This window comes from Nicoliella lavandulae (assembly GCF_037546185.1).
GTDB classification, from domain to species: Bacteria; Bacillota; Bacilli; order Lactobacillales; family Lactobacillaceae; genus Nicoliella; species Nicoliella lavandulae.
Map to the genome: position 1 here is coordinate 634,386 of NZ_JAWMWH010000001.1, position 57,671 is coordinate 692,056.

The 57,671-nt window shown below is 39.2% G+C and carries 51 protein-coding genes, 1 tRNA gene, 3 rRNA genes and 1 other annotated feature (2 of these 56 cut by a window edge); of the genes, 46 read left to right on the top strand and 9 right to left on the bottom strand.

Annotated features, from left to right (window positions below):
• From R4146_RS02875 to R4146_RS02915, 9 genes are all read left to right on the top strand, one after another.
• On the top strand, positions 1-325 hold the 3' portion of the coding sequence (locus R4146_RS02875; protein WP_339959944.1) for a ParA family protein. 455 nt of this gene lie to the left of the window's left edge; 325 of the gene's 780 nt are visible here — the last part of the coding sequence; its start codon lies off the left edge, out of view; the stop codon is at positions 323-325.
• A complete protein-coding gene (locus R4146_RS02880; RefSeq protein WP_339959945.1) occupies positions 315-1,196 on the top strand; it encodes a ParB/RepB/Spo0J family partition protein in 882 nt (293 codons plus the stop codon). Before R4146_RS02875 ends, R4146_RS02880 begins: the two co-directional genes overlap by 11 nt.
• Before the next feature lie 15 nt (positions 1,197-1,211).
• A complete protein-coding gene (locus R4146_RS02885; protein ID WP_339959946.1) occupies positions 1,212-1,400 on the top strand; it encodes a DUF951 domain-containing protein in 189 nt (62 codons plus the stop codon).
• A gap of 22 nt (positions 1,401-1,422) precedes the next feature.
• Positions 1,423-2,523: a redox-regulated ATPase YchF gene (ychF, locus tag R4146_RS02890; RefSeq protein ID WP_339959947.1), complete on the top strand. Its 1,101-nt coding sequence runs from the start codon at positions 1,423-1,425 to the stop codon at positions 2,521-2,523.
• A 15-nt stretch (positions 2,524-2,538) separates the two neighbouring features.
• The gene (locus R4146_RS02895; RefSeq protein ID WP_339959948.1) at positions 2,539-3,285 is read left to right on the top strand and encodes a DUF1129 family protein; all 747 of its coding nucleotides are present in this window, start codon (positions 2,539-2,541) and stop codon (positions 3,283-3,285) included.
• Between the two features lie 188 nt (positions 3,286-3,473).
• Positions 3,474-4,613 (top strand): IMP dehydrogenase, encoded by a 1,140-nt coding sequence (gene guaB, locus R4146_RS02900; protein ID WP_339959949.1) that lies wholly within the window; start codon positions 3,474-3,476, stop codon positions 4,611-4,613.
• A gap of 212 nt (positions 4,614-4,825) precedes the next feature.
• The gene (croR, locus tag R4146_RS02905; RefSeq protein WP_339959950.1) at positions 4,826-5,512 is read left to right on the top strand and encodes a response regulator transcription factor CroR; all 687 of its coding nucleotides are present in this window, start codon (positions 4,826-4,828) and stop codon (positions 5,510-5,512) included.
• Positions 5,513-5,532: 20 nt separating this feature from the next.
• The gene (locus R4146_RS02910; RefSeq protein WP_339959951.1) at positions 5,533-6,756 is read left to right on the top strand and encodes a sensor histidine kinase; all 1,224 of its coding nucleotides are present in this window, start codon (positions 5,533-5,535) and stop codon (positions 6,754-6,756) included.
• A gap of 2 nt (positions 6,757-6,758) precedes the next feature.
• Positions 6,759-8,033 carry a D-alanyl-D-alanine carboxypeptidase family protein gene (locus R4146_RS02915; RefSeq protein WP_339959952.1) on the top strand — a complete coding sequence of 425 codons (1,275 nt, stop codon included), beginning with the start codon at positions 6,759-6,761 and terminating at the stop codon, positions 8,031-8,033.
• A 47-nt stretch (positions 8,034-8,080) separates the two neighbouring features.
• Here the strand turns inward: R4146_RS02915 and R4146_RS02920 are convergent, their stop codons facing one another.
• A complete protein-coding gene (locus R4146_RS02920; protein WP_339959953.1) occupies positions 8,081-9,271 on the bottom strand; it encodes a class I SAM-dependent methyltransferase in 1,191 nt (396 codons plus the stop codon).
• Between the two features lie 139 nt (positions 9,272-9,410).
• Here R4146_RS02920 and R4146_RS02925 point away from each other — a divergent pair, with 139 nt between their 5' ends.
• The 4 genes from R4146_RS02925 (at position 9,411) to R4146_RS02940 (ending at position 13,712) form a co-directional block, all read left to right on the top strand.
• A complete protein-coding gene (locus R4146_RS02925; RefSeq protein WP_339959954.1) occupies positions 9,411-10,028 on the top strand; it encodes a hypothetical protein in 618 nt (205 codons plus the stop codon).
• Positions 10,029-10,060: 32 nt separating this feature from the next.
• Positions 10,061-11,143, top strand: a complete 1,083-nt coding sequence (locus R4146_RS02930) for an AI-2E family transporter (protein WP_339959955.1) — start codon at positions 10,061-10,063, stop codon at positions 11,141-11,143.
• Positions 11,144-11,208: 65 nt separating this feature from the next.
• Positions 11,209-11,901 carry a 2,3-diphosphoglycerate-dependent phosphoglycerate mutase gene (locus tag R4146_RS02935; RefSeq protein WP_339959956.1) on the top strand — a complete coding sequence of 231 codons (693 nt, stop codon included), beginning with the start codon at positions 11,209-11,211 and terminating at the stop codon, positions 11,899-11,901.
• Positions 11,902-11,984: 83 nt separating this feature from the next.
• Positions 11,985-13,712: a putative glycosyltransferase family protein gene (locus R4146_RS02940; RefSeq protein WP_339959957.1), complete on the top strand. Its 1,728-nt coding sequence runs from the start codon at positions 11,985-11,987 to the stop codon at positions 13,710-13,712.
• A 37-nt stretch (positions 13,713-13,749) separates the two neighbouring features.
• Here R4146_RS02940 and R4146_RS02945 read toward each other — a convergent pair whose 3' ends face one another.
• The 4 genes from R4146_RS02945 to R4146_RS02960 all read right to left on the bottom strand — a co-directional run bounded on the left by R4146_RS02945 (position 13,750) and on the right by R4146_RS02960 (position 16,839).
• Positions 13,750-14,640 (bottom strand): polysaccharide deacetylase family protein, encoded by an 891-nt coding sequence (locus R4146_RS02945; protein WP_339959958.1) that lies wholly within the window; start codon positions 14,638-14,640, stop codon positions 13,750-13,752.
• Entirely contained in the window at positions 14,637-14,933 is a 297-nt protein-coding gene (locus R4146_RS02950; RefSeq protein WP_339959959.1) for a hypothetical protein, read from the bottom strand. Before R4146_RS02950 ends, R4146_RS02945 begins: the two co-directional genes overlap by 4 nt.
• Positions 14,934-14,936: 3 nt before the next feature.
• On the bottom strand, positions 14,937-16,151 hold the full coding sequence (locus R4146_RS02955; RefSeq protein WP_339959960.1) for a glycosyltransferase: 1,215 nt from the start codon (positions 16,149-16,151) through the stop codon (positions 14,937-14,939).
• A 229-nt stretch (positions 16,152-16,380) separates the two neighbouring features.
• Positions 16,381-16,839, bottom strand: a complete 459-nt coding sequence (locus tag R4146_RS02960) for a MerR family transcriptional regulator (RefSeq protein WP_339959961.1) — start codon at positions 16,837-16,839, stop codon at positions 16,381-16,383.
• 170 nt (positions 16,840-17,009) lie between these two features.
• Between R4146_RS02960 and R4146_RS02965 the strand changes: the two genes are divergently transcribed.
• The 7 genes from R4146_RS02965 to R4146_RS02995 all read left to right on the top strand — a co-directional run bounded on the left by R4146_RS02965 (position 17,010) and on the right by R4146_RS02995 (position 26,255).
• The gene (locus R4146_RS02965; protein ID WP_339959962.1) at positions 17,010-18,482 is read left to right on the top strand and encodes an MDR family MFS transporter; all 1,473 of its coding nucleotides are present in this window, start codon (positions 17,010-17,012) and stop codon (positions 18,480-18,482) included.
• Entirely contained in the window at positions 18,482-19,276 is a 795-nt protein-coding gene (locus R4146_RS02970) for a DUF4811 domain-containing protein (RefSeq protein WP_339959963.1), read from the top strand. The genes R4146_RS02965 and R4146_RS02970 overlap by 1 nt, the downstream gene beginning before the upstream one ends.
• Before the next feature lie 52 nt (positions 19,277-19,328).
• Positions 19,329-19,526, top strand: a binding site (T-box leader).
• 50 nt (positions 19,527-19,576) lie between these two features.
• Entirely contained in the window at positions 19,577-20,836 is a 1,260-nt protein-coding gene (gene tyrS / locus R4146_RS02975) for a tyrosine--tRNA ligase (protein ID WP_339959964.1), read from the top strand.
• Between the two features lie 396 nt (positions 20,837-21,232).
• Positions 21,233-22,808 (top strand): 16S ribosomal RNA (locus R4146_RS02980).
• 215 nt (positions 22,809-23,023) lie between these two features.
• A 23S ribosomal RNA gene (locus R4146_RS02985) occupies positions 23,024-25,938 on the top strand.
• A 71-nt stretch (positions 25,939-26,009) separates the two neighbouring features.
• Positions 26,010-26,126: ribosomal RNA gene (gene rrf / locus R4146_RS02990) — 5S ribosomal RNA — on the top strand.
• The 16S, 23S and 5S rRNA genes sit together here with 1 tRNA gene alongside, the layout of an rRNA operon.
• 56 nt (positions 26,127-26,182) lie before the next feature.
• A tRNA-Thr gene (locus R4146_RS02995) sits at positions 26,183-26,255 on the top strand.
• A gap of 54 nt (positions 26,256-26,309) precedes the next feature.
• On the opposite strand, the gene helD is transcribed toward R4146_RS02995, so the two are convergent.
• On the bottom strand, positions 26,310-28,631 hold the full coding sequence (helD, locus tag R4146_RS03000) for an RNA polymerase recycling motor HelD (protein ID WP_339959965.1): 2,322 nt from the start codon (positions 28,629-28,631) through the stop codon (positions 26,310-26,312).
• 334 nt (positions 28,632-28,965) lie between these two features.
• Here helD and trpS point away from each other — a divergent pair, with 334 nt between their 5' ends.
• The 15 genes from trpS (at position 28,966) to R4146_RS03075 (ending at position 43,931) form a co-directional block, all read left to right on the top strand.
• Positions 28,966-29,985 carry a tryptophan--tRNA ligase gene (gene trpS / locus R4146_RS03005; RefSeq protein ID WP_339959966.1) on the top strand — a complete coding sequence of 340 codons (1,020 nt, stop codon included), beginning with the start codon at positions 28,966-28,968 and terminating at the stop codon, positions 29,983-29,985.
• A gap of 37 nt (positions 29,986-30,022) precedes the next feature.
• Positions 30,023-30,961, top strand: coding sequence for a Ppx/GppA phosphatase family protein (locus R4146_RS03010; RefSeq protein ID WP_339959967.1), 939 nt, complete (start codon positions 30,023-30,025; stop codon positions 30,959-30,961).
• 39 nt (positions 30,962-31,000) lie between these two features.
• Positions 31,001-32,251: a hydroxymethylglutaryl-CoA reductase, degradative gene (locus R4146_RS03015; RefSeq protein ID WP_339959968.1), complete on the top strand. Its 1,251-nt coding sequence runs from the start codon at positions 31,001-31,003 to the stop codon at positions 32,249-32,251.
• A gap of 20 nt (positions 32,252-32,271) precedes the next feature.
• A complete protein-coding gene (locus R4146_RS03020; protein ID WP_339959969.1) occupies positions 32,272-33,237 on the top strand; it encodes an IpaB/EvcA family protein in 966 nt (321 codons plus the stop codon).
• A gap of 16 nt (positions 33,238-33,253) precedes the next feature.
• The gene (locus R4146_RS03025; protein WP_339959970.1) at positions 33,254-33,961 is read left to right on the top strand and encodes an NAD-dependent protein deacylase; all 708 of its coding nucleotides are present in this window, start codon (positions 33,254-33,256) and stop codon (positions 33,959-33,961) included.
• Positions 33,962-34,807, top strand: coding sequence for a DUF72 domain-containing protein (locus R4146_RS03030; protein ID WP_339959971.1), 846 nt, complete (start codon positions 33,962-33,964; stop codon positions 34,805-34,807). It begins immediately after the preceding gene.
• A 71-nt stretch (positions 34,808-34,878) separates the two neighbouring features.
• The gene (gene metG, locus R4146_RS03035) at positions 34,879-36,909 is read left to right on the top strand and encodes a methionine--tRNA ligase (protein WP_339959972.1); all 2,031 of its coding nucleotides are present in this window, start codon (positions 34,879-34,881) and stop codon (positions 36,907-36,909) included.
• A gap of 66 nt (positions 36,910-36,975) precedes the next feature.
• Entirely contained in the window at positions 36,976-37,752 is a 777-nt protein-coding gene (locus R4146_RS03040) for a TatD family hydrolase (protein ID WP_339959973.1), read from the top strand.
• Positions 37,749-38,309 carry a ribonuclease M5 gene (gene rnmV, locus R4146_RS03045; RefSeq protein WP_339959974.1) on the top strand — a complete coding sequence of 187 codons (561 nt, stop codon included), beginning with the start codon at positions 37,749-37,751 and terminating at the stop codon, positions 38,307-38,309. Before R4146_RS03040 ends, rnmV begins: the two co-directional genes overlap by 4 nt.
• Positions 38,306-39,196, top strand: coding sequence for a 16S rRNA (adenine(1518)-N(6)/adenine(1519)-N(6))-dimethyltransferase RsmA (rsmA, locus tag R4146_RS03050; protein WP_339959975.1), 891 nt, complete (start codon positions 38,306-38,308; stop codon positions 39,194-39,196). The genes rnmV and rsmA overlap by 4 nt, the downstream gene beginning before the upstream one ends.
• A 109-nt stretch (positions 39,197-39,305) precedes the next feature.
• Positions 39,306-40,154: a 4-(cytidine 5'-diphospho)-2-C-methyl-D-erythritol kinase gene (ispE, locus tag R4146_RS03055; RefSeq protein WP_339959976.1), complete on the top strand. Its 849-nt coding sequence runs from the start codon at positions 39,306-39,308 to the stop codon at positions 40,152-40,154.
• A gap of 114 nt (positions 40,155-40,268) precedes the next feature.
• On the top strand, positions 40,269-41,093 hold the full coding sequence (purR, locus tag R4146_RS03060; protein ID WP_339959977.1) for a pur operon repressor: 825 nt from the start codon (positions 40,269-40,271) through the stop codon (positions 41,091-41,093).
• 13 nt (positions 41,094-41,106) lie between these two features.
• Positions 41,107-42,480 carry a bifunctional UDP-N-acetylglucosamine diphosphorylase/glucosamine-1-phosphate N-acetyltransferase GlmU gene (glmU, locus tag R4146_RS03065; RefSeq protein WP_339959978.1) on the top strand — a complete coding sequence of 458 codons (1,374 nt, stop codon included), beginning with the start codon at positions 41,107-41,109 and terminating at the stop codon, positions 42,478-42,480.
• 127 nt (positions 42,481-42,607) lie between these two features.
• Positions 42,608-43,567, top strand: coding sequence for a ribose-phosphate diphosphokinase (locus R4146_RS03070; RefSeq protein WP_339959979.1), 960 nt, complete (start codon positions 42,608-42,610; stop codon positions 43,565-43,567).
• 7 nt (positions 43,568-43,574) lie between these two features.
• Positions 43,575-43,931: a DUF3899 domain-containing protein gene (locus R4146_RS03075; RefSeq protein WP_339959980.1), complete on the top strand. Its 357-nt coding sequence runs from the start codon at positions 43,575-43,577 to the stop codon at positions 43,929-43,931.
• 61 nt (positions 43,932-43,992) lie between these two features.
• Here the strand turns inward: R4146_RS03075 and yidA are convergent, their stop codons facing one another.
• Together yidA and R4146_RS03085 are read right to left on the bottom strand one after the other, a co-directional pair.
• Positions 43,993-44,808 carry a sugar-phosphatase gene (gene yidA, locus R4146_RS03080; RefSeq protein ID WP_339959981.1) on the bottom strand — a complete coding sequence of 272 codons (816 nt, stop codon included), beginning with the start codon at positions 44,806-44,808 and terminating at the stop codon, positions 43,993-43,995.
• Between the two features lie 15 nt (positions 44,809-44,823).
• The gene (locus R4146_RS03085; protein ID WP_339959982.1) at positions 44,824-46,173 is read right to left on the bottom strand and encodes an HD domain-containing protein; all 1,350 of its coding nucleotides are present in this window, start codon (positions 46,171-46,173) and stop codon (positions 44,824-44,826) included.
• 177 nt (positions 46,174-46,350) lie between these two features.
• Between R4146_RS03085 and R4146_RS03090 the strand changes: the two genes are divergently transcribed.
• The 5 genes from R4146_RS03090 to R4146_RS03110 all read left to right on the top strand — a co-directional run bounded on the left by R4146_RS03090 (position 46,351) and on the right by R4146_RS03110 (position 51,023).
• Positions 46,351-46,758, top strand: coding sequence for a YwiB family protein (locus tag R4146_RS03090; RefSeq protein WP_339960645.1), 408 nt, complete (start codon positions 46,351-46,353; stop codon positions 46,756-46,758).
• Positions 46,759-46,833: 75 nt separating this feature from the next.
• On the top strand, positions 46,834-47,385 hold the full coding sequence (gene rpoE / locus R4146_RS03095) for a DNA-directed RNA polymerase subunit delta (RefSeq protein ID WP_339959983.1): 552 nt from the start codon (positions 46,834-46,836) through the stop codon (positions 47,383-47,385).
• Between the two features lie 187 nt (positions 47,386-47,572).
• Positions 47,573-49,183 (top strand): CTP synthase, encoded by a 1,611-nt coding sequence (gene pyrG / locus R4146_RS03100; RefSeq protein WP_339959984.1) that lies wholly within the window; start codon positions 47,573-47,575, stop codon positions 49,181-49,183.
• Positions 49,184-49,385: 202 nt separating this feature from the next.
• Entirely contained in the window at positions 49,386-50,666 is a 1,281-nt protein-coding gene (gene murA / locus R4146_RS03105; protein ID WP_339959985.1) for a UDP-N-acetylglucosamine 1-carboxyvinyltransferase, read from the top strand.
• Positions 50,667-50,777: 111 nt separating this feature from the next.
• Positions 50,778-51,023: a type B 50S ribosomal protein L31 gene (locus R4146_RS03110; protein WP_339959986.1), complete on the top strand. Its 246-nt coding sequence runs from the start codon at positions 50,778-50,780 to the stop codon at positions 51,021-51,023.
• Between the two features lie 49 nt (positions 51,024-51,072).
• Here the strand turns inward: R4146_RS03110 and R4146_RS03115 are convergent, their stop codons facing one another.
• Positions 51,073-51,546 carry a low molecular weight protein-tyrosine-phosphatase gene (locus R4146_RS03115; protein ID WP_339959987.1) on the bottom strand — a complete coding sequence of 158 codons (474 nt, stop codon included), beginning with the start codon at positions 51,544-51,546 and terminating at the stop codon, positions 51,073-51,075.
• Between the two features lie 101 nt (positions 51,547-51,647).
• Between R4146_RS03115 and R4146_RS03120 the strand changes: the two genes are divergently transcribed.
• The 6 genes from R4146_RS03120 to alr all read left to right on the top strand — a co-directional run.
• Positions 51,648-52,229 carry a LemA family protein gene (locus tag R4146_RS03120; RefSeq protein WP_339959988.1) on the top strand — a complete coding sequence of 194 codons (582 nt, stop codon included), beginning with the start codon at positions 51,648-51,650 and terminating at the stop codon, positions 52,227-52,229.
• Between the two features lie 8 nt (positions 52,230-52,237).
• A complete protein-coding gene (gene htpX / locus R4146_RS03125; RefSeq protein ID WP_339959989.1) occupies positions 52,238-53,128 on the top strand; it encodes a zinc metalloprotease HtpX in 891 nt (296 codons plus the stop codon).
• Between the two features lie 69 nt (positions 53,129-53,197).
• Positions 53,198-53,983, top strand: a complete 786-nt coding sequence (locus R4146_RS03130; protein ID WP_339959990.1) for a hypothetical protein — start codon at positions 53,198-53,200, stop codon at positions 53,981-53,983.
• A gap of 58 nt (positions 53,984-54,041) precedes the next feature.
• The gene (locus R4146_RS03135; RefSeq protein WP_339959991.1) at positions 54,042-55,421 is read left to right on the top strand and encodes a UDP-N-acetylmuramoyl-tripeptide--D-alanyl-D-alanine ligase; all 1,380 of its coding nucleotides are present in this window, start codon (positions 54,042-54,044) and stop codon (positions 55,419-55,421) included.
• A 155-nt stretch (positions 55,422-55,576) separates the two neighbouring features.
• On the top strand, positions 55,577-57,097 hold the full coding sequence (gene cshA, locus R4146_RS03140; protein WP_339959992.1) for a degradosome RNA helicase CshA: 1,521 nt from the start codon (positions 55,577-55,579) through the stop codon (positions 57,095-57,097).
• Positions 57,098-57,209: 112 nt separating this feature from the next.
• On the top strand, positions 57,210-57,671 hold the start of the coding sequence (gene alr / locus R4146_RS03145) for an alanine racemase (RefSeq protein ID WP_339959993.1). The gene runs 660 nt beyond the window's last position; 462 of the gene's 1,122 nt are visible here — the first part of the coding sequence; the start codon lies at positions 57,210-57,212; its stop codon lies beyond the right edge, outside the window.

Below are 57,671 nucleotides of genomic sequence, written 5' to 3' on the forward strand. Positions count from 1 at the left end.
CCAAAGTGAATACTATGCCTTAGAAGGGCTGAGTCAATTGTTGAATACCTTTAACTTAGTCAAAAAGCATTTCAACCCGAATCTTGCAATCGAGGGTATCTTACTTACGATGTATGATTCTAGAACCAACTTAGGGCGGCAAGTAAATGAACAGGTTCGCGATTACTTTAAGGATAAGGTATACGATACCGTAATTCCTAGAAATGTTCGCCTATCTGAAGCGCCAAGTTACGGTAAACCAATTAGCGACTATGACCCTAAGTCAAAGGGCGCACTCGTTTATATGAAACTTACGAAGGAAGTGTTGGCTGCTCATGGCAAGTAATAAAGGATTAGGCCGTGGGATTGAAGCATTATTTTCTGATAGTGATATTCAATCTGAAGAAACGGTCAGCGAGATTAAATTAACCCAATTAGTACCCAATCCCTATCAACCACGGAAACAATTTGATTCCAATGCGCTAGCGGATTTAGCTAATTCCATTGGTAAGTCAGGTGTATTTCAACCCATTATTGTCCGTAAGGCAGCGATGAATGGGCAATACGAAATTCTTGCGGGCGAACGTCGATTCAGAGCTTCCGAAAAGGCGCATAAGACAACCATTCCAGCAATCGTGCGCAATGTTTCAGATGAACAGATGATGGAAATCGCGGTGCTAGAAAACCTGCAACGGGAGGACTTAACCGCTATTGAAGAGGCAGAAGCCTATAATACATTAATGACCAACCTTAAATTAACGCAAGCCCAAGTGGCCAGTCGCCTAGGTAAGAGTCGGTCATATGTTGCCAATTACTTACGTTTATTAGGGTTGCCCAACGAAGTAAAAACAATGGTACAAAAAAAGCAATTATCAATGGGGCAGGCACGGGCATTATTGTCAGTTAGTGATAAGGATGCTCTGCGTAAATTAGCACGGAAAGTATATGACCAAACCCTAACGGTGCGCCAGATTAACAAGGCCATTGAAGAAATGGGAACATCAACGAAGCCGAAACGGGCTAAGAAAACGTCGCGTGCTACGCGTAAATCACCATTCTTGCGGGAAACTGAAGATCAATTACAGGATCGATTTGGCACGTCGGTTTCAATCAATAACACCCCGAATAAGCACGGGAATGGTAAAATTGAAATTGATTATATGTCCAACGAGGACTTGAACCGGATTTTAAAGCTTCTAGATATCCATATCGACTAGAATGGAGGACTCATTATGTACGAATTACATGACATTGTGGAAATGAAAAAAGCCCATCCATGTGGTGCTAACCGTTGGGAGATCATTCGGATGGGTGCTGATATCAAAATTAAATGCACTAATTGCGGGCACATTGTAATGTTGCCACGCCGTCAATTTGACCATAAACTCAAAAAGGTCTTAGAAAAACATAACCAAGAATAATAGAAAGTGAGCGAATTTTTTTATGTCATTAACAGCAGGAATTATCGGATTACCAAACGTTGGAAAGTCGACGTTATTCAATGCCATTACAAATGCGGGAGCAGAAATGGCTAACTACCCATTTGCTACGATCGATCCGAATGTAGGGATGGTTGAAGTACCAGACAAGCGCTTAGATCGGATTCAAGAATTAATTCCAGCCAAGAAGGTAGTGCCAACGACCTTTGAATTTACTGATATTGCCGGAATCGTTAAGGGTGCCAGTAAAGGGGAAGGACTTGGAAATAAGTTCTTAGAAAATATTCGCCAAGTTGATGCGATTGTCCACGTTGTTCGGGCATTTGATGATGATAACATTACCCACGTTACTGGAAAAGTTGATCCAATTGCTGATATTCAAACCATCAATTTGGAATTAGGGATTGCAGATTTAGATGCCGTTAACAAGCGGTTGGGTAAAGTTGAACGTGCTGCCAAGGGTAAGGATGAAGATGCATTAGCTGAAAAGGCAGTACTTGAAAAGATTAAGCCAGTGCTTGAAAATGGTGGTTCCGTTCGTTCAATTGACTTTAACGAAGATGAACAAAAAATTGTTAAGGGTGAATTTTTACTTACTTCTAAGCCAGTGCTATATGTTGCTAACGTCAGTGAAGATGACATGGCTGATCCTGAAAATTCCAAGTACTTTAAGTTAGTTCAAGACTACGCAACTAAGGATGGTGCGCAAGCAATTGGCATTGCTGCTGAAACTGAAGAAGAAATTGCTGAATTAGATGATGATGATAAACAAACTTTCTTAGAAGCAGAAGGCGTTGAAGAACCAGGCCTAAACAAGTTAATTCGGGCTTCATACAAGCTATTAGGCTTGGAAACGTTCTTCACAGCCGGTGGTAAAGAAACGAAGGCGTGGACTTACTTACGGGGTACTAAAGCACCTCAAGCAGCCGGAATTATTCACTCTGATTTCGAACGTGGATTTATTCGAGCAGAAGTAATGTCATTCGATGACTTGGACCAATTAGGTAGTGAAAGCGCAGTTAAAGAAGCTGGAAAACTACGGGTTGAAGGAAAAGAATACGTAATGCAAGATGGTGACATTGTTAACTTTAGATTCAACGTTTAATAACGGAGGCAATTCATGAGCAACGAAAATCGAAAACGAAATGCCGCTGCTGCTGCGCAACAAAAGCGGTCAGCTGCTAAAATTGAAGAACGCAATGCGTTCGATGATATGGGACTAACCAAGCGCAATGCTGAATACATGTTCCGTTTCAAACAACAATTAGATCAACTTAACCTAACGGCCGAAAAGAAGCGTGAAACCGTTGATTCAATGGTTAAGGAGTTAGTTGATAATCAAAAAAGTGGGGCAACGGCGCGGAATCTCTATGGAACCGTAGAAGAACGAATTGAATCGATCAAGAACCCACCCCGGCAAAAAGAACCCATTTTAGCTAATTACTGGCCAAATGCGGTTTATAACTTCTTTGTCTTTTTCGCATTATTTATGGTGCTATACGGGATTACGTTCATGATTTCCAAACCTGCTACCGGCCAAGAAAATTCAGCCGGACTAGTGGCCGTTTTAATTGCGTCTGCGCTAACTGGAGCTGGGATGCCAATTATTACGCGTCTATTTGATGTTAACGTGATTCATACGCACAAATGGTATACGAGGGCATTATTGATGATTGGGATGTTTATCGTGTGGATTGCTGTCTTTTATTCCACTGCATTAATTCCAACGGCTATTAATCCAATCTTGCCAGCAGTTGTTGATATTATCCTTGCAGTACTATCATTTGCAGCATCATTTTGGATTAAAAGTAAATACACAATTACTACTGGATTATTCATGGCTAGAAACCGTGTGACTAAAAAATAATCTTACCAAAACACTAACATTTAGAATTGTTAGTGTTTTTTTGTTCGGAATTTAATGCAAAAATGTGAGAAAAATTAGTTTTTTAGCGATTTTGAAAGTTTTATTTACAACTTAGCTTTTTTTTGGTAAAGTTAGAAACAATATAATTTTAAAACGTTGGAATATATCACAAAGGAGTGCTTTAAATTATGTCTAATTGGGATACAAAATTTGCAAAAGAAGGAATCACATTTGATGATGTATTGTTGATACCTGCAGAAAGTCACGTTTTACCGAATGAAGTTGATACTAGTGTCCAATTAGCTGATAATTTGAAGTTAAATTTACCATTTTTAAGTGCCAGTATGGATACTGTTACTGAACATGAAATGGCAATCACTTTAGCTAATCTTGGTGGTTTAGGGGTTATTCACAAGAACATGTTAATCGATGCCCAAGCCAAGGAAGTAGAAAAGGTTAAAGCAGTTGAAAAAGATGCTAAACGGTTCCCTAATGCAGCTGTAGATGCAAATAATCATCTATTAGTTGCCGCTGCCGTTGGTGTGACTAGCGATACTTTCAAGCGGGCTGAAGCATTGTTAAATGCTGGTGTTGATGCTATCGTAATCGATACTGCGCATGGTCATTCAGCTGGAGTATTACGGAAAATCAAAGAAATTCGGGATACTTATCCAAAGGCTACTTTAATTGCCGGAAACGTTGCTACTGGTGAAGGGACGAATGCATTGTTCAGAGCTGGAGTTGACGTAGTTAAAGTTGGAATTGGTCCTGGTTCAATTTGTACCACTCGTGTTATTGCCGGAGTTGGGGTGCCTCAACTAACTGCCATTTACGATGCTGCTTCAGTAGCTCGCAAGTGGGGCAAGCCAATCATCGCTGATGGTGGAATTAAGTACAGTGGTGATGCTGTTAAGGCAATCGCTGCTGGTGGTAACGCAGTGATGCTTGGTAGTATGCTATCCGGAACTGATGAAGCACCTGGTAAGGTCTTCGAAGAAGATGGTAAGAAGTACAAGGCTTACCGTGGAATGGGTAGTATTGCTGCAATGGAACATGGTTCTAAGGATCGTTACTTCCAAGGTGAAGTTAATGAAGCTCAAAAGTTAGTTCCAGAAGGAATTGAAGCGCGGGTTGAATACAAAGGTAGTGCCAAGGATGTTATTTTCCAAATGACTGGTGGATTACATTCTGGAATGGGCTACACTGGTTCTAAGGATATCCAAACGATGATTGACCGTGCTCAATTTGTTCGAATTTCAAATGCTGGATTGATCGAATCACATCCACATGATGTTCAAATTACGAAGGCAGCTCCTAATTACAAATAAAATAAATTAGTTAATAAAGGCTAAGGATTTGGGTTTTACTCACTCCTTAGCTTTTTTTGGATGGGTAGAATATGCTAAAATAAGTGTATAAGTTTAAATTTTTGTAAATCGGGTAAAGTAGTCTTAAAGAATAAACCTTAAGAAAATAATTTCAGTAATGATTTGTTACACTATTAGTAAATAAATCTATGAAAAATAAGGATGATGACACTATGAAAATTTTAGTTGTAGATGACGATAAAGAAATTGCACAATTATTAGAAATTTACATCCGTAACGAAGGATACGAACCAGTATCTGCTCACAATGGGAAAGATGCATTATCAATTTTAAGAACTGAAAATGACATTGGTTTAATGATCTTAGACATTATGATGCCCAATATGACTGGGATTGAAGTATTAAAGGAACTCCGTCGTGATTCCAAGCTACCAGTTATTATTTTATCTGCTAAAACGACTGATATGGATAAGATTCAAGGATTAATTAGTGGTGCTGATGACTACGTTACTAAGCCATTTAACCCACTTGAAATTATGGCCCGGGTTCGTTCTTTATTAAGAAGAAGTCAAGACAAGATGACTAATGATGAACCAGATATCCTAAATATTGGTTCCCTTACGATCAATAAAGACTCCCATGAAGTAAAGACTTCAGATGGAAAAGAAATTCAATTAACGGCCCTTGAATTTGGTATTTTATACCTTCTTGCTAGTCACCCCAACCGTGTCTTTTCCGCTGATGAAATCTTTGAACGGGTATGGCGTCAAGAAAGTGTTGTATCGGCTAAGACCGTTATGGTGCACGTAAGTCACTTGCGCGATAAGATTGAAGATGCTACTAATGGTGAAAAGGTAATCCAAACCGTTTGGGGTGTTGGATACAAGATTGAAAGTTAACAGACTGGGGAACTAGAATATTGAAATTAACAACGCGTGAAAAAACAGAGTTATTCGGTGAAGGGGTCATTACCCTAATCCTATTGTTACTACTGAATTTATCAGTGATTGTGTTATTCAGTCAGGCGTTATTCAATAATCCCGGTTTGAAATTTGGTTTTATTACAATTAAACATTCGATTTTTACTAATCCTGGTGCGCCGTTTCAAAATCACGGAGCAGGCCCTAGACCCTGGTGGATGGATTTATTAACCTGGCAAAATATTTTAGCTGGTGTAATGGGAATAGTTGACTTAATTGTGATTTACTGGCGGCTACTTCGGCGGTATAATTTAATTCAGCTCCGGCATGTAATTGATGAAATTCACTACATTGCTGATGGCCACTTTGACCATCGAATTCCATTTAAGATTAATAGTGAAAACCAAAAAGTGGTAGACAGTGTTAATTCACTCGTGGATAGTGTAATTGAATCAATGGAGGAAGAACGGTCCATTGAACGTTCTAAAGATGAATTGATTACGAATGTTTCACATGATATTAGAACCCCGCTAACCTCGATTATTGGCTATTTAGGCCTAATTGAATCGGGTGGCTATAAGAGTAAGGAAGAATTGCTTAAATACACCCATATCGCTTTCTTTAAGTCTAAACAAATGAAGTCATTAGCGGATGACCTATTTGAATATTCAAAAGCAAGGACGATTTCAAATAATCTTCAATACAATAAGGTCAATGTAAAACAATTGATTGAACAACTTGCAATTAGTTCAGAATTGGAAGCCGAGAAAAAGGGCTTACAAATCGTTACTGAATGTAATGACAATCAACTCTTTGTGGAAGCAGATGCTGAAAAATTAGGCCGTATTTTTAATAATTTAATTACTAACGCATTGAAATACGGTAAGGGTGCTAAGCATATTTTTCTAAGTGCTTCGCAAGCTAATGCAAATGAAGTGGTAATTACCGTTGCTAATGACGGTGAACCAATCCCGAAAAAATCCATTAATCAAATTTTTGAACGATTTTATCGGGTGGAAACATCTAGAAATAAATCAACCGGTGGGACTGGATTGGGCTTAGCAATTGTCCAAAACATTGTGGATAGTCACAATGGCTTTATTAAGGTTGAATCTGACAAAAAGTTAACTAGTTTTGCGATTCATTTACCAATCCATGCTAACCATCCGTTGAAAAAAACCGGCTTTAAAAAACTACAATCTAAAGATAAGAAGGAAAATTAGTTATGAATTTTACTCACCGATTCTCCAAAATCATCGTGATGATCGGAATGGTGTTGATGACACTGGGATTGCCAGTTACGGCTAGTGCAAGCTCTGTTTATCAAAACACAAATCAACCAGATATTGATGCCACAGTTGGGCTAGCAGTGGATGCTAGCAATGGTCAGGTCCTATATTCAAAGAATAGCAATCGGCCCATGCCATTAGCGTCGATGAGTAAATTAATGTCTTTATATATTGTTCGCAAAGCAATTGCAGAGGGTAAAATTTATTGGGATCAAAAGGTGCCAGTAAACTCTGCATTACATAACTTAAGTGTCGACACTGATTATGCGAACGTACCATTACCAACTGGTAAAACCTACACGGTAAGACAAATTTACCAAGCTTCATTTGAATCAGCGAATGCTGCAATGATGTCATTAGCTAACTTAGTTGGGGGCTCGACCCAAAACTTCGTCCTAATGATGCGTAAGACGGCTAAGCAACTGGGAATTAAAGATGCACAGTTGTACACTGCCTGCGGATTAACGAACGGTGAAGTGGGGAAGGCATTAGGAATGCCTGGCGTTGATGATAATGCTGAAAACAAGATGTCAGCTAAGGATATGGCTAAAATTGCGTCTAAGTTTATGCAGCAATTTCCAGATGTATTAAAACACACTTCCATTAGCGAATACACGTTAGGTGGCAAAACACTGCGAAATGGTGACTATATGTTACCTGGTGGAACTCAAGCAGATCCTAACTTACCAGTACAAGGTTTAAAAACAGGAACTTCAACCACTTGTGGTGGTAGCTTCATTGGAACCACTAATCGCGATGGCCATCGCATTATTACGGTGGTAATGCACGCATCTAATACTGAACCTACTGATCCGGGCCGGTTTATTCAAACTAAGAAAATTATGAACTATGTTTATGATAATTACCGGTATGTAAATGTGGCGGCGGGTGCTCAAACCGCGTATAAGAACGTGGCAGTCCCAAGTGGATCAGATACTAAGGTTGCTATTAAGACCAAAAAGGCCTTTCACTATTGGGCGCCAATGAGTGCTTCTGGTGCTAACGTTAATTTAGTAATCAATAAGCAGCTCAGAGATGGCAAGGGCATTGATGCACCAGTTAAGCGTGACCAAAAAATTGGTCGATTGGTCTTCAAGGACTTTACAAATCTAGATGGCAAAACCTTACATGTATCAATGGATACAGCTGCATCCGTGGATAAAGCGAATTTATTTGTTAGAATTTGGCGTAGTATCGTTAACTTATTCTAAAAAACCAAAAAAGTCATTTCCGTTCGGAAATGACTTTTTTATTATCTTTATTTAATCCCTTTTTGATCTTCGTACATGTATTCACGAGTCATTGGTAAACCATGACCAGAAGGACCCTTGGAAATTAAGTATTGAATAACATCAATATTTCCGGCCTTGAATGAAGCGGCACAGGCTTGTAGATAGAGATCCCACATCCGAATGAATCGTTCGTCAAATAATTTCTTAACATCATCAATGTGTTCTTTGAAATTAACATCCCAATGTTCAAGGGTTACTTGGTAGTGGCGACGAAGGGTTTCCATATCGTAAACTTGCATCCCATTTTCAATAATGTGATCAAGATTTTCATCTAATCCTGGAACGTAACCACCAGGGAAGATGTATTTGTTGATCCAACCATTGTAAGCGCCACCTTGTTGTCTGGTGATTCCGTGGATTAATGCAACCCCGTTTGGCTTCAAGTACTTGTTAACGTATTTAAAGTATTCACCCAAGTTTTCTTTTCCAACATGTTCGAACATTCCAACGGAAGTAACGTAGTCGAATTGTTCATCGTGATAGTCACGGTAGTCACGAAGGTAGACAGTTGCAACATCGTCTAAGCCTTCTTGTTGAATCCGGTTCTGAACGTAATCATATTGTTCTTGACTAAGGGTGATTCCAGCAACCGTTAAACCAAATTCCTTAGCAGCAGTGAGCATTAAAGTTCCCCAACCACAACCGATATCTAATAGTGTACGACCTGGATTTGGGTTTAACTTTTTAATAATGTGTCTGATTTTGTTCATTTGAGCTTGTTCAAGGGTGTCATCTGGGCTTTCCCAGTATGCACAAGAATAAGTCATTGTAGGATCAAGCCAAATCTTGTAGAAGTCGTTTCCGATATCATAGTGGCTTTGAACATCCTTTTTACTTTCCTTTTCACTGTGTGATTGTTTTGGTAAGAATCGAATGAATTTCTTATTACGCATGAAACTGTTGGCGCTTTCGTATGCAGACGTAACTAAGTCTTCAATATTGCCATCAATTTCGATTTTACCATCCATATAGGCTTCCCCTAATGCAATGGAAGCATTTTTGGTGATTTGACGAATTGGAATTGGTTCTTTAAAGGTAATGTGAACTTCTGGTTCGCCTTCACCGTAGTTTTCGCTTTTACCGTCCCAATAAGTCACTTTAACTGGTATGTTAAAGCTTCTTTTTAAAAATTGTCGATAAAAAGTTTTTTCTAACATAAGTAAACAAATCCTCTCCTAATAATTGACTATGGATAGTATTATACGCTTATTTATTAAATTTTTGTAAGGGATGCTTCCAAATTATTGAATGAATAATGTTATAATTAAATAAAATCATTTAGTAAGAGGGATCATTATGAAAAAAATTTTGGGAGCCATTATTACGATTATTATAATTGGGATATTTGGTGGGTGGTTGATTAATAACCACCGGACAACGGTAACGGATGTTAATTCCGCAATTGACCGCGGAAATCAAGATATCCAAAACCAGCAGTACCATAGCGCTGTAGTTGATTTTAAGCAGGCATTAGATGCCCAACCGAATAATCAAGTGGCTGTAAACACGCTTCAACAATTACAAGCCTTTCAAGCGGCTAATTCATTCTATCAAGTTCAACATTTGGTAACTGCATCTCAACAGTACCAAAAAGTAATTGATCTAAAGCAATCAAAGACATTGGTTTCAAGAGCAACGCAACAAAAGCAAACAACTGATACGTTGCTAAGCAATGCGATTACATTGACCAATATTTATAACCAAGCATTGCGTTTTAACCATTTGAAGAAATATAAGCAATCTTCACAGGTATTAGCAGCAGCACTGCAAAATCAAAATTTAAATAACCCATACTTTAAAAAAATAGCAACTAGGGTCAAGACATTACACACTGCTAATTCAGCTAAAAGAATCGATAAGGCTACCGTTACGAATCGATTAGCAATTCGACCAGACGTAACCAACAACAATTAAATTAACAAAATACGAAGAGGAGAAGTTTTTGTATGCATTTATGGGATAAATTCATAAATAACATCCGACTCCGCAGATTGTGTGTTTTATTAGCAATCATTGCGGTGTTGTATTTAGCACGGGGCATGATGACAATCATTTTGCTGACGTTTATTTTTACCTTCTTGGTGACGACATTAGTTAACTGGGTTCGCCAATACTTAAAAATTCCGAAACCCCTTTTAGTCTGTATTATCTATGTAACGGCAATTCTACTAGTGGCCTGGGCAGCTGCCATTTACGTACCCCAAATCATTGATCAAGCAATTGCTGGCATTCGTTCAATGGTTAATTTCTATCAAAATCCAAATAACATTACGGGCAATGATACGCAAATTCAAAAATACATTAGTGATGTTATCTCTAAGTTTAATGTTGTATCAGTCCTAAAGGGGAGTGCTAATACTGCATTTGACTATCTAGCTAGCATTGGGTCAGTTAGTGCATCGGTCTTTCTGTCATTAATTTTAAGCTTCTTCTTCACGCTTGAATCCGACCGGATGGCGAGTTTCTCAAAGAAGTTTTTAACTAGTAATGTGGGCTGGTTATTTCAAGATATCTACTATTTCGCTAAAATTTTCGTACGAACATTTGGGGTCGTATTAGAAGCCCAACTCTTTATTGCAATCTGTAATACGGTTTTAACAACCATCGTTATGGCATTTATGGGCTTACCACAACTACTCATTTTAGCAATCCTAGTATTCTTCTTGAGTTTAATTCCAGTGGCGGGAGTGATTATTTCATTCATTCCATTATCACTAGTTTGTTATTCAACTGGTGGCATCTATGATGTTATCTACATGATTATTACAATCATCGTAGTCCATGGAATTGAAGCCTACGTATTGAATCCCAAATTTATGTCATCACGAACTAAGTTACCCATCTTCTATACCTTCGTGGTATTAATTGTTGGTGAAAAAATATTTGGTGGTTGGGGATTGATTGTATCTGTTCCTATCTTTACCTTCATTTTGCATGTTTTGAACGTGCAACGGGTAGGGGATGAACCGGAAGCAAATGATAAAATTGTAAAAAAGTATAATCATTCATCTAAATCTGATGAAAATTAATGGTGAATGGTGTATCATTGTTATGAAATTATTTATTATATAATAAAGAAAGAGGTTTGGAACTTATGGCAAAACTTGTATTAATTCGTCATGGACAAAGTGAATGGAACCTTTCTAACCAATTCACTGGTTGGGTTGACGTTAACTTGAGTGACAAGGGTGTAGAAGAAGCTAAGAACGCTGGTAAATTACTAAAGGAACACGGATTAGAATTTGACTACGCTTTTACTTCCGTATTGACTCGTGCGATTAAGACTTTGCACTATGCGCTAGAAGAATCTGACCAATTATGGATTCCAGAAACAAAGACTTGGCGTTTGAACGAACGTCACTACGGTAAGTTACAAGGATTAAACAAGAAGGAAACTGCTGAACAATACGGTGACGAACAAGTTCACATTTGGCGTCGTTCATACGACACACTTCCTCCACTTCTTCCAGATGATTCACCATACTCTGCTAAGAAGGACCGTCGTTACGCTGACTTAGATCCAAACTTAATTCCTGCTGGTGAAAACCTTAAGGTTACGCTTGAAAGAGTTATGCCTTTATGGGAAGACCAAATTGCACCTAAGTTATTAGATAACAAGAACGTTATCATTGCTGCACATGGTAACTCCTTACGGGCTTTAAGTAAGTACATTGAAAGAATCAGTGATGATGACATCATGGACTTAGAAATGAAGACTGGTGAACCAGTGGTTTATGATTTTGATGATAAACTTAAGGTTACTAACAAGACTAAATTAGATAACTAATTTATAAAAAAGGTAATTGATTTGCTAGCCAAATTCAATTACCTTTTTTTATATTAATTTTTTTAAATAAGGGTAATTATTTTATGAAAACAATTGCAAAATACAAAATAAAATGGCAAACGGGTCTGCCATACTTATTCATTATCTTATTATCACTAATCGTCATGGTTCCTCAATGGCATGCTCAAGCGGCGTTTATCGGCTTAGACTCAGTTTTTCATATGAATCGTTTTTATGATACCATGATGCAGATTAAAACTGGCCATTACAGTTACTTTCAATCATTCTTTGGGTTTGGCCAATCTGGGCGAATTGTGAACGCGGTTTATGGACCGTTGTTTGCATATTTAAATGGAGCTATTCTATTAATTGTCCATAACTGGGTGAATTATCAATTGATCAGTACCTACTTGTTATTTATTATTGCTGGATTTTTAATGTATCGATTACTGATCAAAAACCATGTGCAAATGGTGTGGAGTATAGTCATGGCGGTTTGTTACATGTTTTCAACGCCTATTTTATACTGGATCAATGGCCAACAATTTACTGCATGGGGCGCTGCATTCGTTCCATTATTAATGTTATCGGGAACTGAAATGATGCGGAATGGACGGATTGCCTGGATTAAATTAGCGCTATCAATGACGCTAGTGTTGCAGATTCACAATGTAACGAGTGCCATTTGCGCGTTAGCTTTGGTACCATTTTTCGTTACTGGGTGGCTAAAGTCTGATCAACGAAAACAAATGGGACTTGCGTTATTAAAAGCCATTGGATTAACGTTGATCCTATCTGCGAATGTATGGGGCGGGATGTTAGAACTATTTAGTTCTAATCACTTACTGCCGGTGGTTCCTGATTTACACTTGGCAGCTGATTCGCTCTACTTTATCCATGGGGATACTAAGTTATCATACACGGCAGCGATTCTATTTGGGATTGCGTTTTTATACTTGGTCATTCGGTGGCGTCAAATAAGCATCGATACGAAAGTGATTATTTTGGATGGCGCTGTGTTCCTATGGATATCATCCCATTTCTTCCCATGGGCATTGCTTTCAAAGCTAGTGCCGGCGGTGGATTCGGTAATTCAAAATCCAATTCGCTTTTTAGTGATTCCGTATGCGCTATTGTACTTAGCACTAGGTATCATGCTATCGGATCAAACAATTAAGTGGGGCCGGTTAGTGAGTGGGATAGTGGTATGTTTAGTAGCGTTATTATTAGTTTATAAGGATGTGCGTCATGTCCAAGCCAAAGTCCGTCACTTTAGAGGCGAACAAGTAGTCATTAGTAATCGGTTTTCAACCATTCGGACGAAGAATCCCGACATATTAAGAAGTGCGTTGCGTTCTAATAATTTACGGGCTTTCTTAAGATTGGATAGTAAGGCAACCCCTGATTATATGCCAACAACTAAGAAGATTTCGGTTTATCAATATGCAAAATTCAAGCCATATACGAGATATCGCAAACAAATTATTGAACCAAACCTAAATGCACATCGTGAGGTTAAAAACGGTGTTATGAGCGTTAATTGGGTTAATAACTCAAGTAAGACTACGACTAAGCAATTACCAGTTGTTAAGTATGGGCATTCCATTGTAACTTTGAATGGTAAGCAAGTTAAAAACGTTAAAATTAGTTCCATTGGTGCGTTAATTGTTAAGTTGCAACCAGGCTATAATCATTTGACCATTCGTTACCAAAGTGCGGGATGGTTCAAAGCATTGATTTGGCTTTCAATTGCTAGTTGGATCATATTAATTGGCTATGGTGGCATCAGAATATTCCGCCGTAAAGCGTAAAAAAATAAGACTATGAATAATTTCATAGTCTTATTTTTTATTTAGTTGAGAACCATTTTTGAATACTTGGCCAACTGTTATTATTAATGATCATTCTTGGTGTGTACATTAAGTTGGTTTGGTCATTAACTAAACCAGTATTTAATGTGGCCACCCATTGTAGATTTTGTGAATTTAAGAAGTTGGTCGTTTGAGTTGTCCCACTACCGTAAGGGTAGGCAAACGAAGTTCCAAAGTGACCAGTCTTATTATGCAATACCCGTTGACTAGTAACAAAGTCTTTTTTGAAGTGATTATATTCATTTGGTAAATCAATGATTGGAATCAATCTTTTGGTAAGGTAATGCATGTCATTGGTATGCAATTCAATACTTTGTAAATTACCAGCTTTTTTCTTAGCTGCTAGGATGTTTTTCCAGGTAGCGAACTTAGAACCTTCCCGATAACGACCAGTGTTACCAGTAACGATAAAGGTGGTGAATGGGAACTTGTATTTTTCCATTACCGGCATGGCGTTCTCAATTGTAGAACGGTCGATATCATCAAACGTAAGCACGGCATATTTTCCCTTGATGGGTACATGATTGGTAACCATCTTATACATTTGTTGACCACTGATTATCTTTACGTGATGATCCTTTAAGAACTTCATTTGATTCTTAAATTGCGTTGTTGTTACGGCAAAATCATGTAACTGTGAGTTATCAGAAAGTGATTTGACAACGTTGATTCCTAAGTCATCACCGATAATACGGTGATAACAAAAGACCATGATTCCGTTCTTTTGCTTTTCAGAATAACTATCTAAAGCATAGTTAGTGTTACCACCCTTATCGTATTGAACGGTTCGATGGATAGTTAATGCCATTCCAAAGACGATTAGAATCGCAATAATCCACACGATCATTTTACGTACTTTTCGTGTCATTTTTCTTGATTCCTCCGCATCTGTTTGATTCTATAGAACCCAAAGATGGTGGTTCCAAGGGCAAAGACTAACACCGTGCCCAGTAGTCCATAGTAAAAACCATAATCTAAGTTGAGTAGTAAATAATAAGTAACTAAGTTATCAGTATATAAGTCGAAGATAAACCCATAGTTAACATAGAATACAAATAAAACGGTTGCCCATAATAAGGCGAACAGGCAAAAGTGCCAAATTCTACGACCAGGACTAAGTTTTCTTCTAATTACAAAATTGTGTTGTGGTTCGTTTTCCATCTCTTATTTCCCCCGATCTGGACTCCGCCAAGTTCCAACGTGTTCTGGATCCAAGAAAAATGAAATCATTGCTGAAATACAACTGATTAAATTAATGATCCAGTAGTAGGCAATGTAAGCGGGGAGCAATAAAAAGTCACTCCAGTTCAAGAATGTGGATTGTTTTGAGAAAGCAAATCCAAGTAAGAACTGAGTAAAACTAACAAGTAACATGAATAACAAGATGTTACCATCAAGCGTTAAGTTATGGTCTAAGAAGAAGGTCAAGAAGTAAGTAATTGTACTTAAGGTCGTAATTACGGCCCAGGCGTTACTGACAATTGTTTCTGATAGTAAGAATTTTTCACTGAACTTACCGTGAATTAACATATCTCGATTACCAGCGAGGACTTCTAAACCACCCCGTGCCCAACGTTGACGTTGTTTAATTAAATTACGAACACTTTCTGGAACTAAAATCCAGCATACGATATTAGGGTTATATTCAACATCCCAATTATTGCGGTATAACCGCCAAGTGATATCAATATCTTCGGTCATAACCTTGGTATTCCAACCATTAACTGATTCCACGGCGGCTTTTCTAAAGCCGACAATAACTCCAGAAACAGTGGTAATACGACCAGTTAGGAATGATTCGGCCCGTTTAATGATGTCGATCACACCAATGTATTCCAATAGTTGAAGACGTCCCAAGATGGTAGTTCGGTTCCGCACCACTGGTTTTCCAGCAACTGCTCCAGCTTTTGGATGTGTATTCAACGTTTTAACAACGTAGCTAAGTGAATCCGGATCAAGGACTGAGTCTGAATCGATACCAAGTAGATATTCACCATTGGCCACTTTAAGGCCTTGGTTCATTGCATTGGCCTTACCTTGGTTAACCGGAATTGCAACAATTTGAACGTTAAATTGTGATTGATATTGTTCTTTTAGTCGATGCATGATTTCTAACGTATCGTCAGAACTTTTATCATCGATCAGTACAATTTCATAATTATCGTAGGTCAAATTGGCAAGCGATTTAACAGCTTCCTCTAAAGTGTCATGCTCATTATGGGCAGGGACTAAGATGGAAACTAACGGTTTGCGATTAGTGTTATCCACTGGAGCGTGCTTTAAAGTCCACTCTTTGAAAATACAACCAACGATCCAAACAACGGATACCATTACTGGATAACCGAAGATAAAATCGCTAATGATTTTACTAAACCACATAAATAGTTTTCCTCCTTGAAAACTGGGAAGGATCAACTTCCCCGATGAAAGATTCCTATTCATAACTTAAACGACTATTAATTAGAAGTTACAGTTATGTATAGATATTATTACAATAATCCTTATTATCATACCATATTTCAGAGTGCTTATCGTGTTATATTACATAATTTAATGATTAGTGAAATAAAAGAACTTCCCACCATATTTAAATGATTAGGAAGTCCTTTTATTGATTTGATTTGATGAATGCATTGATACCGTTTTCATCTTCAACGAAGTAAATGGATTTAGTTGGATCTTTAGATAATGGCCCCATATTTACGGCGGCCTTACCATCAATGGTCCCGATGCCAGTGACCCGACTTTTTAACATGTGATGAACGATTGATTGATACTTACTAAACGTTTCAGCTTTTTTAGCAGCGGCGCTTAACGTAAATCCGGATTCTAAATATGATTTAATGACCAAAACTTTCATTAACGTTTTATATGAATACTTACGATTTTGGTTCTTATTACAGTCCATTGACTTAATATAACCACATTTTTCCCAATATCTTAATTTACTTTGGGGTAATTTAGAATAGTTTGAAATATCACCGATGCCAAAATAAAAATCATCTTTTTTGAAAATTTCGAAGAGGCGATGATTCATATCCCCAAATGAGTTAATTTGACTATCCATTTTGATTCCTCTTTTCTAAAAGATATATAACTAACTTTCAATAACATATAATGATTATATAACATTTGAAGTTAATGTCAATTTTATTGACAAGTAGTTTAGATAGTGCTAAATTATTTATTGAAATGAAATATTTATTATTTTTATAGATGGAAAGAAGGAATGCTCTAATGGACAAGCCGTTAGATCAAAAAGGAAATCCTTATAACAGAATATTACTAGTGATTTTCCTTTTAATCGGGACTTTTTGTACCGTTTTAAACCAAACGCTATTGGCCACTGCTTATCCTAAATTGATGAGTGTGTTTAACATTGATACTTCCACTGTTCAATGGTTGACCAGTGGTTTCTTAATGGTTAATGGGATTTTGATCCCAGTTACTGCATGGTTGAGTAGTCGCTTTAACACAAAGTGGCTCTACATCTCAGCAATGTCAATCTTTGAAATTGGAACGATCATGTGTTTTGCTGCGCCTAATTTTTCAACATTATTGGCCGGTCGGCTAATTCAAGCTGTTGGGGTTGGGATTTCAATGCCAATGCTTCAAACAATTATGTTGTCCATTTTCCCAGCTGAAAAGCGGGGGACTGCAATGGGATTATCCGGAGTGGTTATTGGACTAGCACCAGCGATTGGACCAACTGTTTCTGGTTGGATCATTGTTAATGCTCAATGGCGTGATTTATTTGGAATGATCATTCCAATCATGGCAGTGGTTATTATTGCTAGTCTTTGGACGATGAAGCCGATCTTACCAAATAGTAAGACTAAGCTAGACTTCTCATCATTATTACTATCTACGATTGGATTCGGAAGTGCATTATATGCATTCTCAGCCGTTGGTGATAAGGGTTGGGGCAGTGCCACTGTGCTTACTACTTTAATCATCGGAATTATCTTTGTAATCTTATTTGTAATTCGTGAATTCAAGACTGACAATCCATTAGTTAACTTAAATGTGTTCAAGTCCAAACAATTTACGATTGGAACCATCATCGGGGCATTAGCAATGATGTCCATGATCGGTTTCGAAATGATTCTTCCATTATATCTACAAATCGTGCGTGGCTATAACGCATTTCATTCTGGATTAACGTTATTAGCTGGAGCGATGATGATCGGGATTCTAAGTCCCTTTACTGGTCGAATCTTTGATAAATACGGAGCTAGATACCTTGGAATTAGTGGGTTCTTATTACTTACGATTGGAACACTACCATTCTTCTTCTTAACAACTGACATGCCAATTGCTTACGTAGTAGTAATTTACGCTATTCGTTCTTGTGGGATTGCAATGTCCATGATGACGATTACTACCTATAGTATGAACGCATTATCAGTTAACATGATGAACCATGGAACTGCTGCTAATAATACCTTAAGACAAGTTGCTAGTTCGATGGCAACGGCGGTGATGACATCTGTGCTTACTAACGTTACTAACAACGCAAAACCAGCTAAGCACTTGTTAACAGTTGATCCGCTTCAATACAAGAGCAAGTATATTGATGCCGTGCTTAGTGGATACCATGCTGCATTCTTAGTTGCCCTTATTTTTGGAATTGTAGGATTAGCATTTACCTTTATGCTTAAAAAGGGTAAAAGTGTTCCTGAAGCTTCAGCACAAGGAGGTCGTAAATAATGATTATCGTTTTATTAATTGTCGTTGCGATTTTGTTCTTCTTGGCTTGGAACCTAGTTAATAAGCAACCGCTTCATTTTATTTTAAATACGATTATGACTGTTTTATTATTGGTAGTAATGGGATTATCCGTTGGTAACTTTAAGTATCACTATGGGATGCATAAGGTTACTTCAACTACTACTAGTACTAAGGTTAGTTCCCTTTCTTCAGAAATGAACATGGTTATTTCACAACCAGTCGGGGAAAGCCAAAGTAAGGATAAGGCACTCGTTTACAAGAGCGACAGTGCTAAGAAAACGATCAAGCCCGATACTGATGTTACGAACTTAGTAGTAAGCAGTAATATTAAACACGCTAAGTTAGTTACGAAGACAGTTCGTTGGGAATATAAGAACAGCTTCCAACGGTTTATGTACGGACTGGCGCAAAAGGAATCTATCTATCACCGGACCAATACGCTCTATGTACCAAAGAGTTGGTTAGTATTGAACGGTAAACAAGTAAAGGCATTGCCAACGATTATGAAACAAGAACAAGCAAACATGCAAAAGCAAGCTGCTAGTTCACAATCACAACAACAAGCAATGCTACAACAAGAAGTGCAATCAATGGTACAACAAAAGGTTGCGCAAGCTAAAAAGCAAAATCCAAATATGACTGCTAGTCAACAACAAGCATTGGTCAAAAAGGCAACCGCTGAAGCTAAGCAATCAGTTCAAGCTAAGGCGCAACAAGCTGCATTAGCTAAGATGATGCCAAACGTTAAGGCAGCCTTAGCCAAAGTTAAGTAATTCATTTATTGACAAATTTGCATTTGATTATTATTATTATTATGTTAATTAAACAAATGCTGAGAAGTAGTTCTAGTATTAAATGTATTTGAGAATCCAGAAACTTAGCGGGGATGAGAGCTAAGCGATACATTTAAGAAATTACACCTATGGAGCTTGCAATTATGCCGGGTCATTTCGTTATTAATGGTTGAGTGATCATTATTGATGATAACTTGGGTGGTACCGCGGAACTCATTTCGTCCCCTATGGCTTATTTAAGCTGTAGGGGATTTTTTGTTAAACAAGGAGGAAACATACATGGATATTATCGAAGATTTAGACTGGCGGGGTGCGATTAACCAACAAACCGATGCTGAAGGGTTAAAGAAACTAGTAAATGAAAAGAAAATTGGCTTATATGCTGGAATTGACCCAACAGGTGACAGTATGCACATTGGGCATTTGATTCCATTTATGATTTTAAAGCGGTTCCAATTAGCTGGTTACCACCCAGTAATCTTAGTTGGTGGGGCCACTGGTTCAATTGGTGACCCAAGTGGTAAAAAGGCTGAAAGAAAACTACAAACCATGGAACAAGTTAAACATAATGAGGAAGCACTTACTAAACAAATGACGAAACTATTTGGTCAAGATGGTGGCTTTACAATTGTTGATAACTACGACTGGCTTTCTAAGTTCTCATTATTAGACTTTCTTCGTGACTACGGTAAGGTGTTTAACATTAATACGATGTTAAATAAAGAAGTGGTTTCTAGTCGTTTAGATGCCGGAATCTCATTTACTGAATTTACCTACCAAATTTTGCAATCAATGGACTTCTTACACCTCTTTAAGAATAATGATGTTCAATTACAAATTGGTGGTTCTGATCAATGGGGGAACATTACTTCTGGAATTGATTTAATTCACAAGATGGAAGGTTCTGAAGCTAAAGCATACGGGTTAACGATTCCATTAATGCTAAAGGCAGATGGAACTAAGTTTGGTAAAACTGCTGGTGGGGCCGTTTGGTTAGACCCTGAAAAGACGACTCCTTACGAATTTTACCAGTTCTGGATTAACCAAGATGATCGGGATGTTGTGAAGTACTTGAAGTACTTTACCTTCCTTAGTCATGATGAAATTAATGAGTTAGCTGAAAAGGTAAAGACGGAACCTCAAAAACGTGAAGCTCAACGTAGATTAGCCGAAGAAGTTACTAAGTTCGTGCACGGTGAAAAAGCGGTTGAAGAAGCTGAAAATATCACTAAGGCACTATTCTCTAATGGAATTAAGAACCTAACCGTTAGTGAAGTAGAACAAGGTTTTAAAAATATGCCAAGTGTAGAAATTAGTTCTGAACCAAATAACATTATTCAATGGTTAGTAGATGATACGAAGATTGAACCATCAAGAAGACAAGCAAGAGAAGATGTTAAAAATGGTGCAGTTCGGATTAATGGTGAAAAAGTAGACGACGTTGAAGCAACAATTAATCCTAAGGATAGTTTTGATGGTAAGTTCGTTGTGGTTCGGAAGGGTAAAAAGCGTTATTATTTAGCCCGCGTTACTAAGTAATTTTAATTAATGAGTTGTAGTTAACATTGTTAGCTGCAACTCATTTTTATTTTGTTCTTCAAAACTTTGTATTGTTTTGAAATTAATTTTAATTTTATGTTGACATTAACTTTTGAACGCGGTATATTATTACTTGCGTTATTCGTTCCGACCGAACAGCTTATCAAAGTTGTTCAAAATTAATTTTAAAAAGTTGTTGACATTGAGTTATCAATTTGTTATTATTAAATAGTTGTCATTACGAACGACACACTCAAGTAGATCTTTGAAAACTGAACAAAATTATGACAAAGATGTGTAAGGAACTTCATAATTAATTATGAAGAAAAAATCTTATGCGAAGTCAATTCGCTTAAAAGTAACAATATTAGAAGAGCTAAGTTAAGCTTTTCATCTTAAGATGAGAGTTTGATCCTGGCTCAGGACGAACGTTGGCGGCGTGCCTAATACATGCAAGTCGAACGAGTTTCCGTTAATGATAGTTGATGCTTGCATTAACTTGACTTAACATCGAAACGAGTGGCGAACTGGTGAGTAACACGTAGATAACTTGCCCTAAAGCGGGGGATAACATTTGGAAACAAGTGCTAATACCGCATAACAACAAAAACCGCATGGTTTTTGTTTGAAAGATGCGTTTGCATCACTTTAGGATGGATCTGCGGCGTATTAGCTTGTTGGTGGGGTAATGGCCTACCAAGGCAATGATACGTAGCCGACCTGAGAGGGTAATCGGCCACAATGGGACTGAGACACGGCCCATACTCCTACGGGAGGCAGCAGTAGGGAATCTTCCACAATGGACGCAAGTCTGATGGAGCAACGCCGCGTGAGTGAAGAAGGGTTTCGGCTCGTAAAACTCTGTTGTTAAAGAAGAACGGGTATGATAGGAAATGATCATATCGTGACGGTATTTAACCAGAAAGTCACGGCTAACTACGTGCCAGCAGCCGCGGTAATACGTAGGTGGCAAACGTTGTCCGGATTTATTGGGCGTAAAGCGAGCGCAGGCGGTTTCTTAAGTCTGATGTGAAAGCCTTCGGCTTAACCGAAGAAGTGCATCGGAAACTGGGAAACTTGAGTGCAGAAGAGGACAGTGGAACTCCATGTGTAGCGGTGAAATGCGTAGATATATGGAAGAACACCAGTGGCGAAGGCGGCTGTCTGGTCTGTAACTGACGCTGAGGCTCGAAAGCATGGGTAGCAAACAGGATTAGATACCCTGGTAGTCCATGCCGTAAACGATGAATGCTAGGTGTTAGAGGGTTTCCGCCCTTTAGTGCCGCAGCTAACGCATTAAGCATTCCGCCTGGGGAGTACGACCGCAAGGTTGAAACTCAAAGGAATTGACGGGGACCCGCACAAGTGGTGGAGCATGTGGTTTAATTCGATGCTACGCGAAGAACCTTACCAGGCCTTGACATCTCCTGCAAAGCTAAGAGATTAGCCGTTCCCTTCGGGGACAGGATGACAGGTGGTGCATGGTTGTCGTCAGCTCGTGTCGTGAGATGTTGGGTTAAGTCCCGCAACGAGCGCAACCCCTATTATTAGTTGCCAGCATTAAGTTGGGCACTCTAGTGAGACTGCCGGTGACAAACCGGAGGAAGGTGGGGACGACGTCAAATCATCATGCCCCTTATGGCCTGGGCTACACACGTGCTACAATGGACGGTACAACGAGTCGCAAAACCGCGAGGTTAAGCTAATCTCTTAAAGCCGTTCTCAGTTCGGATTGTAGGCTGCAACTCGCCTACATGAAGTTGGAATCACTAGTAATCGTGGATCAGCATGCCACGGTGAATACGTTCCCGGGTCTTGTACACACCGCCCGTCACACCATGAGAGTTAGTAATACCCAAAGTCGGTGTAGTAACCTCTTTTGAGGAGCAAGCCGCCTAAGGTAGGACTGATGATTAGGGTGAAGTCGTAACAAGGTAGCCGTAGGAGAACCTGCGGCTGGATCACCTCCTTTCTAAGGAATAATTCGGAACCTTATGCAGTCATAGTTTTGTTTAGTTTTGAGAGGTCTACTCTCAACTTGGTTCTTTGAAAACTAGATAATATTTTAATTTTTCCAAATTGAATTGTATTAAATACAATTTCAACCGAGAACACCGCGTTATTTTGAGTTTTTTAAATAGTTTATTCGTATTTACTCAATTAACCAAATACCACTTCGTGGTAATAGGTTAAGTTATTAAGGGCGCATGGTGGATGCCTTGGTACTAGGAGCCGATGAAGGACGGGACTAACGCCGATATGCTTCGGGGAGCTGTACGTAAGCTTTGATCCGGAGATTTCCGAATGGGGAAACCCAATAATCTTTATCGATTATTACTTAATGACGAATTCATACTCATTAAGAGGCAGACGTGGGGAACTGAAACATCTAAGTACCCACAGGAAGAGAAAGAAAATTCGATTCCCTCAGTAGCGGCGAGCGAACGGGGATCAGCCCAAACCATTGAGTTTACTCGATGGGGTTGTAGGACTGAACATTTGAGTTACCAAAGGATTAGATAGTCGAAAGATCTGGGAAGTTCTGCGACACAAGGTGATAGCCCTGTAGACGAAATCTAATCCCCTCAGTTCAGGATCCTGAGTACGGCAATACACGTGAAACGTTGCCGGAATCCGGGAGGACCATCTCCCAAGGCTAAATACTCCCTAGTGACCGATAGTGAACCAGTACCGTGAGGGAAAGGTGAAAAGCACCCCGGAAGGGGAGTGAAATAGTTCCTGAAACCATGTGCATACAAGCAGTTAGAGCCCGTTAATGGGTGATAGCGTGCCTCTTGCAGAATGAACCGGCGAGTTATGATAACATGCAAGGTTAAGACGAAAAATCGGAGCCGTAGCGAAAGCGAGTCTGAATAGGGCGCTTTAGTATGTTGTGATAGACCCGAAACCAGGTGATCTACCCATGTCCAGGCTGAAAGTGTGGTAAAACACACCGGAGGGCCGAACCCGTGTACGTTGAAAAGTGCTGGGATGAGGTGTGGGTAGCGGTGAAATTCCAAACGAACTTGGAGATAGCTGGTTCTCTCCGAAATAGCTTTAGGGTTAGCCTTGGAGTCGAGAATCATGGAGGTAGAGCACTGTTTGGATGAGGGGCCCGTCTTGGGTTACTGAATTCAGATAAACTCCGAATGCCATTGATTTATATCCAGGAGTCAGACGATGAGTGATAAGATCCACCGTCGAAAGGGGAACAGCCCAGACCACCAATTAAGGTCCCTAAATATATGCTGAGTGGAAAAGGATGTGGAGTTGCATAGACAACTAGGATGTTGGCTCAGAAGCAGCCACCATTTAAAGAGTGCGTAATAGCTCACTAGTCGAGTGATCCTGCGCCGAAAATTTACCGGGGCTAAGCATATTACCGAGATTGTGGACGTAACTTTGTTACGTGATAGGAGAGCGTTCTAAGGGCAATGAAGTCAGACCGTAAGGACTGGTGGAGCGCTTAGAAGTGAGAATGCCGGTATGAGTAGCGAAAGATCAGTGAGAATCTGATCCACCGAATGACTAAGGTTTCCTGGGGAAGGCTCGTCCTCCCAGGGTTAGTCGGGACCTAAGCCGAGGCTGAGAAGCGTAGGCGATGGATAACAGGTTGAGATTCCTGTACTAGTTAACTATGTTTGAACGATGGAAGGACGTAGGAGGCTAAACGTAGCATCCTGTTGGATATGGATGTTCAAGCACTAAGTCAGGTATTGAGTTAAATGCTTAATATCGGGTTGACAAGGTGTGATGAGGACCGAAATTTAGTAGGGAAGTCGTTGACGTCACACTACCGAGAAAAGTTTCTAGTTAGTAGTTAACTACCCGTACCGCAAACCGACACAGGTAGTCGAGGAGAGTATCCTAAGGTGAGCGAGTGAACTCTCGTTAAGGAACTCGGCAAAATGACCCCGTAACTTCGGGAGAAGGGGTGCTGCACTATGTGCAGCCGCAGTGAAAAAGCTCAGGCGACTGTTTATCAAAAACACAGGTTTCTGCAAAATCGTAAGATGAAGTATAGGGGCTGACGCCTGCCCGGTGCTGGAAGGTTAAGTGGATGAGTTAGCTTCGGCGAAGCTCAGAAACGAAGCCCCAGTAAACGGCGGCCGTAACTATAACGGTCCTAAGGTAGCGAAATTCCTTGTCGGGTAAGTTCCGACCCGCACGAAAGGCGTAACGATCTGAGCACTGTCTCAACGAGAGACTCGGTGAAATTGAGATACCTGTGAAGAAGCAGGTTACCCGCGACAGGACGGAAAGACCCCATGGAGCTTTACTGTAACTTGATATTGGGTGTTTGTATAGCTTGTACAGGATAGGTAGGAGCCATAGAAGTCGGAACGCTAGTTTCGATGGAGGCATTGGTGGGATACTACCCTCGCTGTATGAACACTCTAACCCGCACCACTCATCGTGGTGGGAGACAGTGTCTGGTTGGCAGTTTGACTGGGGCGGTCGCCTCCTAAACAGTAACGGAGGCGCCCAAAGGTTCCCTCAGAATGGTTGGAAATCATTCGACGAGTGTAAAGGCAGAAGGGAGCTTGACTGCGAGACATACAGGTCGAGCAGGGACGAAAGTCGGGCTTAGTGATCCGGTGGTACCGTATGGAAGGGCCATCGCTCAACGGATAAAAGCTACCCTGGGGATAACAGGCTTATCTCCCCCAAGAGTTCACATCGACGGGGAGGTTTGGCACCTCGATGTCGGCTCATCGCATCCTGGGGCTGTAGTTGGTCCCAAGGGTTGGGCTGTTCGCCCATTAAAGCGGTACGCGAGCTGGGTTCAGAACGTCGTGAGACAGTTCGGTCCCTATCCGTCGCGGGCGTAGGAAATTTGAGAGGAGCTGCTCTTAGTACGAGAGGACCGGAGTGGACATACCGCTGGTGTACCAGTTGTGCCGCCAGGCGCATCGCTGGGTAGCTATGTATGGATGAGATAAACGCTGAAAGCATCTAAGTGTGAAACCCACCTCGAGATGAGATTTCCCATTCCTTTATGGAAGTAAGACCCCTGAGAGATGATCAGGTAAATAGGTTGGAAGTGGAAGTGCAGTGATGCATGGAGCGGACCAATACTAATCGGTCGAGGACTTAACCAAGTAAGGTAGTTCTCACGGAAGAATAAAATATTATCTAGTTTTGAGAGAACGAAGTTCTCACAATTAAATAGTGTGGTGATGATTGCCAGAAGGATACACCTGTTCCCATGTCGAACACAGCAGTTAAGCTTCTGTACGCCAAAAGTAGTTGGGGGATCGCCCCCTGCGAGGATAGGACGTTGCCGCGCAAATAAAAGAAGTCTTCGCATGATTGCGAAGGCTTTTTTGATACATAGAGCATAATGCCGTTTTAGCTCAGGAGGTAGAGCGTTTCCATGGTAAGGAAGAGGTCCCGGGTTCAAATCCCGGAAACGGCTTAAATATAAATAAAAACGGATGCTACATAATAAATGTAGCATCCGTTTTTTCGTTTAAACTTCATTATGATTAGATAATTGATGATCAATTTTAAATGAATCGCTAGGAATGTTAGCCTTAGTAATTAACGGACTGACGGGACCAACGCTAATTAATACTAGACTATGCATTGCCCTAGTAGCAATTGTGTATAACGTTCCAATTAAATCTGGAGAATTATAATTGTCAGCAGAAACATTCCAACCGATAACGGAATCAAATTCTAATCCTTTAGCTAAATAGATTGGTAAGACCACCACACCCTTAGGAAGAGTTCGATCGGCATCACCCAGTAGAGTCGTTTCGAATTGACGATTAATTTGGTGATAGATTTCCTTAGCTTCCGCAATATTTTTAGTTAATACTGCAACAGTTCCATTATCACTAAGCTGATCCTCTAACGTCTTTTTAAGACTATCAAATGCATCATTTAAGTCATATCTAATAATCATCTTTGGCAATGGCCCCTGACGATTGAATGCTTCAATATCATTTCCATCAGGAAGTAATGATTTTGCAAAGGTAGTAATTTGATATGTTGAACGATATGAACGATTTAATTTAATTAGTCTAGACTTCTTTGTACCAAAAGCATTGTTTAATTTATTTAACAACTCAGTTGGTTTTTCAACTGCTTTGAATAGTGCCTGTTCACTGTCACCAATTAAATTAAATTTAGCATTAGGGAAAATTAATTTTAGATAAATTAATTGGGCAATGGAATAATCTTGCATTTCATCCACAAATAAATATTGAATTGCTCGATTACGGCCTTCACCGGTTATTAAATCACGCAGGTATAATAACGGTGCAGCATTATCTAAGCTTAGCTGATGCTTTTCTAGTTCATCTTTAAAATCATTAACAGACTGTTTCCAAATTGATTCGTCAATATCACTTGGCAATGGAAGCTGGTTTAAAAAGTGATCGTATTGAATATATGGATCAAAGAAATTGTTATTATAAATTGCATCGTAAATAATTCGATATTCTTTTTTAACAATTTTAGCAGCTAGAAAGTCACGTTCATCATCTTGACTTTGAAATTCACGGAGCTGCTTTCCCTTCATCATTGTACGAATTCGTTCATCACTTAAATTTTCTAATTCTTCATTGACCCATTGATCATGAATAGAAGTGTTAATTCGCCGCTTTAGCGTTTTGATTAACGTATTTTTAGTTTTTAAAATTCGTTGAGCGGTATGCATTCTTTTAGGATATTGCTCGTAGACATGTTTAATATCGTCAGCTGTAAAAAATGGTTTACCGCGAAAGTAAATGGTACTAAATTGAATATCATTAGCATCAATGTCTGTAATATAATCAGCTAATTGGTGCATGAATTCAGCGCTACCTTTGTATTCACGAAGTTTGATTTGTTGAGTATCCATCTTTTGTTGGTGTTCGTATCGATCAAAAATGGTTTGTACGTTTAAACCTTCAAAACGATGTGCGAAGAACTCAGCTAATGTTACTTGCCGCATGTTACGTTCACCCAGGCTAGGGAGCACATCAGAAATGTAGTGACTGAATAGCTTGTTTGGCGATAGTAGAACAATTTGATCAGCTTCTAATGAACTACGACTGTGATATAACAAGAACGCAATTCGTTGCAAGATAGCAGATGTTTTACCAGAACCAGCTACTCCTTGAACTACCAATAAATCACTTTTAGTATCACGGATAATGTCATTTTGTTCACTTTGGATGGTAGCAACAATATTTTGCATGGTTTCATTATTTTGTTCACCAAGTGCATGCTGCAACATCTCATCACCAACCGTTTCGTTAGTGTCGAACATATTATCAATTTCACCATTTTGAATTTGAAATTGTCGTTTTTTGAGTAATTCTGCTGATAGTTCACCCACGGGAGTTGTGTATTTTACTTTGCCAAGGGTCCCATTGTAATAAATACTAGCGATTGGGGCACGCCAATCATAAATTAGGAAGTTTTGATCATCATCAACGAATGACGCAGTCCCAATGTAAAGTTCTTCAGGAGTAGTCTCATCTTCATCAACGATATCAATTCGACCAAAATAAGGAGAATTTGCTAAGTCTTTTAACGTATTCAACTGTCTTTTGATAATTGATTCATTTTCAATATCCCGGTTAACTAATCCTCTTTGTTGTTGTAACTCAGCACTGGTTTCAATTCGGTCATCAACTTCAAAGTAGTTAACTGAAGTGTTAGCTCTATAATTTTGTTGAACATTCTCGGTTTCTTCATGGGCCTTAGCCAAATCAAAGCGCGTTTTTTGAATACGGCGTTTAATTTGATCTACGATTGAGTCTACACGATCTTGTTCGATTCTGTATTCACCGGGTTCCAAACTTAATTCCTCCTTTTTAAAAATCCATTTCAACGTGCAACTATTTTAGGTGTAAAAATCATGATTGTCAATTAAACTCGCTTTGACATTAAATTATTAATCAATTAAAATATTAGATGATTATAGTATCGATAGTATTAAGTAGTTAAGTTACGTGCAGAGAGATCATAAGTGCTGAAATTGATCATAACTTGACGAAATGGTTGAATGGGTTCCTCCTTATCGGAAAAAGTGGCTAGATATTTTTATCTTGCAACATAGGTGGTACCACGTTAAGGCGTCCTATTGGAAATAATTCCAGTAGAACGCCTTTTTTCAGAAAGGATTGATGATAATGACAGAAAAAAAGGTAATTTTAACAGGTGATCGACCAACGGGTAAGCTACACATTGGCCATTACGTTGGTTCATTAAGAAACCGGGTGGCGTTACAAAACTCAGGTGAATATGATACTTATCTACTAATTGCTGATATGCAAGCATTAACGGATAATGCCCGTGATCCAGAAAAGATTCAACATAGTTTATTACAAGTTGCATTAGATTATTTAGCGGTGGGAATTGACCCTGAAAAATCAACGATTTGTGTTCAATCGCAACTACCCGCATTAAACGAATTAACCATGCACTACCTTAATTTAGTAACAGTTTCACGATTAAATCGGAATCCAACCGTTAAAACTGAAATTAAGCAAAAGAAGTTTGGTCAAAGTGTGCCAGCCGGGTTCTTCATTTACCCAGTTAGCCAAGCGGCGGACATTACAGCATTTAAGGCTAACACCGTTCCCGTTGGAGCTGATCAAGAACCAATGTTAGAACAAACTCGTGAAATTGTACGGACGTTTAACTCCATTTATAATCAACCAATTTTGGTGGAACCAGAAGGCTACTTCCCACCAAAGGAAATGGGACGGATTCCTGGTCTAGATGGAAACGCTAAGATGAGTAAATCATTGGGCAATGCAATTTACTTAGCTGATGATCCAGATACGATTCAAAAGAAAGTAATGTCAATGTACACTGATCCAGATCATATCCATATTGAAGACCCAGGTAAAGTTGAAGGTAATACGGTCTTTACCTACTTAGATATCTTCGCAAAGGACCATGAACATGTTGAAGAATTAAAACAACAATATCGTCATGGTGGATTAGGTGACGTTAAGATTAAGCGGTACTTAAATGAAGTATTGCAAGCAGAATTAGAACCAATTCGGACCCGTCGAGAAGCATTTGCTAAGGATCCAGCTGCTGTTTACGATATCTTACGTGCTGGAAGTGAAAAAGCGCGTCAAGTTACTAACCAAACGCTTGAAGAAGTTCGCGATGCCATCGGCATTAATTACTTTAAATAATCTCCGAAAAATAATTATTTAAAGAAGGGTGTTAAAATTGGAAAATTTTGTAATTTTAGATATTGGTTCCAATTCGGTCCGTATGGCAATTAATGAAATTGAAAATGATGGATCTTATCGCGAAGTGAAACGAGTTAAAAATGATAGTCGCCTTTCTGAAGGCATGGGTCGTGAAAAAATACTTCGACCTGCAGCCATCAAGCGTACCATCAATGCCCTCGAGAATTTTAGAAATATTTATCAAGAGTATCCTAATATTCACGTTAAAGTCATTGCCACTGCGGCAGTACGACAAGCTACTAATCAAGCGACATTCTTAAAGCAAGTGCGCGATAAATTAGGATTGCGGGTCAAGATTTTATCTGGAAATCAAGAAGCTTACTATGATTATCTAGGGGTCGTAAATAGTATTAAAAATCCGAATTACATTCTAGTTGATATTGGTGGCGCTAGTATGGAATTAGTTTTAGTGCAAAATCATAAGCAGAAAAACTTAATCAGTTTACCAATGGGGGCGGTTAGTCTTTCTGAACACTATCATCTAAGTGATCAAATTAAAGCATTAGACTTATTTGATGCGGAAACATACGTGCATCAAGAATTACACCGGGTCTTTTGGTTTAAATGGGCGTATCGATATCCATTAGTTCTACTAGGTGGTGCTACTCGTGCGTTGGCACGGATTAACCAACATCGTCAGCACTTAAACCGTTCACATAAATTAAATCACTATCAATTAAAACAACATCAAGTGCTAAAGACATTTGAAACGTTAATTTCACGGAATAATTTACAACGAAAACAAATTTCAGGATTAGAATCTGATCGAGCAGACATTATTGTGGGTGGTTTGTTACCATTAGTTTCAATCATTAATCGAATTAATTCAAAGCAGGTTATCTTTGCTGATAGTGGCGTTCGAGAGGGACTAATCAATGAATACTTGCATCATTTAAAGGCGCGTCAAAAACATTAATCGCTACTAAGTGATTAAATGCAAAGGTGGAGTTATTTTATGGATAATACATTTAAACACTTTTATCGCAAATCCTATGCTGAACGACTATCGGTAGTTGGTAAGTACGCCGAGTTAGATGAGGATAATCAAGCGTTGATTAAATCCCATGCTAATTCAACTAGCTCGCATTTAATTGAAAACTACCTTACTGACTATTCCATTCCGGAAGGGGTCGGGGTTAATTTAATTATTAACGGCAATGAACATGAAATCCCAATGGTGACTGAAGAGCCATCTGTAATCGCCGCCGTTAGTAATGGGGCTCGAATGTTGCGAACGAATGGGATTGAAGCAACGGTGTTGAATCGGGAACTAATCGGCCAAGTAGTTCTGCATAAACCGACCTCTGAACTGTTAGACTGGATCGATGATCACCGGGCAAATTTAATCGCCCTTGCTGATTCAGCACACCCCAGTATTCAAAATTATGGTGGGGGTGCCACTGATTTAGAAATACGGAAACTAGATCATGATAATTACTCCATTGACCTTAGCGTAAACGTATCTGAGGCAATGGGGGCCAACATCATTAACTCAATGCTAGAAGCCGTTGGCGCTTCCATTAATCAACAAATGCCAGGGGTTGTATTGATGCAAATCTTATCCAATTATGCGACCAAGAGTTTGGTTAAAGTGGTTGGTAAAATTGATTTCGATCAATTAGGAGCGCCTGGGATGACGGGCAGCGAAGTTGCTGCTAGAATTGGGTTAGCTAGCCATATTGCTCAAGTCGATCCATATCGAGCAACAACGCATAATAAAGGGATTATGAACGGAATTGATGCGGTTACGATTGCGATGGGCAATGATTGGCGGGCCATTGAAAGTGGTGTTCATGCTTATGCTGCACGTGATGGCCAATATCGCGGCCTCAGTAAATGGGAAGTAATTGATAACCAGCTAGTGGGGTCAATGACCATTCCACTGCCAGTTGGTTTTGTCGGCGGGGCAACGAAGGTTTTTCCCCTCGTTAAAATTAACCAACGAATTGCTAAAGTAAAAAATGCCCGGGGGTTAATGCAATTAATTGCAGCCACTGGATTAGCTCAAAATTTAGCGGCGCTAAAGGCAATTGTGACTGATGGGATTCAAAAGGGGCACATGGCATTGCAAATTAAGTCGTTAGCAATGAGCGCTGGTGCAACGCCTGAAGAACTCCCAGAAGTATTACATCAGCTTCGGACAATGGAGCATCCAAGTGAGGATGCTGCTAAACAAATTATTAATCAAATACGAAATACTAAATAAGTGAAGGTGAATTTTAAAACATGGAACCAAATGATATTAAATTAAATGAACAAACCCAAAGTTTATTAAATGTAGTTAATCGTTTCTTTCCTGGTAAGGTCGAAGTCCAATTTATCGGTCGCCTTCAATCAGGATATGTAAGACATGATCAAGCCCAAGCGGTTCAAGATGGAAAAAATATTTATATTCAAATCTCTGACTTGTCAGCGCCTAACTACACGGCTTCACATGAATTACTACACTTATTAATGACTTTACGGGGCTTTCCACAGGCTTTCTTCTCATTAACTACTGGTAATTCAGAATTAGACGAGCAACTACAAGCAATGGGAATTGAACTCTTTGATATTGTGGCTCATTTCGTAGTGGTTGCTGAACAACGAAAACATGATTTAATTAATGCTGATATTGAATCCATGTACCTAAAGGGGATTAAGGAAACGATTAAGCCCGAACCAGCAGAATTAGATGATGAAATGACGGTTCGCTTAGTGACATTGTTAGATGCGATGGTCTTTTATGGCGATCGATTCGGTGAAGTCAAAGGCGATTTAGAAGCAGATTATCCAAAATCATTGGCAGCGGCGCAGAAACTATATGATTTAATTACTGAAAAGCCAACCAATTCACCATTTACGTTCCGGCGGAATGTAGTTAAATTATTCAAGGCCTTTGATGATCAATTGACTGATTGGAACTTGCCACCATTGAACAATAAGGACTTTACCACCATTACGAGTGTGCTTTCCGAACGTCAATTAAACTTAGAAGTTCGGCAAATGTTTGAAATCTTCCATTCCGAACTACATGAAAAGGAAACGAATCGGCGTGCATACGTTGGATTCAGTAAGGTGGATGACCAAAATTCATTCGTAATTCCAGCACCAACTGGTAAGGATGATAGCCCTGAATTCTTCAAACGTCTGTACAGCATGACGGTTGAGGATCTCTTCAAGGAACTTAAGATGCCATTTATTTTACGTTAATGATGGGGGCGTTATTATGGATGCAGATGTTCAAGCATTATTTAATCAATCCAAACACATTGTCTTTTTAACCGGTGCAGGTGTATCAACACCATCTGGAATTCCAGATTATCGTTCTAAAAATGGGCTTTATGCTCAAGATAACGACGGTCGGCCGGCTGAATATTATTTAAGTCATTCATGTTTAGACCATGAACCGGATAAGTTTTATCAGTTCGTTAAACAAAATATGTTTTATCCTGATGCTAAACCCAATGCAATTCATTTAAAACAAGCAGCCTTGACGAATCAAGACCGTGCTAGCATTATCACGCAAAACGTTGATAATTTGTATAATGAGGCTCACGCTAGTCATTTAATTGAATTTCACGGTAATTTGTACGATGTTTATTGTCAAAAGTGTCATCAACCAGTTGATTGGCATGCTTATTTGCAAAGTCCTATTCATCAGGGATGTGGGGGCACATTGCGACCAGGCATTGTATTATATGATGAAGGCTTGGATCCAGTTAAAGTTCAGGATAGCGTTGATTTAATGTCTAAGAGTGACCTCGTGGTAATCGTGGGCACTTCGATGCGGGTTTATCCGTTTGCTGGCTTATTGCAGTATCGTAATCCGGCTGCACCAGTGATTGCGATCAATCAAGAGCGGCTTGACTTAGGAATTCCGTTAAAGATGATTCAAGGCGATGCGGTTAAATTCTTTGAGGAGTTACAAGTGTAGATGATTACAATTGGCCTAACGACCTGGTCTGATCATCCGGCATTTTCCAATGATGACCGGCCACCCAGCTTAACGACCTATGCTAGTTTTTTACCAACCGTGGAAGTAGATACACCATTTTATGCTATCCCCAAGGTCAGTACGGTAATCAACTGGCAACGACAAGTTCCAAAACAGTTTCAATTTGTTCTAAAGGCGAATCAATTAATGACTCAACATGATTTAAGAGGTCCCAAGCCAGCAACACTGCATGAACGGCATCAAGCGTTTCAACAGTTTCAGAAAATGGTAGTTCCATTAGTGGACCGCCATCAGCTAAAGACAATTTTATTTCAATTTCCACCATTTTTTGATTTAACTAATGAACATTTAGATTATTTAACGCAAATACGTAATTACTTGCCAGATTTGCCAATTACCGTTGAATTTCGGCATCCAGCTTGGTTTAACAAGCAGTTTGAATCACAGCTATTTTCTGGACTACAACAGTTGGGGATGACCCTAGCAATTGTGGACGAACCCCATAACTTAAATGATGGGGTTCCATTCGTGCCAGTAATCACTAACCCAAATTTAGTGTTTATTCGGTTGCACGGCAGAAATGCGGCAGGATGGTTCAATCAAGGTAAGGATTGGCGAAGTAAGCGGACTTTATACCGCTATAATGATCATGAATTGCAGGGGTTGGCAGGTATTGTTAAAGATTTAGCCAACCAAGCTCGAGAGGTTTGTGTGATTTTCAACAATAACTCCGGCAAGGATGCAGCACCAAATGCATTAAAATTACAGTCATTGCTCGGGCTACATTTTAAGGGGCTCGCCCCCAAACAATTAGATTTATTTTAAAATTTTCTAATTATGCTATAATAAAAATAATATAGATAGCGAAAACCGCTTTTGAAAGGGAGCATTACTTTATGGCGAAACCAACTTATTACATCACGACCCCAATTTATTATCCATCGGGGCGGTTACACATCGGTAACTCATACACTACAATTGCGTGTGATGCATTAGCACGCTTTAAACGTAAGACGGGATACGATGTTTTCTACCTTACGGGAACTGATGAACACGGTCTTAAGATTGAACAAAAGGCTGAAAAATTAGGCATGGATCCACAAGCCTATGTTGATAAAATGGCTGATGGAATTAAACAACTTTGGAAGACACTTGATATTTCTAATGATAAGTTCATTCGGACAACTGATGACTATCACGAAGCAGCAGTGCAAAAGATTTTCCAAAAATTACAAGATAATGGCGATATTTACTTAGGTGAATACACTGGTTGGTACTCTGTGTCTGATGAAGAATACTTTACTGAATCACAATTATCAGAAGTATATAAGGATGACGCAGGTAACGTGACTGGTGGGAAAGCCCCTAGTGGTCATGAAGTGCAATTAGTGCATGAACCTTGTTACTTCTTTAAGATGAGCAAGTATGCTGATTGGTTATTACAATACTACAAGGATCATCCCGACTTTATTGAACCATCGACTCGGATGAATGAAATGATCAATAACTTCATTAAACCCGGCCTAGAAGATTTAGCTGTCTCACGGACATCATTCAACTGGGGAGTTCCAGTGAAGAGTGATCCAGAACATGTGGTTTACGTATGGATCGATGCATTGACGAACTATATTACTGCATTAGGTTATGGTTCTGATAATGATGAACTATTCCAAAAGTACTGGCCAGCTAATGTACAAATGGTGGGTAAGGAAATCGTTCGTTTCCATACGATTTACTGGCCAATTATTTTACATGCATTAGGCCTAGAATTACCTAAGCATGTTGTGGGCCACGGCTGGTTATTAATGAAAGATGGTAAAATGTCTAAGTCTAAGGGTAACGTTATTTACCCAGAAACATTAGTAGAACGGTATGGCTTAGATGCTACTCGTTACTACTTACTTCGGGCAATGCCTTATGGTAACGATGGAGTCTTTACGCCAGAAGACTTTGTTGACCGAATTAATTATGATTTAGCTAACGACTTAGGAAATCTATTGAACCGGACGGTTGCAATGATCAACAAGTATGAAGGTGGCACCATCCCAGCGTTCAAGTCTGATGTAACAGAATTTGATGCGCCATTAGAAGCCATTGCGGCTGAAGCCGTTACTGAATTTAATGCTAAAATGGACTCAGTTCACTTTGCAGATGCATTGGCTGCCATTTGGAAGTTGATTGCTGCTACTAATAAGTACATCGATCAAACTGAACCATGGAAGTTAGCTAAGAGTGATTCAGCTGATGATAAGGAAGCCCTTGCATCAGTGATGGCTCACTTGGCTGCTAGTTTACGGGTCGTAGCATTATTGATCAGTCCAATCATGACGCAAGCCCCTAAGAAGATCTTTGATCAACTAGGTTTGGAATTTGGTGACTTTAACTTAGCTGAACTTAATATTGCTGATTTACCAGCTAACACCCAAGTGGTGAAGAAAGGAGTTCCAATCTTCCCTCGCTTGGATGCAGAAGCTGAAGTTGAATTTATTAAGGGTCAAATGACTAAGTCTGACAAGACAAAGGGTCGTGCAGCACAAAAAGCAGCTGCTGATGGTAGCTTTGATCCAGATACGACTGAATTAACGCTCACTAAGAAGGCAATTCGATTCGAAGCGTTTGATAAGGTTGAGTTAAAAGTTGCGGAAGTCGTTGCGGTGCAACCCGTTGAAGGGGCTGATAAGCTCCTTAAGTTTAAGCTAGATGCTGGTGATCAAGGCTATCGCCAAATTTTATCTGGAATTGCCAAGTGGTATCCAGATTACCAAAAACTAGTTGGTAAAAAAGTAATTGCTGTTTCTAACTTAAAGCCTCGTAAGATGAAGGGTGAACTTAGTCAGGGAATGCTACTTTCAGTTGAACATAAGGATGGTTCAATTGAATTAGCAACCCTACCAAGTACGTTTGAAAACGGTGCAACTTTAGAATAATTTTAAACTTAGATTGGCCATTAATTCTAGTTGGATTAATGGCTAATTTCATTTGGAGGTACGGTTATGCAAATTTTTGATTCTCATACGCACTTAAATGATGATATTTTACTCCCCGACGCCAAACAGTATATTGAACATGCTCGTAAATTAGGGGTCGTTAAAATGGCAATTGTTGGTTCGGACCGCAAGTTGAATCGATTAGCAATTGAATTAGCGCATCAATATGATAATTTATATGCCATTGTTGGTTTTCATCCCGAATCTGCGAACGAATTCGATGATGCAGCGGCTAAGGAATTAAAGGCTCAACTAGCCGATCCTAAAGTAGTCGCTATTGGTGAAATTGGCTTAGATTACCATCAAAACGTTGTTAAACAAAAGGTACAACACCATGTCTTTAAACGCCAGATTGAAATGGCGAAGGCAGCTGGGTTGCCAATCTCTGTGCATAATCGAGATGCGTTTGAAGATACGTATGATATTTTGAAGGCAGCTGATGTAAGTTCAATTCACGGAATTATTCATAGCTTTAATGGTGATCCCGAATGGGCCCATAAGTTTTTGAACTTAGGGATGTATGTATCATTTAGTGGGGTGGCTAGCTTTAAGAAAACGAAGGAAGTTCATGCTGCAGCTAAGGAAACACCACTAGATCGAATTTTAGTGGAAACCGATGCCCCATATTTGGCACCAGAACCATACCGCGGAAAACAAAATGAACCCGGCTATACCCTATACACGGTAGAAGCCATTGCGAGATATCGTGATACAACTCCGGACGTAATTGCTGATGCAACCTACCAAAACACTCTCCGGATATTTGGAATCGAGGAATCATGAACAAAATTAAAGAAGTCATCATTGTTGAAGGCAAAGATGATACCAAGCGCATTAAAGATGCGGTCAATGCTGATACGTTAGAAACCCGGGGTTCGGCAATTGATGATAAAACCCTAGCATTAATTAAACAGATTGCAGCCCAACGTGGGATTATTATTTTTACTGACCCTGATTTTTCAGGCGAACGAATTCGTAAAATCGTGGCCAATGCCGTTCCGAATGCGAAGCATGCGTTTATTAAGCGGAACTTAGCAACGCCTACGAAAGCGCATGGGTCGCTGGGCGTAGAACACGCTACTCCTGAAACGATTCGAGCAGCGTTAGCTAATTTATACTCTGAAGATCCAGCAGCAACGGCATTAATTCCGGAATCCGTGTTGATGGACTATAACCTAATGGGTGGTCCAAATTCACGTCAGCGTAGACAAATGTTGTGTGATATTTTAAACATTGGCTATGTAAATGGGAAACGGCTTGCTAAACGGCTGCAGATGTTTTCAATTACGCCCCAACAATTTAATGATGCAATGAAGCAAATCGAGGAGGAACTAAAATGACGAACACACCTGCAATTGGGAGTCCCGCCAGAACCCAAGCAATTTTGAACCGTTATCACCTATCTGCTAAAAAGAGCTTAGGGCAAAACTTTTTAACTGATTTGAACACGTTGGTGGGAATTGTGGACGCTGCAGAAATTACAACGGATGATAATGTGATTGAAATTGGCCCCGGAATCGGTTCTTTGACCGAACAAATTGCTAAGCGGGCGAATAAGGTGGTGGCCTTTGAAATTGACCGTAACCTATTACCCGTGTTAAATGAAACCTTGGCCCCTTATGATAATGTTAAAATCATTAATGAAGATATCCTAAAGGCTAACTTGCCAGAAGTAATTAAAAATGAGTTTGGTGATGGTCGACCAGTAAAGGTCGTAGCTAATTTACCTTATTACATTACTACGCCCATCATCTTAAGTTTATTGAAGGGACCAGTTGATTTTTCTAAAATTGTGGTAATGATGCAAAAGGAAGTTGCAGATCGCCTGGGCGCTAAGATTGGTGTAAAGGCTTATAGCTCGCTATCCGTGATCGTGCAATACCTACATCGGGTGACTGTGCCAATGATGGTTTCTAGAAAATCATTTATTCCATCCCCCAATGTTGATTCTGCAATTGTCGTTTTATCGGATTATGACCATCGGGATGCCGTAGCTTACAATGACAAGGCATTCATGGGATTCGTACGGGGGTGTTTTGCCCACCGCCGTAAAACGCTTTGGAACAATCTGCAAGGTATCTTTGGTAAACAACCAGATGTAAAATCACAAATTCAAAATGGATTGGATGATGCCGGGATTCAACCCAGTGTTCGACCAGAACAGTTAACGGTAGCTGATTTTGTTAACCTTGCCAATACTTTCCATGAAATTGGATTATTAAAATAACATTCCTAGCAGTTCCTAATTGAGGAACTGCTTTTTTAGTCCACTGACTTTTATGATAAATTTTAGTATAATAAAAAATAAATAAATTAAGTGGATTGGAGGGGATGAATTGAAAATTGTTGAAAAGGCACCCGCAAAGATTAATTTGGGATTAGATACGCCGTTTATGCATTCAGATGGCTTGCCAGAATGGAACATGGTCATGGCATCGGTGGATTTGGCGGACTACGTTACGATTGAAACAACGGGCAAAGATGAAATTGTTGTTGAATCGGATAGTGTATTTATTCCAAATGATCGGCGCAACCTAGCTTATCAAGCTGCATTAATCTTGAAGCAGCAATTTAGCATTCGCACCGGGATTAAAATTGAAATCAAAAAACATATTCCAATTGCCGCCGGATTAGGCGGAGGTTCATCTGATGCAGCAGCCGTGTTGAGGGGGATGAATCAATTATTTGATTTGCAGCTAACTAACCCCAAGCTAGCAGAGATTGGGTTATTAGTTGATTCAGACGTTCCATATTGTATTTATAGTCAAACGGCACTGGTCACTGGGCGTGGCGAAATCATTGAAGAAATGCCTAAACTACCATCCATGTGGATCGTGATTGTAAAGCCACGCATTAGTGTATCAACGCCCAAAATTTTACAAGAAATTGATTATACAAAGTTAGACCATCCCAACATCGACTCGTTGATTAACTATACGAAGCGAAGTGATTTAAATGGCATTACTGCCAATATGGGCAACGTATTGGAGTCTATTTCTGGTAAACATTATCCGGAAATTTTGGAAATTAAAAATCGTTTGATTGCATACGGGGCGGATGGCTCGCAAATGAGTGGGACCGGCCCTACTGTATTTGCCGTGTGTCAGAAATTAAGTCGGGCTAAACGCCTATTGAATAGCATTCGGGGCTTCTGTAATGAAGCTTATTTGGTGCGGCCACTATAAATATCACTTACATTAAATGATAAAATTACTAAAAAATAGGGTAAAACACGAACTTTTATGCTAAAATTTGTGTGATAGGAAAATTTGGTAATTTTATTTATAGAGGTGAATGACTTGAAGGTCAGAAGAAGTAATCGATTAATTGATATGACTAAGTATCTTTTAGATCGACCCCATACGCTGATTCCCCTGACTTTTTTTGTGGACCGGTATGGTTCTGCAAAATCTTCGATTAGTGAAGATCTAGGAATATTAAAGCAAACATTTAAGGATCGTGGAATTGGTATCGTGGATACTATTCCAGGGGCTGCTGGTGGAACCCGGTTTCTACCATCAATTCCAGCAGCTGAAGCTAAAGCATTTGTGGATGACTTAAAAGATGCCCTAAATGATGATAGTCGCTACTTAGCTGGTGGATACATTTACATGGCAGATGTTTTAAGCTATCCCAGCACTTTGCGGACAATTGGCCGAATCATGGCCACTAAATTTGTGGATCAACGAATTGATGCCGTGTTAACTGTGGCTACTAAGGGAATTCCAATTGCGCAAAGCATTGCTACGAACTTGAACGTGCCGTTCGTAGTCGCCCAACACGATTCTAAAATTACTGATGGTTCAACCATTAGCGTTAATTATGTATCTGGCTCTAATAATAATGTCAAAAAAATGGTATTATCAAAGCGGAGCCTAGCAGCTAACTCCCGTGTTTTGATCGTTGATGATTACCTTAAGGGTGGCGGAACGGTGAACGGATTAGCTACGCTAGCTCGTGAATTTAATTGTGAAGTAGCAGGCGTTTCGGTGCTTGCTGAAGAAAATTTTGCTCGACGCGAGTTTACAGATCAAGAATATGTTTCGCTAGTTAAGGTTGATATTGCTAAACATATTACTGTATCGGACGGTAACTTCTTAAAGACCGTTTTTAATCAAAAATAGGAGGATCAATTGTATGAGCGCAAGAAATACCATTATTTTAGCTGCCGGTAAGGGAACTAGAATGAAATCCAAGTTGTATAAGGTGTTACACCGTATTTGTGGTAGAACCATGGTTGACCATGTGTTAACACAAGTCGAAAAAACGAACATGGATAATATCGTGACCGTAGTGGGCTATGGTGCCGAAGATGTTGAACATGAATTAGGCGATCGGACTAAATACGTAGTTCAAGAACAACAACTTGGGACTGGGGATGCGGTAATCAAAGCAGAACCACTCCTAAAGGATATTGAAGGGACTACCATGGTGGTTAGTGGGGATACGCCATTATTTACCAGTCAAACGTTTGAAAAACTATTTAAGTACCATGAAGAAAAACAAGCAGCAGTCACTATTTTAACTTCTAAGGCCCCAGATCCAACTGGGTATGGGCGGATCGTTCGTAACGACATTGGCATTGTGGAAAAGATTGTGGAACAAAAGGATGCCTCCAAGGAAGAACAAGCGATTAATGAAATTAACACGGGGGTTTATGTATTTGATAATCAAGCCCTCTTTAAGTCCTTACACCAAATTAATAATAACAATGCGCAGGGTGAATACTATTTAACTGACGTTATTGAAATCTTGAAGAACGCCGGTAAGATCATTGCAGCATATCGGATGGCTGACTTTAACGAATCAATGGGTGTTAACGACCGAATCGCGTTGTCCAAAGCCACTAAGGTAATGCAAGCACGGATCAACCAACATCATATGGCAGAAGGGGTTTCCATTATTAATCCTGATGATACCTATATTGATGTGGATATTAAAATTGGCCCTGATACCGTAGTCGAACCAGGGGTGCAAATTCATGGGCAAACTACGATTGGTTCTAACTGTCGAATTGGGGCTAACTCAGAAATTATTGATTGTCAATTACATGACAACGTGCATGTGATTTCATCATACCTCCAAGAATCTGAAATGCTAGATAACTCGGATATTGGACCTTACAGCCATCTTAGACCAGCTTCAGTAATTGGCCCACATGTGCACTTAGGTAACTTCGTAGAGGTTAAAAAAGCCCAAATTGACGAAGGAACAAAGGTTGGTCACTTAACTTACGTTGGAAATGCGCACTTAGGTAAGAACATCAACGTTGGGTGTGGTGTTATTTTTGCTAATTACGATGGTAAGAACAAGCACAACGTAACCGTTGGGGATGGGGCCTTTATTGGTAGCAATTCTAACTTAATTGCACCAGTAAACATTGCTGATCATTCATTTATTGCTGCTGGTTCTACGATTACTGATGATGTGAACAAATACGATATGGCAATTGCCCGCGCTCGGCAAACGAATAAGCCCGGCTACTATAAAAAATTACCTTATGATGCTTAAGATGGTATAAATTAACTTTGCATTATATAATAATTGAGCATTTTAGTGTAAAATATTAAGTAGCGAAAAAAATCAGATTGTTTTTACAAGTAAGACAGTAATGAATGGATTTTAGATGGAGGAAGTTATGTCTGAACAAAATGTTGATCCTAAATTTAAACTTTTTGCCTTAAATTCAAATATTCCATTGGCTGAAAAAATTGCTGATAATATGGGAATTGAATTAGGAAAAGCAAATGTTAATCACTTTAGTGATGGTGAAATTCAAATTCAAATCGAAGAAAGTATTCGTGGCGATGACGTCTACATCATCCAATCAACTTCTGAACCCGTAAACGATAATTTAATGGAATTATTGATTATGGCAGATGCACTTAAGCGGGCTAGTGCACGCACGATTAACGTGGTAATTCCATATTATGGATATGCACGTCAAGATCGTAAAGCTCAATCAAGAGAACCAATTACTGCTAAATTAGTAGCTGATATTTTACAAACGGCAGGGGTAAGTCGCGTGGTTTCACTTGATTTACACGCAGCTCAAATTCAAGGCTTTTTTAACATCCCAGTTGACCACTTAATGGCAGCCCCATTATTAGCTGACTACTTCTTAAAGGAAGGCTTTGACTCCGATACAGTTGTAGTTTCACCTGATCATGGTGGGGTCGTTCGAGCACGAAAAGTGGCTGAATATCTTAAAGCGCCCATTGCCATCATTGACAAACGGCGGCCTAAGGCGAACGTTGCTAAGGTTATGAACATTATTGGCGATGTAAAAGGCAAGACTTGTTTAATGGTCGATGACATGATCGATACGGCTGGAACCATTACTTTGGGTGCCCAAGCATTGATCGATGCTGGCGCCAAAGAAGTTTACGCTTGTTGTACCCACCCCGTTCTATCTGGTCCAGCAATTGAAAGAATTCAAAAATCACCAATTAAACAATTAGTGGTGACTGACTCCATCCAATTGAAGCCGGAACAAGAAATCGATAAGATTAAGCAAATTACAATTGCCAAGTTAATGGGAAATGCAATTACTCGCATCCACAAAAACGAGCCATTGAGTCCTTTATTTAAAGCTTAGTTAAATGATGAAGCGATTTAAAGTGGCGGGAATTACAATTATCTTGGCTTTACTCATTAGTATCGTTACGCTATTAACGGGCGATCGTGAATGGGTGATTGCCATCAGTAATATTTACTTTATTGTTGGCTTATTTACCCTAGTGGTTGCAGCATTTATTCTTATTTTAAGTGGTCATTTATTTACCGGCTGGCGGCGAATGCGTCGCCGCGGTGATGATGCTGACTTACCTGATGAAAAAGTGCCTGCTCGTAAAGTTGGGCGGCTTAAGAATGCACCCATTAAGGTTAGCCGACCGGCTAGTTACTGCTTACAAGTTGCAATTCCATTAATTGTAATTAGTGTTTTAATTACATTGATATAAACAAATAAAAGGACTGACATTTTGAGATGTCAGTCCTTTTTTGATTGAAATGAATTAATGATTATTCAGCGTTGTTAACGAATTTATTGATTGCATATGCAACCCCGTTTTCAGTGTTCGTCTTAGTCACAAATTGTGCTGCGGCTTTATTGTCATCAATGGCATTGCCCATGGCAACCCCTAGGCCAGCGTATTTAATCATAGAAAGGTCGTTTCCTTGATCTCCGATGGCCATCACATTTTCTGGTTTGAGATTTAACTTGTTAGTAAGTTCCTTTAATGCGTTTCCCTTACTAATGTTCTTGTTTAAAAATTCTAAGAAGAATGGTTCAGTTTGGACTACGTATAGTTTATCACTGATGTAGCTTGGGATGTTTTCCTTGGCGTGAGTGATTTTTTCAGGAGTGCTAACGTACATGGATTTAGTGATCGTTAATTCGGGCTTGATGTCTTCTGGCGTCCGGTATTTGATTGGTAATCTAACGATTGCACTTTCATAAACTGTGTATGGACTCAAGTCACGATTAAAGGCGTAGATTGCTTCAGTAGTTTCAATTTGAAAATTAACCCCGAGTTTACGACTAAGGGCTTCAGTGTCAACAAAGTCATCGTAGGTAATTGTGTGGTTAGTGATGATGTTTCCATCGGCACTTTGCACGGTAGAACCGTTAAAGGTAATTGCGTATTCGTCTTCTCCGGTGATTGATAGTTCTTCTAGGTATTTTTCAACTCCAGAAATGGGCCGACCAGTACATAAGACAACTTTAATCCCTTTAGCACGCGCGGCAGCAATAGCTTGCTTAGTAGGTTCTCTTAATACCTTTTCATCATCTACTAGGGTTCCGTCAATATCGATTGCAATTAATTTAATATCCATAATTATTATTCCTCGCTATTCATTAATAATGTGATCATTTTTAATATATTTTCTAAATTGTTCATGCACTGGTAAGAAGAGGTCAGTTTGTTTATCTGATTTTAAGAATTCACGTGGGAAGAAGAACCGGTCTTCGCTAACAATCTTGTTAGTAACCACCCGTACCAAATCACTAACTTTAGATAGTCCCACTAGGGTTCCATCGAGATTCATCAATTTAATTTGCGCATCGTGAATTTCCTTCTTAGTATCATAGGAGTCGTATGGCATGTTGAAACTATTATCAACGCCAGTGTAGTACTTAGGATCATAACCACAATCAGCGACTAGCCCGCGTAACCTAGTAATGGTCTCTAAGTTTTCTTGCTCATATTTGGCCGACTTAAATGGCTTTCGATCGATGAAACGGTGGGCTAAATCACTTAAAATATCATCATCAGAATGCTTCCAATGGATAAAGTACGTATTCAAAACCCCATCATCTAGTTCTAAATAGTCATCTAGACTAAATTGGTCATCAAAGAATGGCAGTAGTAAGTATGGTGTTAATTCCGGTTCTAGTTTGCCATCATGATATAAATCCTTCGCTCTTAATAGTAGGTGGTTTAAAATGACTTCCATTGAACGTGAAACGGGGTGGAAGTAAACCTGAACGTACATTTGCATCCGACCGATGATGTAATCTTCAATCGTGTGCATCCCGTTCATATCAAAACAAATGCCATCTGAGTATGGACGCATGATGCGCAGGATTCGGGTTAAGTCGAAGTTACCATAACTAGTTCCCGTACTGTATGAATCGCGTAGTAGATAATCCATTCGATCTGCATCACATTGGCTTGAAATCATTTGGACCACTTGTTTGTTCGGATATGATTTGTCGATGACACTAGCAACCTGTTCTGGAAAATTAGGCGAAACTCTGGATAAAACTGCGTTAACTTCTGTGCCCGGATTAGTGATAATTTGTTGGGTGATTTTTTCATGGTCGGTGTTAAAAATGTGTTCGAACGTATGTGAATATGCACCGTGGCCAATATCATGGAGTAAAGCGGCACATAAGGCGACCAATCGTTCTGAGTCATCCCACTTACCATCACCAGCTACTTCGGATGGGAAGTTACGTTGAAAGTTGTTACAGATACGTCTAGCAATTTCATAAACCCCTAAAGAATGGGTGAATCGCGAGTGCTCAGCCCCATGAAATGTGAATGAAGAGGTTCCTAACTGCTTAATTCGCCGTAGCCGTTGAAATTCCGGCGTATTGATCAAGTCTAAAATAACCTGGTGGCGAACATATATATAGTTATGAACTGGGTCCCGAAAAACTTTTTCTCGTGGCAACAGTTGATTTGCATATGTCATTACTCCACTACCCCTTAGCGTTAAACAAATAAGATTAATTATCATTATTATAACTAAATTTAAGGCATGTGACTATGAAATAAGTGCATTTTAAATCTTTCTAAGTATAATTAGATGTAAGCATAATTTTAACTGGAGGGGATATTCATTAAAGCAAGTAATGCACAAGCTGTCAAAATTAGCCTAGCAACGCAAGTGATTCAAGACGGCGATCATTCTGATTTTAAGTATGAAGTGGATGGTCAATTGGCTCAAATTGGGACAGCCCTTTATTTAAGATATCGCGAAACGAATGCAGAAACTGGAAAGGAAGTTCCAGTTACGTTTAAAATCGATGAAGATGGTGGGGTGCGCTTGACCCGGGCTGCTGAAAACCGGCTACAACTTCCATTTGCGTTGAACCAACGTTTAAGAGCACGTTATCATACACCATATGGTGCAATGAACATGGATGTTCATACCCATCGTCTAGATTATCAATATCAAGACGACCCAGTAGCTGGCAATTTACAAATTGATTATCAACTATTTTCCGGGACCACTTTACTGGGAGAATATAAGATAAGGTTGCAATTTAGCGCCTAGACGAGTAACATAAAATAGTATACGTACAAGAGCGATTACTACGATTTGAAAGTGTTTGAAAGGACGTGCACCAATTTGGAATTAAAAGCCTTAGAAGGTAAGAATAAAAAAGAACTCTCAATGATTGAAGTTGCGCACGCAATTCTATCTCAACATGGCGATGTAATGTCATTTGCTGACTTAGCCAACGAGATTCAAAAATACCTAGGCGATTCAGATGAAGAAATCAGAAAGCGCTTAGTTCAGTTCTACACTGATTTAAACGTCGATGGTAGTTTCATTTCATTAGGTGATAACCTTTGGGGCCTTAGAACTTGGTATCCATACGAATCAATCGATGAAGCCACAGTTCATCCTGAAGATGAAGATGAAGAACGCCCAAAGAAGAAACGTCGCAAGGTCAATGCATTCTTAGCGGATGCAGATGACGATGATGACGTTATCGATTACGACGATGACGATCCAGAAGATCAAGACGACTTTGATGATGACGACGATGAAGATCATGATTTAGATGATATTGATGAAGAAAACCCAATTGATGATGAAGAGCATAATGACATGCCTAATGATTTAGGTGATCTTCACGATGATGATGATGAATCAGACGACGGAGATAAAAAATAGTTTTTATCCTTGACTCTCTTCTTAAATCTAGGTAATATATTGTTTGGGCTCTTTACAAGTATTTTGTAAAGAATTGATCGATTATATGAGTAGTTAATAAGCTCCCTGTTCCATGGAATGGGGAGTCTTTTTATTTTTTTATGTTGTTTTTGTTACCCTAAATCATTGAAAAAAAGGAGAAATTCAATTGACTAAGTATATTTTTGTAACTGGTGGAGTTGTTTCATCACTTGGTAAAGGTATTGTTTCTGCATCAATTGGTCGTTTATTGAAAAATAGAGGCCTTAAGGTGACGATTCAAAAGTTCGATCCATACATTAATGTGGATCCAGGAACGATGAGTCCTTACCAACATGGAGAAGTGTTCGTTACCAATGATGGAACTGAAACCGACCTTGATTTAGGTCACTACGAACGATTCATTGATATTAACTTAAATAAATATTCAAACGTTACGACTGGTAAAATTTATTCAGAAGTTCTTGAAAAAGAACGGCGTGGTGATTACTTAGGAGCAACCGTTCAAGTAATTCCACACATCACCAACATGATCAAGGAAAAGATTAAGCGAGCTGCTGATATTTCAGATGCAGACGTAGTAATTACTGAAATTGGTGGAACCGTTGGGGATATTGAATCACAACCATTCTTAGAAGCCATTCGTGAAATGAAGACTGAAATGGGTGCTGACAATGTCTTTTACATTCACACCACTTTAATTCCTTACCTTCGGGCTGCTGGTGAAATGAAGACTAAGCCAACTCAACACAGTGTTAAGGAATTACGGGGCTTAGGAATTCAACCTAACTTATTAGTGGTTCGGGCTGAAAAACCAGTTGATGATTCAATGAAGAAGAAGATTTCATTATTCTGTGATGTTAAACCAGAAGCAGTTGTTGAATCCATTGACGCTAAGACGTTATACTCCGTTCCATTGAGTTTACAAGCGCAAAAGATGGATGACCAAATCCTAGATCACTTTGGCATTGAAGCACCAGAAGCTGATATGACTAAGTGGCGCGAATTAGAACACAAAGTGCTTAACTTGAAGAATCAAATTAACATTACGTTGGTTGGAAAGTACGTATCATTACATGATGCATACATCTCAGTTGCAGAAGCACTTTACCACGCTGGATACCCAGTTGATGCTAAGATCAACTTAAAGATGGTTGCTGCATCAGAGATTGACGCAGCTAATGTTGCTGATAAGCTTGCTGGTTCCGATGGGGTAATCGTTCCTGGTGGTTTTGGTCGCCGTGGAGTTGAAGGAATGATTCAAGCTGTTAAGTACGTTCGTGAACACGATATTCCATTCCTTGGGGTTTGTTTAGGAATGCAAGTGGCAACAATCGAATATGCACGGGATGTATTAGGCTTCGCAGATGCTAATACGACTGAAATCGATCCAGACACTAAGCACAACGTAATTGACATCATGGCTGATCAATCAGACATTGAAGAAATGGGTGGAACTCAACGGCTTGGTGCTTACCCATGTAAGTTAAAACCAGGTACAGTTGCAGCTGCTGCTTACGGCAATAAAAAAGAAATTTCAGAACGGCACAGACACCGTTATGAATTCAATAACAAGTTTAGAAAAGACTTAGAAGCTAAGGGCTTAGTTATTTCTGGGACCTCACCTGATGACCACTTAGTTGAAGTGGTTGAAGTTCCTGAAAACAAATTCTTTGTGGCTGCTCAATACCACCCAGAATTCTTATCTAGACCTAACCGTCCTGAAGGATTATTCAAAGCCTTCATTGCTTCTGCTAATAAGCAACACGGTAACGCTTAATTTTAGAGTAAAAAGTCCGAAATTTTTCGGGCTTTTTTATTTTACATTTGATAAGAAATTCACAAATTGTATTTAAAAAATGCTATAATCAATTAGCGGTGGGTTAATTATTTAACTTACAATTGATTTAATGTTTAGCCGGTGGCATAGCGACCACTTAATGCTAACGTTAATGATTAAATTGAAGCGAGGAAATACAATAATGAGTGAAATGATAATTCATGGGGGTCATCGACTCTCAGGAGAGGTAACGATTGGTGGAGCCAAAAACAGCACCGTTGCAATTATTCCGGCTGCAATTCTAGCCGATTCACCGGTTCAACTGGATATGGTTCCAAACATCTTAGACGTTAAAAACTTAATGGTGATTTTAGAATCAATGAACGTTCGTTCTGAATTTGTGGATGGGGTATTATCAATTGACCCCACTTCAATTAAACAATCACCACTGCCAAGTAAAGCAATTAAAAGTTTACGGGCTTCATATTACTTTATGGGCGCGTTATTAGGTCGCTTTGGGAAAGCAGTTGTAACTTTTCCAGGTGGTGATAATATTGGGCCACGACCAATTGATCAACATATTAAGGCATTTAAGGCGCTTGGCGCTCAAGTGACCGAACGAAATGGCAAAATTAAAATTGAAGCTGGTCCAAATGGTTTAAATGGCGCCCCCATTTTCTTAGACGTTGTATCCGTTGGTGCTACCATCAATGCGATTTTAGCCGCCGTTCGGGCTAAGGGCACAACTACAATTTGGAATGCAGCTAAGGAACCAGAAATTATTGATGTGGTGACGTTCTTAAATAATATGGGTGCTAAAATTCATGGCGCTGGGACCGACGTAATTCGAATTGATGGCGTTGATCAGTTAATTGCCAAGAATACCCATACAATTATTCCGGATCGAATCGAAGCCGGGACTTATTTGTCTCTAGCATCTGTGATTGGTGATGGGGTATTAGTTAATAACGTAATTCCTGAACACTTGGAATCCTTTATTGCTAAGTTGACTGAAGCCGGGGTTGATTTGAAAATTAATGAAGATAGTATTTATGTTAATCGCTCTGATCATTTTCATGGGATTAACATTAAGACGTTGCCATTTCCAGGATTTGCGACTGACTTACAACAGCCAATTACGCCGTTGTTACTAAAGGCCAGTGAAGACAGTATTATTGTGGATACTATTTATCCAGAACGGACGCGCCACATCCCTGAGTTAATCAAGATGGGGGCGAATATTAAGGTCAATGAAGATGACCATATTATTATCGTGAGTCCAACCAAACAGTTAAATGGAGCGGTAGTCGATGCTGGTGAAATTAGAGCCGGAGCCGCTGCGATGATTTCTGGTTTAATGGCTAATGGTGATACGCGAATCACGAATGCGGATAATATTTTACGGGGTTACGATAACATCATTGATAAACTAACGAATTTACATGCTGATGTGGAGTTAGTTAATTCTAATTTCAATAACTAAAAATCACGAAAAACATTGATTGCACGCTTAGTTGGTGTTAATATAATAAGTATCGACTAATCGATAATCTCTGTTTTCAAAAAGATTTCAGGGCAAAGGAGCGATATTATAATGAAAAAGGGAATTCATCCAGATTACCACAAGGTTGTATTTAAGGATTCAAGTACTGGATACAGTTTTTTAACTGGTTCAACTGCTAATTCTGACCAAACTATCAAATGGGAAGATGGTAACACTTACCCATTGATTCTTGTGGAAATTTCATCTGACTCGCACCCATTCTACACTGGTCGTCAAAAGTTCAACCAAGCAGATGGTGCTGTGGACCGTTTCAACAAGCGTTACGGTTTGAAGTAATCTTTCGATTACACCTAAAAAAGAGTTCGTCATTTGACGAACTCTTTTTTTATTGATTTAGTGAATGTTTCTTAATATATGTTAACCAGGCCGGCATTGCTTTGGCTAAAACATCATAGGTATATTCAAATTTATGGGTATACCAGGGGTCAGGAATGGGGGTGCCCTTTTGATCAGCAAAAATATCTAAGCAGAGGTGGACTTTGTCAGCACATCCCTTTGGGGCCATCCGCTTTAAGTCAATTAGATTTTGGTGGTCCATGGTAATGATGTAGTCTGCCCATTCGAAATCTTTGGTGGTAATTTGACGAGCTCTTAAATCTTGCCAAGGTAGATGATGTTTAGTTAAGGTTTCAATGGTGCCAGGTTGGGGTTGATTCCCCTGTTCTTCGTCACTGGTTCCGGCTGAATCAATTTTAATTTGATCAGATAACCCAGCTTCATTCACTAGCTTTCTAAAGATAACTTCAGCCATTGGTGAACGACATACGTTTCCTAAACATACAAATAAAACATTGACCATTTTAATTCCTCCTATAATATAATTTCTGTATAATGTAATTATAGCTAATTTGTAGCAGGTTTGTTATGATAAGGACCAAATTAATAGAATGGAGAAATAAAATGGGTATTATTATTACGATTATTATCATTGCAGTCCTAGTGATTGCATACATTGGAATTTACAATGGATTGGTTCGTTCTAGAACCTACGTTGATGAATCATGGAGTCAAATCGACGTTCAACTAAAGCGGCGAAATGACTTAATTCCAAATTTAATTGCAACGACTAAGGGTTATGCAAATTATGAACAAGAAACCCTAGCAAAGGTTACTGAATTAAGAAACCAAATGGTGTCATTAGAAGGGGATACTGATCGCGATCAAATGATGAAGGTCTCAGATCAACTTTCTGGTTCATTAAAGTCATTATTTGCGGTTGCGGAAAACTACCCTGATTTAAAGGCGAATACTCAATTTCAACAATTAATGGAAGAATTAAGTAACACTGAAAATAAGATTGCATATTCTAGACAGTTATATAATTCATCAGTAGCCAGTTATAATATGAAGTTACAAACCGTGCCTAGTAATTGGGTGGCTGGCATCCATCACTTTACCAAACGGGACTATTTAGAAGTACCAGAAGCAGAAAAACAAGCCCCTAAGGTTAACTTTGATGAGTTTAAAGGGTTTGATAAGTAGGCGCGCCGATGTTATATGAACAAATTGCTAAAAATAAGCGTAAGACGATTTATGTATTAGTTGGTTTTATGCTGTTGGTATTATTAGTCGGTGCCGCAGTGGGAGTATTGTTTTTCCGAAATGCATCCCTGGGAGTCGTGATTGCAGCGGTAGTGGGGATTATTTACACGTTCGTTATGATTAGTCAGTCGATTGATATTGTTATGATGATGAACCATGGCCATGAAATTACCAATGAACAACAAGATCCTGAACTATGGCACATTGTATCAGATATGGCATTAGTGGCACGGATTCCAATGCCACGGGTGTTTATTATTGATGACGATAGTCCAAATGCGTTTGCTACTGGGAATAGCCCGAAAGACTCTGCCGTTGCAGTGACAACGGGGTTACTAACGATTTTGAACCGGGAAGAATTAGAAGGGGTTATTGGACATGAGGTGTCTCATATTCGTAACTATGATATTCGAGTATCAACGATTGGGTTAGCGTTATCCGCGGCAGTTTCAATCATTGTTGATTTTGGGATGCATTCTCTTTGGTTCGGCGGTGGACGTCGAGACGATGAAAAAGAGACCAATGTTTTAGAAATTATTGCATCGGTCTTGATCATCATTTTAGGCCCCCTAGCAGCAAGCATTGCGCAAATGGCATTATCTAGAAACCGTGAATATTTAGCAGATGCCTCAGGCGTGGAATTAACGCGAAATCCGCAGGGACTGATTAGCGCACTTCGTAAAATTGCCGGGGGTGAACCCATGCATGATGCTAACCCTAATAGTGCTGGGTTATATATTGAAGATCCGTTTCATGGTAACCACAAATTTTCATTTTCACGCCTTTTTGATACCCATCCGCCAATCGAAGATCGCATTGCCAGATTGGAGAAAATGTAAATTGCTAACTACATTTGATCAAAAATGGAGTACAATTAAGACTGAATTATTTTTGAAAGTGTGGTTGTGATGCGGGATAATTTTATTTATATTGATGCTAATCTGATTCAAAATATGGTAATTACCAAGGGAATTGAAGCAACTGACTTTGTAAATGGCGTTCCTAGGGTCCCTAGCAACATCATACTTTTGAATGATGATCGAAGCCATGCTAATAGTTATAATCCACATACTAAATTCAGTACGATTACCGGGGCTAGTGCAGTCCAAGAATACTTGCTCAATCGGCAAATTAATAATAAATGCTTTGTTGATTTTCACACGAATGATGATTTAAATGTATTAACCGATAGTGAAATTGCAAACTTACTATACTTAGGACATATGAAGTATCCAATGTATAGTCCATTTTCATCGAAGCTACACAATCATTATATTTATATGTCTTTAAAATCAAATTTTATGAAGGTTTTTTATCGTCAATTTACTAGTTTTAATCACGTGTTAGAAGCTAGTTTGAAGCGTCATCTAAAAGAAACCCACAGTGGCCGGCGAATGTTTGTGCGTCCACTAGTGATTAAAGATGTTGATATGGATGTAACTAAGCGCTTGTTGCGATTAGCTAGTGAAGGCCTAATTGTAGCTTTTGATCAGTCGTTTGAACAGCAACGTCAGTACAATATTCCTTTGTTAATGGAAAAGTATCCGGAAAAACAAAGTACGTGGTATACTAAACATGATGTATATCAGAATGCAGTTTCAATCGGAACTTTAAAATATTTAATTTATGAACAAAAGTGGCAAATTAATGTTAATCAGGCGGATTTACCTAACAACTTTGCCTTGGAAAACTAATTGCATTCTGGATTATTTATCCGGAATGCTTTTTATTTGATAATGGAGTTATTTAACTATGAAGATGAATTTATCTGAGATTGCTAAGGCGGTTTCAGCTCAAAATAATATTGATGATTATGATAATGTGACCATCACCAGTGTGGCATTTGATAGTCGTAATCTAAAACCCGGAGCTTTATTTATTCCACTAAGTGGTAACCAAGATGGACATCAATTTATTGATAGTGCACGCCAAAACGGTGCCGTTGCAACCCTTTGGATGCAAGATCACGCTAATGCACCCACTGATTTTCCCACATTAATTGTTAAGGATTCACTGGCAGCTTTACAGACGTTAAGTCGTTATTACTTAAATAAAATTAATCCACAGGTGGTGGCAGTGACCGGGAGTAATGGTAAGACAACCACTAAGGATATGATTGCATCAGTTTTAGCCACGCAATTTAACGTGACCAAGACGCATGCTAATTTCAACAATGAAATTGGAGTGCCAATTACGGTATTATCAATGGAAGCTAATACTGAAGTATTGGTAGTTGAAATGGGGATGGATCGGCCCGGCCAATTGGACTTTTTAAGTCGATTAGTTCATCCGGATGTGGCTATTATTACGATGATCGGTGAAGCACACATTGAATTCTTTGGCACCCGGGATAAAATTGCGGATGCTAAAGTTGAAATTTTAAATGGACTGCGTGAAGATGGCGTCTTTATTTATGATGGCGATGAACCATTGTTAGTTCAACGAGCTAAACAAGCTAATTTTAAAGAATTGACGTTTGGCCGGAATGGAACTAATGATATTTATCCTACTAAGATTAATGACCACGCCAATCAAATTAGTTTTATAACTAATAAGTGGAAAGACTATTCATTTACAATTCCACTGCCCGGTGAATACAATGTTAATAATGCATTAGCAGCCATTATCGTTGGTGATCTATTTCAAGTTCGGCCAGAATCAATCCGGCATGGATTAGCTAACGTAGCCATGACTGCGAACCGGACTGAGTGGGTAGCTGGTAATCAGGGTGAAATGATTTTAAGTGATGTTTATAATTCTAATCCAACCGCGGTTAAAGAAGTATTGAGAACCTTTATTGATGTAAATACTAATGGTAAACGGATCGCTGTTTTGGGGGATATGTTAGAATTAGGTGCTCAATCTAAAGCAATGCATGCAGGATTAGCCCCGTCATTTGATTCAGATGAAATTCAGCAGGTATTTTTAATTGGCTCTGATATGAAGGCGCTAGCCGATCAATTAGCTACTCAATATGATTCAACTGCATTGCATTACTATCCAGTTACAGATTTAAGCCAGTTGATAATTGATTTACAAGCCACGATTAAACCTGATGACATTGTTTTATTGAAGGCTAGTCACGGAATTCATTTAGAAAAAGTACTAGCAATTTTGACTAATCACAGTTAAGTTTAGTTGCTTAATTGTCGAAAATAGATTATTATTAATTAGATATGCAACATTTATATTTAGATTTATTGATTTTGAATCCGCTATTAAGTGTTTGACGGAAACGGATTTTTCTTAGCTTAATGGTAATTTTCAAAATCATAGGAGGAAATTTTTTGAAATTTAGAGACTTAGGTTTATCAAAAGACCTATTACAAGCAGTTGAAAAAGCAGGTTTTACTGAAGCAACCCCAATCCAAGCGGATACCATTCCATTGATTCTGGAAGGGCATGATGTTTTGGGTCAAGCCCAAACGGGGACTGGTAAGACTGCTGCGTTTTCCTTACCCATTTTAGATAAAATTGATTTAGATGATCCTAATGTTCAAGCATTAGTGGTTTCACCAACTCGTGAATTAGCAATTCAAACCCAACGGGAAATGAATCGCTTTGGTCGCGTTGAAGGTGCTAAGGTACAAGCCGTATATGGTGGTGCCGACATCAGACAACAAATCAGAAATCTTAAAAAACACCCTCAAGTAGTGGTTGGAACACCTGGGCGGATTTTAGACCACATCAACAGACGGACATTAAAGCTATCTAACGTTAAGTTCTTAGTGTTAGATGAAGCTGATGATATGTTAGATATGGGATTCTTAGATGATATCGAAAGTATTATCAAGGCATTACCAACTGAAAGACAAACTCTATTATTCTCAGCTACCATGCCAGACAAGATTAAGCGGGTTGGAGTTCAATTTATGAACCAACCTAAGCAAATCAAGATCAAGGCTAAGGAATTGACCACTGATTTAGTTGATCAATTCTACGTTCGTTCTAAGGAAGCTGAAAAGTTTGACTTGATGACTCGTTTCTTTGATGTTCAAGCACCAAAGGTAACCATTGTATTCTGTCGGACCAAGCGCCGCGTGGATGAAGTATCACGTGGATTGATTGCTTGTGGCTATCCAGCTGCCGGCCTTCATGGTGATTTAACTCAAAAGCGGCGTTCACAAATTATGCGTGAATTCCGTGATGGCAAGATTTCCATCTTAGTTGCAACCGACGTTGCAGCCCGTGGAATTGATGTTAGTGGAGTTACGCACGTTTACAATTATGATATTCCACAAGATCCAGAAAGTTATGTTCACCGGATTGGTCGGACTGGCCGGGCCGGTAAGCATGGGGTATCATTAACGTTTGTTGAACCCAATGAACGTGATTACCTAAGAGAAGTTGAAAAATTAACTAAGGTTAGAATGTTACCATTAAAGCCACCTTCGGAAGCGGAAGCTTTAAATGGTCAATTATCAGTAGTTAAGAATGAATTAGGTAATCTAATTGAAAAAACTGACATGGATAAGTTCTCAGAAACTGCAGATGAACTACTTGAAAAGTATTCTGCTAAGGAACTAGTTTCAGTGCTCTTAAGTAAGATGACTAGAAACCAAGTTAAAGTGCGGATTACTCCAGAACGTCCATTGCCAAATAAAAAGCGTCGCTTTAACCGTGGTGGTCGTGGCGGCGGTCGTCGGTTTGGTGGTCGTGGCCGTAATGGCGGTGGTAACCGTCGTTACAATGGTCATGGTCGTGGCGGCAACCACCGCAATAATGATCGTGGACATGGTCGCGGTAATGGTGGTAATCATCGTTCAAATGGCGGTAATAAGTCATTCACGATTAAACAAAAAGACTAATTAAGATATTACTAAGAAATAGGAATGGATTCGTTTTCGAATACATTCCTATTTTTTATTTAGTAATTTAATGATAAAATAGAGTGTAAATCTACATTTGAGGGTGCGAGCAATGAGTTTAGGTCTTCATCGAAATGCGCGGTTAGTGATTAACAAGCAAGCGCTTTTTCATAATATTAATACTGAACAAAAGCGGCTAGCGCCAGGAACAGAAATGTTCATGGTCGTTAAAGCCAATGGTTATGGTCATGGGGCAGTTGAAGTTGCTAGGGTTGCTAAGGCTGCTGGCGCAACTGGATTTTGTGTTGCCATTCTAGATGAAGCGCTAGAATTACGGGCAGCCGGGTTTACTGAACCCATTTTAGTGTTAGGAGTGACTAGACCAGAAGATTTGCCACTGGCCGTTCAAAAAGACATTACGACTACGTTGCCTTCAAATGAATGGTTAGCTTTAGCAGTTCAAGTGCTAGCTGATCACTCGTTAACTGATCAATTAAATGTTCATATTGCTCTAGATACGGGGATGGGTCGAATTGGGTTTCAATCAATTGATGAAATGAAAGCGGCTATCGCA

Excerpts from the sequence above, each read along its gene's own strand:
- R4146_RS02880 (WP_339959945.1), top strand. The coding sequence starts at position 315 with ATGGCAAGTAATAAAGGATTAGGCCGTGGGATTGAAGCATTATTTTCT.
- R4146_RS02885 (WP_339959946.1), top strand. The coding sequence starts at position 1,212 with ATGTACGAATTACATGACATTGTGGAAATGAAAAAAGCCCATCCATGT.
- ychF (WP_339959947.1), top strand. The coding sequence starts at position 1,423 with ATGTCATTAACAGCAGGAATTATCGGATTACCAAACGTTGGAAAGTCG.
- R4146_RS02895 (WP_339959948.1), top strand. The coding sequence starts at position 2,539 with ATGAGCAACGAAAATCGAAAACGAAATGCCGCTGCTGCTGCGCAACAA.
- guaB (WP_339959949.1), top strand. The coding sequence starts at position 3,474 with ATGTCTAATTGGGATACAAAATTTGCAAAAGAAGGAATCACATTTGAT.
- croR (WP_339959950.1), top strand. The coding sequence starts at position 4,826 with ATGAAAATTTTAGTTGTAGATGACGATAAAGAAATTGCACAATTATTA.
- R4146_RS02915 (WP_339959952.1), top strand. The coding sequence starts at position 6,759 with ATGAATTTTACTCACCGATTCTCCAAAATCATCGTGATGATCGGAATG.
- R4146_RS02920 (WP_339959953.1), bottom strand. The coding sequence starts at position 9,271 with ATGTTAGAAAAAACTTTTTATCGACAATTTTTAAAAAGAAGCTTTAAC.
- R4146_RS02925 (WP_339959954.1), top strand. The coding sequence starts at position 9,411 with ATGAAAAAAATTTTGGGAGCCATTATTACGATTATTATAATTGGGATA.
- R4146_RS02930 (WP_339959955.1), top strand. The coding sequence starts at position 10,061 with ATGCATTTATGGGATAAATTCATAAATAACATCCGACTCCGCAGATTG.
- R4146_RS02935 (WP_339959956.1), top strand. The coding sequence starts at position 11,209 with ATGGCAAAACTTGTATTAATTCGTCATGGACAAAGTGAATGGAACCTT.
- R4146_RS02940 (WP_339959957.1), top strand. The coding sequence starts at position 11,985 with ATGAAAACAATTGCAAAATACAAAATAAAATGGCAAACGGGTCTGCCA.
- R4146_RS02945 (WP_339959958.1), bottom strand. The coding sequence starts at position 14,640 with ATGACACGAAAAGTACGTAAAATGATCGTGTGGATTATTGCGATTCTA.
- R4146_RS02950 (WP_339959959.1), bottom strand. The coding sequence starts at position 14,933 with ATGGAAAACGAACCACAACACAATTTTGTAATTAGAAGAAAACTTAGT.
- R4146_RS02955 (WP_339959960.1), bottom strand. The coding sequence starts at position 16,151 with ATGTGGTTTAGTAAAATCATTAGCGATTTTATCTTCGGTTATCCAGTA.
- R4146_RS02960 (WP_339959961.1), bottom strand. The coding sequence starts at position 16,839 with ATGGATAGTCAAATTAACTCATTTGGGGATATGAATCATCGCCTCTTC.
- R4146_RS02965 (WP_339959962.1), top strand. The coding sequence starts at position 17,010 with ATGGACAAGCCGTTAGATCAAAAAGGAAATCCTTATAACAGAATATTA.
- R4146_RS02970 (WP_339959963.1), top strand. The coding sequence starts at position 18,482 with ATGATTATCGTTTTATTAATTGTCGTTGCGATTTTGTTCTTCTTGGCT.
- tyrS (WP_339959964.1), top strand. The coding sequence starts at position 19,577 with ATGGATATTATCGAAGATTTAGACTGGCGGGGTGCGATTAACCAACAA.
- trpS (WP_339959966.1), top strand. The coding sequence starts at position 28,966 with ATGACAGAAAAAAAGGTAATTTTAACAGGTGATCGACCAACGGGTAAG.
- R4146_RS03015 (WP_339959968.1), top strand. The coding sequence starts at position 31,001 with ATGGATAATACATTTAAACACTTTTATCGCAAATCCTATGCTGAACGA.
- R4146_RS03020 (WP_339959969.1), top strand. The coding sequence starts at position 32,272 with ATGGAACCAAATGATATTAAATTAAATGAACAAACCCAAAGTTTATTA.
- R4146_RS03025 (WP_339959970.1), top strand. The coding sequence starts at position 33,254 with ATGGATGCAGATGTTCAAGCATTATTTAATCAATCCAAACACATTGTC.
- R4146_RS03030 (WP_339959971.1), top strand. The coding sequence starts at position 33,962 with ATGATTACAATTGGCCTAACGACCTGGTCTGATCATCCGGCATTTTCC.
- metG (WP_339959972.1), top strand. The coding sequence starts at position 34,879 with ATGGCGAAACCAACTTATTACATCACGACCCCAATTTATTATCCATCG.
- R4146_RS03040 (WP_339959973.1), top strand. The coding sequence starts at position 36,976 with ATGCAAATTTTTGATTCTCATACGCACTTAAATGATGATATTTTACTC.
- rnmV (WP_339959974.1), top strand. The coding sequence starts at position 37,749 with ATGAACAAAATTAAAGAAGTCATCATTGTTGAAGGCAAAGATGATACC.
- rsmA (WP_339959975.1), top strand. The coding sequence starts at position 38,306 with ATGACGAACACACCTGCAATTGGGAGTCCCGCCAGAACCCAAGCAATT.
- glmU (WP_339959978.1), top strand. The coding sequence starts at position 41,107 with ATGAGCGCAAGAAATACCATTATTTTAGCTGCCGGTAAGGGAACTAGA.
- R4146_RS03070 (WP_339959979.1), top strand. The coding sequence starts at position 42,608 with ATGTCTGAACAAAATGTTGATCCTAAATTTAAACTTTTTGCCTTAAAT.
- R4146_RS03075 (WP_339959980.1), top strand. The coding sequence starts at position 43,575 with ATGAAGCGATTTAAAGTGGCGGGAATTACAATTATCTTGGCTTTACTC.
- yidA (WP_339959981.1), bottom strand. The coding sequence starts at position 44,808 with ATGGATATTAAATTAATTGCAATCGATATTGACGGAACCCTAGTAGAT.
- R4146_RS03085 (WP_339959982.1), bottom strand. The coding sequence starts at position 46,173 with ATGACATATGCAAATCAACTGTTGCCACGAGAAAAAGTTTTTCGGGAC.
- murA (WP_339959985.1), top strand. The coding sequence starts at position 49,386 with ATGAGTGAAATGATAATTCATGGGGGTCATCGACTCTCAGGAGAGGTA.
- R4146_RS03110 (WP_339959986.1), top strand. The coding sequence starts at position 50,778 with ATGAAAAAGGGAATTCATCCAGATTACCACAAGGTTGTATTTAAGGAT.
- R4146_RS03115 (WP_339959987.1), bottom strand. The coding sequence starts at position 51,546 with ATGGTCAATGTTTTATTTGTATGTTTAGGAAACGTATGTCGTTCACCA.
- R4146_RS03120 (WP_339959988.1), top strand. The coding sequence starts at position 51,648 with ATGGGTATTATTATTACGATTATTATCATTGCAGTCCTAGTGATTGCA.
- htpX (WP_339959989.1), top strand. The coding sequence starts at position 52,238 with ATGTTATATGAACAAATTGCTAAAAATAAGCGTAAGACGATTTATGTA.
- R4146_RS03130 (WP_339959990.1), top strand. The coding sequence starts at position 53,198 with ATGCGGGATAATTTTATTTATATTGATGCTAATCTGATTCAAAATATG.
- R4146_RS03135 (WP_339959991.1), top strand. The coding sequence starts at position 54,042 with ATGAAGATGAATTTATCTGAGATTGCTAAGGCGGTTTCAGCTCAAAAT.